The sequence below is a fragment of the Commensalibacter melissae genome, assembly GCF_009734185.1.
GTDB lineage: Bacteria > Pseudomonadota > Alphaproteobacteria > Acetobacterales > Acetobacteraceae > Commensalibacter > Commensalibacter melissae.
In genome coordinates, this window is sequence record NZ_CP046393.1 from 115,343 (window position 1) to 173,013 (window position 57,671).

50 protein-coding genes and 1 tRNA gene (2 of these 51 running past the window's edge) are annotated in these 57,671 nt (G+C 38.3%); 32 read left to right on the forward strand and 19 right to left on the reverse strand.

Features of this window, described 5'->3' with window-relative positions:
• The 5 genes from nifJ to GN303_RS00535 all read left to right on the forward strand — a co-directional run.
• On the forward strand, nt 1-1,858 hold the 3' portion of the coding sequence (gene nifJ / locus GN303_RS00515) for a pyruvate:ferredoxin (flavodoxin) oxidoreductase (protein ID WP_231504040.1). 1,718 nt of this gene lie to the left of the window's left edge; the window shows 1,858 of its 3,576 coding nt (coding positions 1,719-3,576); its start codon lies off the left edge, out of view; it ends in the stop codon at nt 1,856-1,858.
• Between the two features lie 197 nt (nt 1,859-2,055).
• Nucleotides 2,056-2,865, forward strand: coding sequence for a Cof-type HAD-IIB family hydrolase (locus GN303_RS00520; protein ID WP_158523890.1), 810 nt, complete (start codon nt 2,056-2,058; stop codon nt 2,863-2,865).
• 105 nt (nt 2,866-2,970) lie between these two features.
• Complete coding sequence (gene pgl / locus GN303_RS00525) at nt 2,971-3,723, forward strand: 6-phosphogluconolactonase (protein WP_110439286.1); 753 nt, start codon at nt 2,971-2,973, stop codon at nt 3,721-3,723.
• A 41-nt stretch (nt 3,724-3,764) separates the two neighbouring features.
• Nucleotides 3,765-4,463: a ribose-5-phosphate isomerase RpiA gene (gene rpiA, locus GN303_RS00530; protein ID WP_110439287.1), complete on the forward strand. Its 699-nt coding sequence runs from the start codon at nt 3,765-3,767 to the stop codon at nt 4,461-4,463.
• A gap of 13 nt (nt 4,464-4,476) precedes the next feature.
• On the forward strand, nt 4,477-5,019 hold the full coding sequence (locus GN303_RS00535; RefSeq protein WP_110439288.1) for a gluconokinase: 543 nt from the start codon (nt 4,477-4,479) through the stop codon (nt 5,017-5,019).
• Here the strand turns inward: GN303_RS00535 and GN303_RS00540 are convergent, their stop codons facing one another.
• On the reverse strand, nt 5,020-7,227 hold the full coding sequence (locus GN303_RS00540) for a TonB-dependent receptor (RefSeq protein WP_110439289.1): 2,208 nt from the start codon (nt 7,225-7,227) through the stop codon (nt 5,020-5,022). It lies immediately after the preceding gene.
• 74 nt (nt 7,228-7,301) lie between these two features.
• Nucleotides 7,302-7,751: a DUF2946 family protein gene (locus tag GN303_RS00545; protein ID WP_158523891.1), complete on the reverse strand. Its 450-nt coding sequence runs from the start codon at nt 7,749-7,751 to the stop codon at nt 7,302-7,304.
• 161 nt (nt 7,752-7,912) lie between these two features.
• Between GN303_RS00545 and GN303_RS00550 the strand changes: the two genes are divergently transcribed.
• From GN303_RS00550 to fghA, 3 genes are all read left to right on the forward strand, one after another.
• Entirely contained in the window at nt 7,913-8,683 is a 771-nt protein-coding gene (locus GN303_RS00550) for an energy transducer TonB (protein ID WP_158523892.1), read from the forward strand.
• Nucleotides 8,684-9,088: 405 nt separating this feature from the next.
• A complete protein-coding gene (locus GN303_RS00555; protein WP_197037477.1) occupies nt 9,089-10,198 on the forward strand; it encodes an S-(hydroxymethyl)glutathione dehydrogenase/class III alcohol dehydrogenase in 1,110 nt (369 codons plus the stop codon).
• A gap of 27 nt (nt 10,199-10,225) precedes the next feature.
• Nucleotides 10,226-11,062: an S-formylglutathione hydrolase gene (gene fghA / locus GN303_RS00560; RefSeq protein ID WP_110439293.1), complete on the forward strand. Its 837-nt coding sequence runs from the start codon at nt 10,226-10,228 to the stop codon at nt 11,060-11,062.
• A 77-nt stretch (nt 11,063-11,139) separates the two neighbouring features.
• Here the strand turns inward: fghA and GN303_RS00565 are convergent, their stop codons facing one another.
• Genes GN303_RS00565 through GN303_RS00575 form a run of 3 tightly spaced genes read right to left on the reverse strand, consistent with a single transcriptional unit; the run spans nt 11,140 to nt 14,741 of the window.
• Nucleotides 11,140-11,748, reverse strand: a complete 609-nt coding sequence (locus GN303_RS00565) for an SCO family protein (RefSeq protein WP_110439294.1) — start codon at nt 11,746-11,748, stop codon at nt 11,140-11,142.
• A 3-nt stretch (nt 11,749-11,751) separates the two neighbouring features.
• Nucleotides 11,752-14,532: a DNA polymerase I gene (gene polA / locus GN303_RS00570; RefSeq protein ID WP_110439295.1), complete on the reverse strand. Its 2,781-nt coding sequence runs from the start codon at nt 14,530-14,532 to the stop codon at nt 11,752-11,754.
• An 8-nt stretch (nt 14,533-14,540) separates the two neighbouring features.
• Entirely contained in the window at nt 14,541-14,741 is a 201-nt protein-coding gene (locus tag GN303_RS00575; RefSeq protein ID WP_110439296.1) for a zinc-finger domain-containing protein, read from the reverse strand.
• A gap of 66 nt (nt 14,742-14,807) precedes the next feature.
• Between GN303_RS00575 and GN303_RS00580 the strand changes: the two genes are divergently transcribed.
• Nucleotides 14,808-15,929: an alpha/beta fold hydrolase gene (locus GN303_RS00580; protein ID WP_110439297.1), complete on the forward strand. Its 1,122-nt coding sequence runs from the start codon at nt 14,808-14,810 to the stop codon at nt 15,927-15,929.
• Nucleotides 15,930-15,974: 45 nt separating this feature from the next.
• Here GN303_RS00580 and GN303_RS00585 read toward each other — a convergent pair whose 3' ends face one another.
• The 7 genes from GN303_RS00585 to GN303_RS00615 all read right to left on the reverse strand — a co-directional run bounded on the left by GN303_RS00585 (nt 15,975) and on the right by GN303_RS00615 (nt 23,079).
• Nucleotides 15,975-17,306, reverse strand: coding sequence for a sulfate adenylyltransferase subunit 1 (locus GN303_RS00585; protein WP_110439298.1), 1,332 nt, complete (start codon nt 17,304-17,306; stop codon nt 15,975-15,977).
• A 38-nt stretch (nt 17,307-17,344) separates the two neighbouring features.
• Nucleotides 17,345-18,259, reverse strand: coding sequence for a sulfate adenylyltransferase subunit CysD (gene cysD / locus GN303_RS00590; RefSeq protein ID WP_110439299.1), 915 nt, complete (start codon nt 18,257-18,259; stop codon nt 17,345-17,347).
• Nucleotides 18,260-18,285: 26 nt separating this feature from the next.
• A complete protein-coding gene (locus tag GN303_RS00595; RefSeq protein ID WP_110439300.1) occupies nt 18,286-19,038 on the reverse strand; it encodes a phosphoadenylyl-sulfate reductase in 753 nt (250 codons plus the stop codon).
• Nucleotides 19,039-19,334: 296 nt separating this feature from the next.
• A complete protein-coding gene (locus GN303_RS00600) occupies nt 19,335-20,318 on the reverse strand; it encodes a sulfate/molybdate ABC transporter ATP-binding protein (protein WP_110439301.1) in 984 nt (327 codons plus the stop codon).
• Between the two features lies 1 nt (nt 20,319).
• Nucleotides 20,320-21,162 (reverse strand): sulfate ABC transporter permease, encoded by an 843-nt coding sequence (locus GN303_RS00605; RefSeq protein ID WP_110439302.1) that lies wholly within the window; start codon nt 21,160-21,162, stop codon nt 20,320-20,322.
• Nucleotides 21,163-22,029, reverse strand: a complete 867-nt coding sequence (gene cysT, locus GN303_RS00610) for a sulfate ABC transporter permease subunit CysT (protein WP_110439303.1) — start codon at nt 22,027-22,029, stop codon at nt 21,163-21,165.
• Nucleotides 22,030-22,047: 18 nt separating this feature from the next.
• Nucleotides 22,048-23,079 carry a sulfate ABC transporter substrate-binding protein gene (locus tag GN303_RS00615; RefSeq protein ID WP_110439304.1) on the reverse strand — a complete coding sequence of 344 codons (1,032 nt, stop codon included), beginning with the start codon at nt 23,077-23,079 and terminating at the stop codon, nt 22,048-22,050.
• Between the two features lie 365 nt (nt 23,080-23,444).
• Between GN303_RS00615 and cydD the strand changes: the two genes are divergently transcribed.
• The 15 genes from cydD to GN303_RS00690 all read left to right on the forward strand — a co-directional run bounded on the left by cydD (nt 23,445) and on the right by GN303_RS00690 (nt 39,102).
• Entirely contained in the window at nt 23,445-25,121 is a 1,677-nt protein-coding gene (gene cydD / locus GN303_RS00620) for a thiol reductant ABC exporter subunit CydD (protein ID WP_110439305.1), read from the forward strand.
• A complete protein-coding gene (cydC, locus tag GN303_RS00625; protein WP_110439306.1) occupies nt 25,118-26,815 on the forward strand; it encodes a thiol reductant ABC exporter subunit CydC in 1,698 nt (565 codons plus the stop codon). The genes cydD and cydC overlap by 4 nt, the downstream gene beginning before the upstream one ends.
• 249 nt (nt 26,816-27,064) lie before the next feature.
• Entirely contained in the window at nt 27,065-27,400 is a 336-nt protein-coding gene (locus tag GN303_RS00630; RefSeq protein ID WP_156188436.1) for a hypothetical protein, read from the forward strand.
• A 190-nt stretch (nt 27,401-27,590) separates the two neighbouring features.
• Nucleotides 27,591-29,192, forward strand: coding sequence for a cytochrome ubiquinol oxidase subunit I (locus tag GN303_RS00635; RefSeq protein WP_110439308.1), 1,602 nt, complete (start codon nt 27,591-27,593; stop codon nt 29,190-29,192).
• Nucleotide 29,193: 1 nt separating this feature from the next.
• Complete coding sequence (gene cydB / locus GN303_RS00640; RefSeq protein WP_110439309.1) at nt 29,194-30,330, forward strand: cytochrome d ubiquinol oxidase subunit II; 1,137 nt, start codon at nt 29,194-29,196, stop codon at nt 30,328-30,330.
• A gap of 16 nt (nt 30,331-30,346) precedes the next feature.
• Nucleotides 30,347-30,544, forward strand: coding sequence for a hypothetical protein (locus tag GN303_RS00645; RefSeq protein ID WP_110439310.1), 198 nt, complete (start codon nt 30,347-30,349; stop codon nt 30,542-30,544).
• Between the two features lie 313 nt (nt 30,545-30,857).
• Entirely contained in the window at nt 30,858-31,508 is a 651-nt protein-coding gene (locus tag GN303_RS00650; protein ID WP_110439311.1) for a hypothetical protein, read from the forward strand.
• 1 nt (nt 31,509) lies between these two features.
• Nucleotides 31,510-31,785 carry a hypothetical protein gene (locus tag GN303_RS00655; RefSeq protein WP_146206667.1) on the forward strand — a complete coding sequence of 92 codons (276 nt, stop codon included), beginning with the start codon at nt 31,510-31,512 and terminating at the stop codon, nt 31,783-31,785.
• A gap of 144 nt (nt 31,786-31,929) precedes the next feature.
• Entirely contained in the window at nt 31,930-32,259 is a 330-nt protein-coding gene (locus GN303_RS00660; RefSeq protein ID WP_110439313.1) for a hypothetical protein, read from the forward strand.
• 11 nt (nt 32,260-32,270) lie between these two features.
• Nucleotides 32,271-32,747: a phage fiber-tail adaptor protein gene (locus GN303_RS00665; RefSeq protein WP_156188437.1), complete on the forward strand. Its 477-nt coding sequence runs from the start codon at nt 32,271-32,273 to the stop codon at nt 32,745-32,747.
• Between the two features lie 15 nt (nt 32,748-32,762).
• Nucleotides 32,763-33,230, forward strand: a complete 468-nt coding sequence (locus tag GN303_RS00670) for a hypothetical protein (RefSeq protein WP_146206680.1) — start codon at nt 32,763-32,765, stop codon at nt 33,228-33,230.
• 62 nt (nt 33,231-33,292) lie between these two features.
• Nucleotides 33,293-37,051 (forward strand): phage fiber-tail adaptor protein, encoded by a 3,759-nt coding sequence (locus GN303_RS00675; protein ID WP_156188438.1) that lies wholly within the window; start codon nt 33,293-33,295, stop codon nt 37,049-37,051.
• 44 nt (nt 37,052-37,095) lie between these two features.
• Nucleotides 37,096-37,602, forward strand: a complete 507-nt coding sequence (locus GN303_RS00680) for a tail fiber domain-containing protein (RefSeq protein WP_110439594.1) — start codon at nt 37,096-37,098, stop codon at nt 37,600-37,602.
• A 41-nt stretch (nt 37,603-37,643) separates the two neighbouring features.
• Nucleotides 37,644-38,693: a tail fiber domain-containing protein gene (locus tag GN303_RS00685; protein WP_158523905.1), complete on the forward strand. Its 1,050-nt coding sequence runs from the start codon at nt 37,644-37,646 to the stop codon at nt 38,691-38,693.
• Between the two features lies 1 nt (nt 38,694).
• Entirely contained in the window at nt 38,695-39,102 is a 408-nt protein-coding gene (locus GN303_RS00690; protein ID WP_110439596.1) for a hypothetical protein, read from the forward strand.
• 1,372 nt (nt 39,103-40,474) lie between these two features.
• On the opposite strand, the gene GN303_RS00695 is transcribed toward GN303_RS00690, so the two are convergent.
• From GN303_RS00695 to GN303_RS00705, 3 genes are all read right to left on the reverse strand, one after another.
• Nucleotides 40,475-40,551, reverse strand: a tRNA-Arg gene (locus GN303_RS00695).
• Nucleotides 40,552-40,657: 106 nt separating this feature from the next.
• The gene (locus GN303_RS00700; protein WP_110439597.1) at nt 40,658-41,275 is read right to left on the reverse strand and encodes a trimeric intracellular cation channel family protein; all 618 of its coding nucleotides are present in this window, start codon (nt 41,273-41,275) and stop codon (nt 40,658-40,660) included.
• Between the two features lie 29 nt (nt 41,276-41,304).
• Nucleotides 41,305-42,192, reverse strand: a complete 888-nt coding sequence (locus GN303_RS00705; protein WP_110439598.1) for a ribokinase — start codon at nt 42,190-42,192, stop codon at nt 41,305-41,307.
• A 248-nt stretch (nt 42,193-42,440) separates the two neighbouring features.
• Between GN303_RS00705 and GN303_RS00710 the strand changes: the two genes are divergently transcribed.
• Together GN303_RS00710 and GN303_RS00715 are read left to right on the forward strand one after the other, a co-directional pair.
• Entirely contained in the window at nt 42,441-43,811 is a 1,371-nt protein-coding gene (locus GN303_RS00710; protein WP_110439599.1) for an NAD-dependent succinate-semialdehyde dehydrogenase, read from the forward strand.
• 93 nt (nt 43,812-43,904) lie between these two features.
• On the forward strand, nt 43,905-44,885 hold the full coding sequence (locus tag GN303_RS00715) for a methyltransferase domain-containing protein (RefSeq protein ID WP_146206674.1): 981 nt from the start codon (nt 43,905-43,907) through the stop codon (nt 44,883-44,885).
• Here the strand turns inward: GN303_RS00715 and GN303_RS00720 are convergent.
• Nucleotides 44,878-46,212, reverse strand: coding sequence for a UDP-glucose dehydrogenase family protein (locus GN303_RS00720; protein WP_110439611.1), 1,335 nt, complete (start codon nt 46,210-46,212; stop codon nt 44,878-44,880). The two genes, GN303_RS00715 and GN303_RS00720, sit on opposite strands and share 8 nt — an antisense overlap.
• Before the next feature lie 406 nt (nt 46,213-46,618).
• Between GN303_RS00720 and GN303_RS00725 the strand changes: the two genes are divergently transcribed.
• The 5 genes from GN303_RS00725 (at nt 46,619) to ahcY (ending at nt 52,965) form a co-directional block, all read left to right on the forward strand.
• Entirely contained in the window at nt 46,619-47,413 is a 795-nt protein-coding gene (locus tag GN303_RS00725; RefSeq protein ID WP_110439601.1) for an MlaE family ABC transporter permease, read from the forward strand.
• A complete protein-coding gene (locus GN303_RS00730) occupies nt 47,410-48,204 on the forward strand; it encodes an ABC transporter ATP-binding protein (protein WP_110439602.1) in 795 nt (264 codons plus the stop codon). Before GN303_RS00725 ends, GN303_RS00730 begins: the two co-directional genes overlap by 4 nt.
• A 9-nt stretch (nt 48,205-48,213) precedes the next feature.
• A complete protein-coding gene (gene radA / locus GN303_RS00735) occupies nt 48,214-49,599 on the forward strand; it encodes a DNA repair protein RadA (RefSeq protein ID WP_110439603.1) in 1,386 nt (461 codons plus the stop codon).
• A gap of 158 nt (nt 49,600-49,757) precedes the next feature.
• The gene (locus tag GN303_RS00740; RefSeq protein ID WP_110439604.1) at nt 49,758-51,563 is read left to right on the forward strand and encodes a DUF262 domain-containing protein; all 1,806 of its coding nucleotides are present in this window, start codon (nt 49,758-49,760) and stop codon (nt 51,561-51,563) included.
• Nucleotides 51,564-51,666: 103 nt separating this feature from the next.
• A complete protein-coding gene (ahcY, locus tag GN303_RS00745; protein WP_110439612.1) occupies nt 51,667-52,965 on the forward strand; it encodes an adenosylhomocysteinase in 1,299 nt (432 codons plus the stop codon).
• A gap of 77 nt (nt 52,966-53,042) precedes the next feature.
• On the opposite strand, the gene GN303_RS00750 is transcribed toward ahcY, so the two are convergent.
• From GN303_RS00750 to GN303_RS00760, 3 genes are read right to left on the reverse strand one after another with little or no spacing between them, the layout of a single operon-like run.
• Complete coding sequence (locus GN303_RS00750) at nt 53,043-53,264, reverse strand: hypothetical protein (protein WP_110439605.1); 222 nt, start codon at nt 53,262-53,264, stop codon at nt 53,043-53,045.
• A 15-nt stretch (nt 53,265-53,279) separates the two neighbouring features.
• A complete protein-coding gene (gene feoB / locus GN303_RS00755; protein WP_110439606.1) occupies nt 53,280-55,127 on the reverse strand; it encodes a ferrous iron transport protein B in 1,848 nt (615 codons plus the stop codon).
• 3 nt (nt 55,128-55,130) lie between these two features.
• Nucleotides 55,131-55,379, reverse strand: a complete 249-nt coding sequence (locus GN303_RS00760; protein ID WP_110439607.1) for a FeoA family protein — start codon at nt 55,377-55,379, stop codon at nt 55,131-55,133.
• A gap of 323 nt (nt 55,380-55,702) precedes the next feature.
• Here GN303_RS00760 and clpB point away from each other — a divergent pair, with 323 nt between their 5' ends.
• Nucleotides 55,703-57,671: the 5' portion of an ATP-dependent chaperone ClpB gene (clpB, locus tag GN303_RS00765; protein WP_110439608.1), read on the forward strand. 638 nt of this gene lie beyond the right edge of the window; 1,969 of the gene's 2,607 nt are visible here — the first part of the coding sequence; the start codon lies at nt 55,703-55,705; its stop codon lies off the right edge, out of view.

Consider the following 57,671-nt stretch of genomic DNA (forward strand, 5'->3'; position numbering starts at 1 on the left):
GGATATTCTTCCAAGGGATAAAGCGATTGAATATATCAAACATTCGATCAGGAAAACCTATCTTGTAAAAGGTGAGGATGTTGTACAGCAAAATTATAGGGCTGTTGATGCAGCCTGCGATAGCTTACAGCAAGTAAGGGTTCCAGACCGTGTATCAAGCAATATCGATCTTGAATGTCCTATTCCAGCAGATGCACCAGAGTTTGTTCATAAGGTTATTGCTCCTATGTTTGCGGGCAAGGGGGATCAAATTCCAGTAAGCTTGATCCCGGCAGATGGAACTTTTCCTTCCGGAACAGCCGTTTATGAAAAACGTAACGTTTCGGATTTTGTTCCTGAATGGCGAGAGGATCTGTGCGTGCAATGTGGTCAGTGCAGCTATGTTTGTCCACATAGTGTGATACGTTCCAAAACTTACCATGATCGTTATCTGGAAAAAGCACCAGAGGGATTTAAGACGGCACCTTTAAAAGTTAGGGGATATCCAAATATTAATTATACTTTGCAATTTTACGTGGAGGATTGCACAGGGTGTACTTTGTGTGTTGATGTATGTCCAGCGAAAAGTCCTATTGAGCCCGAAACTAAGGCAATCAATATGACAGCAAAGGAATCCCTGCTTGAAAGAGAAAAAAGGAATATTTTGTTTTTTGAAACTTTACCGGTTGATGATCGTAGCAAAGTTAATTTTTCGAATGTACGGGGTGTGCAGTTTCTGGAACCTTTATTTCAGTTTTCTGGTGCCTGTGCCGGATGTGGGGAAACGCCTTACCTGAAATTATTGACCCAGTTGTTTGGAGATCGCTTGCAAGTTGCCAACGCGACTGGTTGTTCATCAATCTATGGTGGCAATCTGCCTGTAACGCCCTGGTCTGTAAATGGAGAAGGACAGGGCCCAGCCTGGTCCAATTCTTTGTTTGAAGATAATGCCGAATTTGGATTGGGTTTTAGGATTGCTGTTGACAAACAGCTAGAAGTGGCCAGTTATTTATTGAAGCGATTGAGGGAAGAGGTCGGTACGGATCTGGCTGATGCGATTTTGAATTCATCACAGAAAGAAGAATCTGAAATTCAGGCCCAACGTTCACGGGTAAAAATGCTGAAGACACGTTTAGCTCGCCTTAAGAGTGATGATGCAAAACGTTTATTGGCATTGGCTGATTACTTTATCCGTCGCAGTATCTGGATTGTTGGTGGAGATGGTTGGGCCTATGACATTGGTTACGGTGGTTTGGATCATGTTTTAGCGTCAGGTGAAAATGTCAATATCCTCGTGCTGGATACAGAGATGTATTCCAATACAGGAGGTCAGGCCTCAAAGGCGACACCGTTCGGATCAATTGCCAAATTTGCATCAAAGGGAAAAGAAACAATTCGTAAAGATTTGGCGTTAATGGCCATGACATATGATAATGTCTATGTTGCCCAGGTTGCTCTGGGTTCCAATCCGCAACATACCCTAAAAGCATTTCGCCAGGCCGAAGCTTATGATGGGCCATCGTTGATCATTGCCTACAGCCACTGCATTGGACAGGGAATAGATATGCGTCATGGATTGACCCAACAAAAATTGGCGACAGCATCTGGTTATTGGCCATTATTCCGTTTTGATCCTATGATGCGGAAAATTGGTAAAAATCCTTTCCAACTGGATTCAGCCAGACCACGTATTGCTTTAAAAGAATATGCGGGTAATGAAATCAGATATCGGAATCTAAAACGGATACGTCCGAATGATGCCGAGGAAATTATGGAAAATGCACAAAAGGCAATTGACCGTCGTTATAAACAATATGAGGCCCTGGCATCAATTGAAACGGATGAAGTCAATCCTGTTGTATTGGGATTAAAACATTGAGACTAAATTAAAATATGTGATTGATGACACTCCTTGACGATTGCGGTCGAGGGGTGTTTTTATATTTTGACAATTATATTATCGTTATATTTTTATCAATTTGTGAATATAATATTTTTCCAATTGATTATTAGAAAATCAAAAATGGCTTTTTGGATGGTTCTAAAACATTTTAATACAGTTGGGAAGTGTCAATCTTGAATAAAACAACTCCAGCAATTCGGTTGTTAATTTCGGATATTGATGGAACATTGATACCAAACAATAAAATTGTCACAAATGAAACCATTCATGCTGTTCATAAAATGAAACAGGCAGGGATTGGATTGTCCCTGGTAAGTAGCAGGCCTGCCTTGGGTATGCGTTTGTATTTGGAGCAATTGAAAATAGAGTTGCCTTTTGCCGCATTGAATGGCGGAGAAATTCTTGATGTAAAAGGAAATATCCTTTCCAGAATTTGCATGAATCCTGTCCTGATTCTCGATATATGCAATATGCTCCAGAAGCATAAAATTGAAATATGGCTTTATAGTAGTCTTGAATGGTTCGTATTTACTACTGAAAGTGCTTTTGTGGAGCATGAACAAAAAGCCTTGCAATTGCAGCCGAAAATTATTCAAAACATTCAAGAACATGTAACCGATACAATAAAAATCATGGGTATTTCCCAGGATACTGTTTTACTTGATAATCTAGCACAACAGATAAAACGACGTCATGGCCGGGAAGTTTCCGCAGTTCATTCTTCAAAAAATTATCTGGATATCTCTCATTTAAAGGCAAATAAAGGATTTGCAGCTCAGAAAATAGCGGAATTACTTAAAATTCCGTTAAGTAAAACGGCATGTATAGGGGATATGGATAATGATATTCCGATGCTGAAAATTGCAGGAATGCCGATTGTTATGGGACAATCAAGTCAAAGGGTAAAACAATATGCTCATCATATTGCACGTACGAATGAGGAAAATGGATGGGCTTATGCTGTTAATCAATTTTTACTTTAATTTAAATGAAAATATTTTAAGTTGTGAAATAATGGTTTAATTTTGTAACCTGAATTGTTGAATCCCGGGCAAGGGTACATAAAAATTATAAAGAACGAGTTATCTATGACAGACAATATGGAAAAAGGGCATAATGCGAAAACCGGATATGTTCTTGTCTTACCTGATGCAAATGCACAGGCTAATTACCTGGCTGATATCATTTTGCACCAGATTGAGGAAAAAAAGGATGCGGTTTTCAGGATAGCGTTATCAGGAGGATCCACACCTAAAAAATTATACGAATTATTAGGGGGAGAGACTTACAGTCATCGACTGCCTTGGGAACGGTTGCATTTGTTTTTCGGTGATGAAAGAATGGTGCCCTATACGGATGAAGCCAGCAATTTCCGTATGGTTACCGAGGCTTTGCTTAATCATGTGAATATTCCATTTAGGAATGTTCATCCGATGCCTATTTTAGAAGATGTGGAAAAAGCTGCGCGATTATACGAAGAAAATTTACAGCATGAATATGGATCAAGGGTATTGAAGAATGGGGAACCCTTATTTGATATCGTTTTATTGGGACTGGGGACAGATGGTCATACGGCTTCACTTTTTCCTGACACAGCTGTTTTGGAGGAAAAACAGAAGTGGGTTTCTTGGTGTCAACCAAAAGACGCCCCTCATAGAAGAATGACATTGACCTATCCAGCAATTGCTTCCAGCCGTTTGGTTATATTTGTAGTGAGTGGAGAAAACAAGGTTAAGATTTTCCGTGAAGTAAGGGAAGAGAATGCAATATATCCCTCTTCAAAAATTGAAACGGAAGGAGAGGTTCACTGGATTTTGGATAAAGCGGCCGGTGGTGAATAAAAGAAGTCAGTAATTGGATAACGAAAGAATACTAGATAGAGATGGATGCACAACAAATCGTTAAATATAAAGAGCAACTTGGAAAAATAGGGGCTTCATTAGTTTCGCAAGGGATGAAAGTTGGATTGGGAAGTGGGAGTACCGCTGCATGTGTTATCCGATCTTTAGGCAAGCGGTGGCAAGAGGAAGGGTTGCGTTTTGAAGGTGTGCCTTCCTCGATTGCGTCGGCCAAGCTGGCCGAATCTTACGGAATTGAACTGACAACATTGGGGGAATGTCCAGAATTGGATATTGCCATTGATGGGGCAGATGAGGTTACGCATCAAGGATTACAGTTAATTAAGGGGTTGGGTGGCGCTTTATTACGAGAAAAAATTGTTCGCTATGCAGCCAAAAAATTTGTTATAGTCGTTGATGAACGTAAATTAGTCGATAAGCTTGGTGAGCATACACCTGTTCCAGTTGAGGTTACCCCTTTCGGTTGGGAAGCCACAATGAAACATTTGGAAAAAATTGGAGCATCAATAAAAGTTCGGGTCAAGAATGATCATCCTGATTTTTTCCTGACGGATGGTGGGAACATGATTCTGGATTGTGATTTTGGAATTATTGACGATCCTGTACGGCTAGAGAAAGATATCATTTCGATTGCTGGGGTTATCGAAAGCGGTTTATTTATTAATTGTACGGATGAGGCTTTAGTCGCAGGCTATAACGGGATTCAGCATTTATATAAGTAAAAGGAACACATCAATGTCTTTGTCCACGAATGATAATGTACAGATTAGGCCTTGTTTATTGGTGATAATGGGTGTTTCGGGATGTGGAAAAACGACATTGGCAAAAGGTTTGGATCAGTATCTTGACTGGCCTTTTCAGGAAGGGGACTCTTTTCATTCACAACATAATATCCAGAAAATGTCAGAAGGCAAACCTCTAACAGATAGCGATCGTTGGCCATGGCTGGAAAAATGTCATGCATGGTTGAAGGCATGTGCGGAAGAACATGGTGGGAAAGGGGTGTTAACATGTTCCGCCCTAAAAAGATCCTATCGTGATTTCTTGCGCAAGGGCATTAGGAAACCTTTCTATTTTGTAAATTTAAAAGTTCCATATGATGTTCTTCTTCAACGTATTGAAAAACGTGAAGGGCATTTTATGCCCGCAAGTTTACTGGATACACAGCTGAAAAGCTTTGAACCGCTCCAGGTGGATGAGCCTCATATAGAAATTGACATGTCCCATCCGCTTGAAACGGTTATTCGAGATACACTAATGAAATTACAGCAACTTTAGTTAAAAGCTGGCAGTCAGGGCGATATTAAAAGAACGACCCAGACCAGGCAGGGCACGCAATTCGTTAGTTGTGATTAAATCCCCTAAGGACATTCCTCCCAAAGGAAGATAATATTTTTTGTTGGCGATATTTTCTATGCTTGCATCTAGGCGAAGCATACGCCATGTATAACTCCCCCCGATATTGAACAAAACATAGCCAGGTGTTTTCGGTTCACGACGCATAGGGTCAACCTGACTTTTTGTATTGACGAAATTTGCCTCAATCCTGCCAGTCCATGGACCAAAATATTCATTAAGGCTTATCATTCCATTTAATGGCATCATGTGATAAAGGCTGTTGTGATTGGTTCGATCTTGACCCATAACCCAGTTGATATTTCCTTTCAATATGCCTTGACCATATTTCTTATTGTTCCATAATTTATAGGATTCAGCAGTGTTAATTCCATAGATTTGGGCGTTATGATTATCAAACTGTAATTTTGAGACAGTTGTATTTTGACGTGTTCGCATACTCCCAAGGTAATTAACGTTGATGTAATGGTGAATATAGGTATAGAAGGGTTGAACTTTGACCTCCCATATATCCTGGTGTGGATCGTGAAAGTCAAAGGTTGTGCTGACGGTATTGCCTACTTCCGGTTTGAGGTTGAGATTGCCGATATAACCATTTCCATCACCAAACCAGCCAATCATGCGCATGGCCATTGGAGATGTGCCCCAAGTATAACGTTCATATAAATTTGGAGAACGACTTTTCCGAGCATACCCACCTTCCCAGGTAAAGGATTTATTGACTGTCCATCGTGCCATGGCTGTAACATCAAAATTGGTATCGGTATGGCCACGGTTTGCAGTATTGAAATTATGAATGGCTTTCCGTTCCTCGGCATTTATTCCATTGATGCCTTGGTATCCAGATATTCTCCCTGTATTCATCATGACCAGATCATTTCGAAAACCGAGAAGGGTTGTGACTTTTGGGGTCCATTGGGCTTCCCATTCAGCAAAATTTCCCAATCGATCCCGATGGCCATTATTGATATTGTGATAGGTATGAGGTCCCATCATCATGTTTTTTTGTAGGGGGGGCCACCAGTCATTTAAACCTGAATGATCGAAAGAGCTGCCAATCCGTAACGTGTTATGATTATCTATGAATACCGTTGCCTTAACATTATATCCAGCTGTACGACCATCAATGTTCATGGGCATTCCTTTCGTGGCGGAATGGCCGCCTTTATTGCTGAGCATATTCATGGCATGGGTGACACGTTGCCAATAGCCTCTTGCTTCAATTGTTCCCCAATCGAAGTCACCCTTATATTTTCCATTGACAAAAATGGAGCGATTATTGGTCATATCCATATATTGATTGGGAAAACCTTCATAGGGTGTGTCAGATTGTCCATAGGTCAAAGAGAATAAATGGTTATCTTTTTTATAACCTAGGGTCACATCATGATTGAATGTTTTATAAGCAGAAGAATATACTTTTCCACCTCCGCTGCCTGCATGATAATTGCGGGATTGAGACCATGACCCGTTATAGCGGAGACTTAAATGTTTATTGGCAACAGTAATGTTTCCAGCAGTTCCTACGCCTGAACCATTACTATGATAAAAGCTTGAGACTTCTCCTTTGATGAGAATTTTTTTGTTTTTTTCTGCAAAAAGAGGATCTTTTCGTTGGATATCAATTGATCCGGCCAGGCTGTCCCCTCCCATACTTACGGGTGTGATACCGGCAATGATTTTGGCTGTTGCAACATCATGGGGATTAAGATAGGAAATGGCAGGATTCATATGGTTTGGACAATCCCCATTGATACGCATACCATCAATGAACGTGGCCACCCGATTATCCGCCATTCCGTTAATTACGGGTAAAGAGGCAATACGACCCGCACCATATTGACTGATACCCATTTGATTTTTGAAAAGATCCATTGGGTTTGGACTGTTATTAACAATATCCTTTAATTTATTCTTTTTTAAAAAAATTGAATTGGGTGGATTTGTGGAAAAGTCTGGGATGTCTTCTGATTCAATATGTATTTCTGGAACTGGTGCAGTGGTATTGGTTCTTGAAAGAGAGGTTTTATTTTGTGTAATGTTTTTTTGTGCTTTTCCATTAAAGGGGTAAAGAGAACACAATAATAAAAAAAGGTAAAATTTACATGTACAATGCCATCGATAAGACATAGATTAACCTGATATAATAATGATAAAGGAATAATTTGGTCATAATATCTGTATGACCATTAGAACTATCAGTGTTAATAAAGGGGTGGTGCACGGGGTAGTTGCGTATTCAAGGGTAATATCGGGGGAGGTTGAGCCTGATAAACCTTGCGCTTCAAAAAAAGATGAATAATTGTCAATTGGGGAAAGATAAGTAATAAATTTAACAAGGGGTTTGGAACAGCCAATCCATTACAGAGGGGACAAACAAAGATTCCATGATGTTGTTGATTGTGTTGGGAGTGTTGATCCGTTTTCTTGCTTATCTTAGAGTGGGAGAAAGTGGCAGTGTCACACATCGTCATTGACATGTATGCATGCTGATTTTGCATCATTGGACAATGCCAAAGCGAGGTAAATGTAAAAGGTAAAAGAATTAAATGACTTATAAACAGAAACAGGACAATAATAACAGAATATAAAGATACAGGATAAGAATCTTTATTTTTTTTTACCCATATATTTGTTGTAGAGGATAAAATCATTAATGCCTTGGTCAAGTATTGAAGATCATCATTATTTATTTGATTAAAATTATGGACAAAGTCAAATTTCTTTTTAGTATTTGAATGTTTTGTTTTATAGATAGAATAGAATAAAGGCTCTTTACCTCTAATATATTTGAGCAAATATGGCATCAAGGATTATGAAACAGGAACCTATCTGTCCTTCTCTGAATCAGAAAACGATTTTATCATCATTTCCAAAAAGGACGTTAGTTTTTTCCGAACATGTCAATTCAGTAGGGATAGAGCTGGCCTGTACGGTTGCTGTTCTATTTAATATAATTGTTTTCCTGCTAATGTTTTTTTGTTTACATGTAAAGAAAGAAGTTTTCCCACTCTCTTCAATGGTCGTGGTTCAATTTCAAGAAGGGATGAAATCTCTTTCCTCATTGGATGCAATTGCAGAAAATAAAACGGATGATCTGAAGGCAGTAACCATCCCCGTGGCCAGAAGTCCTGTCAATGCTTTGCCAGCCATGAACGTATTGCAAAAAATTTCAGTGCCAACCACTCAGGACCAATCGAGTAATCGTAACATTTCCAAAAATAAAATGGCTGCTCAATCAGCAATGGGACAGCAGAAAAGGCAAGATAGGGGAATGGAGCAGAAAGCCAAACCATCAATACCTTTAGTCAGTCACAACTTTCCATTGCAACGCTGCTCATCACCAAAAAGCACTTATCCCTTGGCTGCCCGTAGAAGACATGAACAGGGTGTTGCAAAGGTTGCATTGCAAATTTTGTCAAATGGACAGGTTGGTCAGGTAAAAATTGTTGAGACAAGTGGTTTTGTTGATTTGGATCGGGCTGCAATCGAGGCAGTCCAACAAATAAAATGCAGTGCACTGGAAGATAATGATACGCTTGTTCAGACAACAACCACGGTTCATTTTGAGTTAAGACACAACTAAAAATATATTAAGTAGTATTCATGTATAATTGAATAATATTTATGATCGGTTCAGCTGATATATATGTTTTTATATTATATAGTTTATTTGGTTATTGCCATTTTATTTTTAAAATTGAAATAGGTTTAAATTAAAAATACTTTTTCGGGAAGATTATCTGAAGTAAGAATATATCAAGAAAGAAAATTCTATCAATGCCTGTTTGGGGTTTATGGATTGATTATTTTCAAACTGTTGGAACCAGAAGACTATAATAAATTGTAACTTAAATTGAGTCATGAAATTCAATTTCATAGATATAATCTTTACTTTGAAACTGTTTGTTTGGTTTATAAAATCCTTGGTTTTAATATTTAATTGAATAAATTAATTTTTGTATCAGAAGGGTGATTATAGATGGAGATGATAAAAACGAAGGCTGCTGTTGCATGGAGAGCCAATCAGCCTCTTTCAATTGAGACAGTTGATTTAATGCCGCCACAAAAAGGGGAAGTTTTAATAAAGATAATTGCAACCAGTGTATGTCATACAGATGCATACACGCTTTCAGGAAAAGATCCTGAAGGTATATTTCCAGCAATATTGGGTCATGAAGGGGCGGGAATTATACAGGCTGTTGGTGAAGGGGTAACAAGTGTTTCTGTTGGTGATCATGTTATACCCTTATATACTCCGGAATGTGGAACATGTGAATATTGTCGTTCTGGTAAAACCAATCTCTGTCAGGCTATTCGTGTCACTCAAGGTCAAGGGTTGATGCCTGATGGTACGAACCGTTTTTTTAAAGACGGCGAACCTATCTATCATTATATGGGAACATCTACATTTTCCGAATATACGGTTGTTCCGGAGATTTCTGTAGCAAAAATCAGTAAACAGGCACCTTTGGAAAAAGTATGTTTATTGGGTTGTGGAATCACAACTGGTATGGGAGCTGTAAAAAATACGGCAAAAGTACAAAAAGGTGATAGTGTTGCAGTTTTTGGGTTGGGTGCGATTGGCTTGTCGGTCATTATGGGAGCCCATATGGCGGGTGCAGGTCGCATTGTCGCAATTGATATTGATTCAGAAAAATTTAAATTGGCTAGGAAGTTAGGTGCTACCGATTTAATAAATCCTAAAGATTATTCCGCCTCAATACAGGAAGTTGTAATTGAAAAAACAAGAGGTGGAGTAGATTTTTCATTTGAATGTATAGGAAACGTTCAGGTAATGCGTTCTGCTCTTGAATGTTGTCACAAAGGTTGGGGAGAATCTGTTATCATTGGTGTTGCCGGGGCAGGTGAGGAAATTTCCACCCGTCCTTTTCAATTGGTGACGGGTCGTGTATGGCGAGGATCCGCATTTGGTGGGGTTAAGGGGCGTTCACAATTGCCTGTTATTGTAAATGATTATCTGCAAGGCAAATTTGTTTTGGAGGATTTTATAACACAAGACTTGGCATTTGATGAGATTAATAGGGCTTTTGATTTATTGCATCAGGGAAAGGCTATTCGAACTGTTTTACATTACTAGTTTCAGATAGGTTTGACAGGAAATATTATGAAATATGTTGAATTGGAAACTCATCAATCTTTTGGTGGACAGCAAAAACGGTTCAGACACTGGTCAGTCACACTGGACTGCGAAATGAGTTATTCAGTTTACTTGCCACCTGATTACAGGAATACAACTTTACCTATATTATACTGGCTTTCCGGTTTAACTTGTAATGACCAGAATTTTGTGACTAAGGCAGGGGCGCAAAAATATGCTGCAGAATTGGGAATTATACTGGTTGTCCCTGATACAAGTCCCCGAGGTGATATAATTCCTGACGCGCCTTCTTATGATCTGGGACAGGGAGCGAGTTTTTACGTTAATGCGACACAAGAACCCTGGAAACAAAATTATCAAATGTTTGATTATATTTCCATTGAGCTTCCCAAATTGATCAAGCGACAATTTAAATCGAATGGCAGGCAATCTATTGCTGGACATTCAATGGGTGGTCATGGTGCTTTGATGTTTGCCCTAAAACATCCTGGTCGATTTTGTTCGGTTTCGGCTTTTGCACCAATTGTTAATCCAATGCAGGTGCCGTTTGGGCGTAAGGCATTTTATCATTATCTTGGAGATAGCAAGGAAACTTGGCAAGTCTATGATAGCTGTTTTCTAATGGAGCATTATATTGACCAACCCTTTCCCATATTGATTGATCAGGGAACAAAGGATGAATTTTTATTAAAACAGTTAAAACCAGAAATTTTGGAAACTGTTGCCCTCAAAAAGAATTGGCCGTTTCAATTGCGATGGCAGAAAGATTATGATCACAGCTATTTTTTTGTTTCAAGTTTTATCCGTGATCATTTGTTATTTCATTATAGATATTTAAAGTAAATATATGTGAATAATCATATCAAGAATTTATGCAGTTTCACGTTTTTTGAAATGAGGACAGTTTGTATAAACTATATTTAATGGATTATTGATTCAAGGGTCTCCACAATCCGATGCGTTTCTGTTCCTGTTTGAATGGAGGTTCTATATTTTCCCTCTGGATCCATGAGAATGAACTGATCATAAGGTTCAACAAGGCTTATATCACTATTGATTGGCGCTTTTTTGATGGAAACATGATAAAGAATTGAAATATCACGAAGCGCCAGTTCACCACCGGTCAGGGCTATAATTTTATCATTATAGGTTTTCATACTTAACATCAGACGGCTGGGTGTATCATAGTTAGAATCAAAGGATATGAAAATTGGAACAAGTTGAGATGCTTTATTCTCTAAATGGTTAATGATCTCACCCATTTTTATAAGATCCTTACGACATTGATTATGCGGGCAACGTGTTGCACCGAAATACATCAACATCCATTTTCCCCTGAATATTCCGTCATTGACGATACTTCCTGCAGGGCTGATAAGTTGAAAACCCCCTCCGATTATATTGGAATTTTCAGGCGCAACGGCTGTATGATTGGCAGTGAATTTAATCCCGAGGAACATCATGCCAATAATGAAAGCGATAAATAGGAATGAAATAATCCAAATAGATTTTTTTTGATTTTGTGGCATGATTTAATGTGCTTCTGCCCAGTTTTTACCTATTCCAGCCTCAACAACAAGGGGAATGGAAAGATTAACAGTGTTTTCCATTGTTTGCTTTACAAGATTAACGAATGTTTCAGCATAATCTGTTCGCACTTCAAAAAGCAACTCGTCATGAACTTGTAATAACATGCTTACGGGGAGTTTTTTTTCTGTGATGATTTTGTCCATATCCCGCATTGCGCATTTTATAATGTCGGCGGCGCCCCCCTGAATAGGAGCATTTATGGCTTGGCGTTCGGCATAAGCCTTTTGTGGACCTTTGCTATTTTTAATTCCAGCAATCCAGCATTTTCTGCCAAAAGGTGTTAGAACAAATCCCTTTTCCTTTGCCTCTTCCTGGGTATTTTGCATATATGCCCTTATTTCAGGGTAACGTTTAAAATAGGTCTCAATATATTGTTTGGCATCAGATGATGAAACATTCAATTGTTTGGCTAACCCAAAGGCACTAATTCCATAAATAATACCAAAATTGATTGCTTTGGCCTGTCGACGCAGCAAAGGTTGCATTTCATTGATTGGAACGTCAAAGACCTCTGAGGCTGTACGGGCATGAATATCCTCATTATGAATAAAGGATTCTTTTAATTGGGGAATATTTGCAACATGTGCAAGAAGCCTCAATTCTATTTGTGAATAATCTGCGGAAACAAGAACATGGCCAGGCTTGGCAATAAATGCTTCCCTGATTTTTCCACCGTCTTCTGTTCGAATAGGTATATTTTGTAAATTGGGATCATTGGAAGACAAACGTCCCGTAACGGTTCCAACCATATTAAAGCTGGTATGTACACGTTTTGTTTCCGGGTTTATTTCCTTAACCAAGGCATCCGTATAGGTGGATTTAAGTTTCGCCAATTGTCGCCAAGCCAGCAGTTTTTCAGCAATCTCGTAACCCTGATCGCTAAGTTCTTGTAATACCTTGACATCTGTTCCCCATGTACCAGATTTCATACGTTTTCCACCAGGCAACTTCATCTGGTCAAAAAGGATCTCCCCAAGCTGTTTTGGTGAGGCCAAATTGAATTCTTCACCGGAAACATGATAGATTTCTTTTTCTTTTTCTGACATTTTTTCGGTGAAAGTAGTAGAAAGCTTTTGAAGAAGGGAAGCGTCAATCATAATTCCATTTTGTTCCATCCTGGTCAGGATTGGAATTAGGGGACGTTCTATTTCTTCATAAAGACCTAGAACATGTGCGGTTCTTAATTGAGGTCGCAATATTTCCCATAAACGCAAAGTAACATCTGCATCTTCACCTGCATAGGTTGTTGCCTCTTCAATTGAAACTTGCGCAAAAGGGATACGTTTACGACCGGTTCCGGTTAATGCATCATAAGATATTGTTTGATGATTCAAATAGCGTTTTGCCAGTTCATCCATTCCATGTCTGTGCTCTCCTGCCGCTAGGTTGTAAGAAATAATCATTGTGTCATCATAGGGGGCAGGTTGCGGGAACCCGTTATGTTCCAAAACAAGAAAATCATACTTTGCATTATGAAAAATCTTGAGGATGGAAGGATCTGTTAGAATGGGGCTAAGATACTGAATGACATTTTTTAATGAAATTTGTTCTGGTTTTAATAATTCTCCATCTATTTGATGATTGATGGGAATATAACAGGCTTTACCCGGGGCTACAGCTATGGAAATCCCGATTAGATTTGCCTGTAATGCATTAAGGTTGTCGGTTTCAGTATCCACGGCACAAAAATGGGTTGTTTGAATTCGGTGAATCCATTTCTGTAATTGCGTGTTATTGAGAATGGTCTCATACTGATGATACGGGGCGGTAAGAACCGCTTTGTTTGGTTCGAGACCGGTATGTGTTTCCTGTCTGCGAGATGTATGAGGAATGTCGTTTGTATTATGAGAATTTTTTGTCCAGCGATTTAATATGGAGCGGAATCCATGTTTTTGAAGCCATGCTGTAACTTTTTTAGGATCAGCCTTGCAACAATTTAACTGATCAATCGGGGTGGGTAGAGGAATATCATCTTTTAGCTGAACAAGTTGATATGAAATTCGTGCATTTTCCTTGTTGGTTTCAAGATTATCGCGCCGTTTGGAGGGTTTCATCATAGGAATGGCAGCAAGGATATCCTCCAATTGTCCATATTCATGAATTAAAGCGGCTGCCGTTTTGGGACCTATGCCAGGAACTCCAGGGACATTATCTACCGGGTCTCCCATCAATGCTTGTAAGGAAATCATATCTGTTGGGGACACACCAAATTTAGCTTGTACCTCTTCAATCTTGATGATTTTTTCCTTGATAGGATCCTGCATTTGAATATGTTCGTTGATTAATTGCATCAGATCCTTATCGGAAGAAATAATTGTACATTTGCCCCCATCTGCCACGATTGCTTTTGCGTAACTTGCAATAAGATCATCAGCTTCCCATCCTGCCATTTCAATTGTTGGTAATCCCAGAATTTCAGAGGCTTCCCGAACAAGTGAAAACTGGGGAATAAGCTCTTCAGGAGGAGAGGGTCTATGTGCTTTATAAGCTGGATAAATTTCATTCCTGAAGGTTTTTCTTCCTGCATCAAAAATTACAGCCATATGACTGGCCACACGATCACGGATTAGTTTTATCATCATGTTAGTAAAACCATAAACCGCGTTGACAGGTATTCCTGATGGATCAGTCATTAAGGGAATGGCATGAAAAGCACGAAAAATAAACCCGGATCCATCAATGAGGATTAAGTGTTTTTGATTTGATGCAGAAGATGAAGTCATGAAAGATGTTAATTTGATTCAGATGGTTTATAGACAAATGATTTTGAGCAATAAGGACAGGTTGCCTGTCCGTTTTTTAGTTTTAGAAAAACCCGTGGATGACCGAACAGTGTGTGATTACCCTCACAAGCAACGGTTTGGGAGGACGTATAAATGGTTTCAATAGGTTTTGCCGGTAAGGTTGTTGTAGAATCTTTTTCTAAATTCATGAATATACCCTTGTTAAGTGGTTCAGAACTTGTCATTTATAAAAATAAAATTTATCTTGGACAAATATGTTTTTCTTAAATCGTTTAAGTTCTGTCTATTTACATAAAGCTTGCTATTTTTTTCTGATCGGAATTTATTTCCTGACCCAACATTGTAATATAGCCTATGCAGAAGTTAAAGTGAATAGTTCTGTTTTGAATACATCCTCTATCGGTTCTGATCCCTATGCACGTTATAAAAAGCTGATTTCTCCTGATTTGTGGTGGGAAATGTCGGATCATGCCCGTATTCCTGTGCGTATATGGCGGGCAATACAACAAAAAGCAATTATCTTGGCTTTACATGGATTTAATGATAGTCGCGATGCGTGGGAAGATTCAGCAGATCATTTTGTTAAGTCAGGTGTAACTTTATATTCCCCGGATCAGAGAGGATTTGGACAAGCACCGTTAAGAGGGAATTGGGCGGGTAGCCGTCGGATGATTGACGATATTATTGAGGAAATATCATTTTTAAAAACTCGATATCCCGATACACCCTTGTATGTGATGGGAGAGAGTATGGGGGGGGCTGTCGCCATGTGTTTGGCCTCACGTCCTAATGTTCCAAAAGTCGATGGTTATATTTTACTGGCCCCAGCCGTGTGGGGTCATAAACAGCTGGGACTGGTTGCCGATGTTATCTTGCGCATGATCAATACGATCGCCCCGAATTGGCGGTTAAGTGGAAAAAGCGCCCCGGTAACCATCAGGGCAAGTGATAATGATGAATCCCTGTTACGTTTGTATTTTGATCCGTTATCATTGCATAAAGCCCGTGTAAAGGCATTGTATGGGTTGGTCAATTTGATGAGCAAGGCTGCAAAGGCTGCTCCTTATATTCATTCTCCAATCCTTGTAATGTATGGTGATATGGATCAGCTCATCCCTGATTCTTCAATGAAAAAGGTCTGGCGACAATTTCCTTCTTGGGTAAGAAAGGATTATATTCCTGGAGGATATCATTTATTGTTGCGTGGTAGAAATAGAAACATTGTGGTGCAGGATATACTGAGCTGGATTTTTAGTCCGGATCAGTTTTTGCCATCAGGTGGAGATATTTCAACCTCCACATGGTTATCGATTGAGGGAAAGGAAAAAATACCGGTTTATTTGCCAAGCCAGGTTGATAATTTTATTAAAAAATAAAAGTCTCTATATCTTATGGGTGATAGTGCAATAACAGCTTGCCGGCTAGCCTTGGAGGAGAACAGCTCCAGCAGTCCGATTGGTGGCCGTATCTACCAAAATGGCTGCACCCACATCTTTTGCCTGGTTATAGGGTAAAACCGGAATTGGCTGTTGCAAGGTTAGGGAAACTTGTCCAATACTGTTTTTCTGTAAATCCTTGGCAGGTTCTTTTTCCAGATTATGTATATTTAGATGATTATGAATCGATGAGATTTTCGCCTTGATCCAGCGGTGACCATGTTTCAACCAATAAAGTCTTCCAATAATCAAAGGTTCGTCATCCAACCATGCCAGGGTGACTTGGACCTCTTTTTGTAATGGAGATATGGAAGGAGAGGTTATCCAGTCCCCTCGGGAAATGTCTATTTCCCGGTCAAGAATTAATCCAACGGATTTACCCGCTTCAGCACAGGGTATTTCGTTTTGTAGTGCATCGGCAAAAATCTTAGCAATTTTTGCTTTTAGTCCAGAAGGTTGCACAATAATTTCATTTTCTGGCTTGACAGCTCCTGCCGCTATTTTCCCCCAAAAAATTCTTTGACCATGTTGGGTGGGGCTGGATTGGGTTTCAGATAGTTTTTGTACATATTGGACAGGGAAATATAAAGGACATTTGACAATATGTTGTTGGGAGGGAAGTTCGGTCAAGGCGTCTAAAAGACAGGGACCGTGATAGACATTTTCACATAAGCGATATCTTTCGTTATCAGCTATAGTGGAGATGATATTATAACCTTTTAATGCTGAAATGGGTATGATGTGCGTAACAGGTATATTTGCTTCCTGAGTGAATTTTTTTAGTGCTTTTTTAATATGCACAAAGGCAATATCGGGATTTTTGACAGCATCAAGTTTATTGATGGCGAAAAGCAGCGAAGGGACTTTTAATAGGTTGGCAAGTAATGTGTGTCGACGGGTTTGAGGCAACAAGTCAACATTTTCCATCTCCCAGTTTAATTTTGTCGCATCGACCAAAATGACGGCAGCGTCACTATTGCTGGCGGCGGTTACCATGTTTCTTGTGTATTGTTCATGACCTGGTGCGTCCGCGATAATGAATTTACGAGTTGGTGTGGTAAAATAACGGTATGCCACATCGATTGTAATACCTTGTTCTCGTTCAGCTTGTAATCCATCTGTAAGCCGGGCGAGATCGTAGGAACGGTCTGTCGAAAACTGTTGTTGTATACCAGATAGTTGATCGGCAAGAATTGCCTTGCTATCGAGTAATAAACGGCCGATTAATGTGCTTTTGCCATCGTCAACGTTTCCGGCGGTCAGGAATTTTAATGTATGATGTGAATGAGAGGTGGAATTTACGGGAGAAGATATCATGATGCATTCCTTAAGAAATAAAAACGGGGATAGAGAGATCAGAAATAACCTTCAAGTTTACGTTTTTCCATTGAGGCTTCTGAGGTCTGGTCATCCATACGGGTTGCACCACGTTCACTGATCGTGACGGTAGCTGTTTCCCTGACAATATCGCGTGCTGTTTTTGCATTGCTTTCAATAGGGCAAGTACAGGTCATGTCACCGACCGTGCGAAAGCGGACAGTTTTGGTAAGAATTTCTTCATCTTGTTTAGGCTGTGTTACCTCTGTTACAGGAACAAGCAACCCTTTTCGGGGAATGACTTGCCGTTGATGAGCGTAGTAAAGGCTGGGTAAGGGAATATTTTCCTGTTCGATATAACGCCATACATCATATTCCGTCCAGTTAGAGATTGGAAAAACACGGAAATTTTCACCCGGATGAATTCTGGTATTGAATATGTTCCATAATTCTGGCCGTTGATCTTTGGGTTGCCATTGACCAAAAGAATCCCTGTGTGAAAAAATTCTTTCCTTGGCACGAGCCTTTTCTTCGTCACGGCGGGCCCCTCCAATTAATGCATCAAAACCAAATTCCTCTATAGCCTCCAACAATGTTACTGATTGATGGGGATTACGGCTTTCCAAAGGATGAGATAGCCTCACCGTACCTCGTTTCATTGATTCTTCTACTGATCGAATTATTAAATTTGCCTTTAATTCTTTTGCTCTCTGATCACGAAATTGGATGACTTCTGGGAAATTATGTCCTGTATCGATCATAAGAAGCGGAAAGGGGAAGCGTCCCTGCCCAAAGGCTTTTTCAGCCAGCCTTAATAAAATACATGAATCCTTGCCGCCAGAAAATAACAGGGCTGGTTTTTCGAAGGAACCAGCCACTTCACGCATAATGAATATGGCCTCTTCTTCCAGATCATTTAAGGCAGGGTTCGAGGATGATATGAGAAAATTCATGATAAAATGACCATAATTAAAATATGTTAAGACTGATGAGATTTGAGAGAAATGGGTGCACTCACATGAAGACCACATTCCTTCGCTTCATCATGTTCCCACCACCAGCGTCCAGCTCTGAAATCTTCGCCAAGAGTGATGGCGCGAGTGCATGGTTCGCAGCCAATACTGACAAAAAAATGATCATGAAGCGTATTGTAGGGAACGCGATATGTTTTAACGTAGTACCACACATCTCCATTTGTCCAGTCAAGTAAAGGGTTTAGCTTTACTTCAGGTTGATCATTCCCTTTGTTTTCAGGTTCAACTGCTTGAAGATTGGCCCGGAAATTTGATTGTTCCTTGCGTAATCCTGTAATCCAACCTTTATAGTTTCGTAAAAGGTCGGTCAGGGGGACCAGTTTTCTGATGTGACAACATTCTTTACGAAGCTCAGTTGATCGATAAATCGCTTTTTCACCATTTTTTTGAACATAATTCTGGATTGTTCTTTTGTTTGGATAATAGCTTTTTATTTTTATACTATAATGAATTTCAGCTTGTCTTTTTAAGGCTAGCGTTTGAGGATGCAGTTTTAGTGTATCCAGCATGGAAACCTGAATGGGTAAATCAAGCTGATGGATAAGATCTGTGATTACCATATCCTCCACCCCTAAACTGGTTGCCTGAACCAATGGTGAATAATCCCGATTTATTTTTTGCAGGAATGATCTTGTTTGTTCGAGCTTCTGTTCATATTGCTCGCTTGGATGTTTGGAATAGAATTCAAGTGGTGTCATCGTAAACTGTTACCTAAGTTGATATAATAATTCTGTTATTAGGAATTTGAAAAAGATGCGGTTAGAAATTCTGGTGTTAATGACTAAACAGGATAATCTGCAGTAGGGGGCTGATCCATGGTAAAACTATTCCTCAAATTACTTTAATTAACTGTAAAATATAGAATATTTTCAATTTATGCAATATAATTTGTATTATTTAAGTAAATAAAGTCAATTAATAACTATAAAATATTGTATATTTTATTTATAGTTTATTGATTTATATATAAAATTTATAATTTTCTTGTATATATTCATATTTCAAAATCTAAAATTGGCTTAAAATAAATAATTTGGCCTTTTTTTAGATTCTGAATTTTTGGAATTGTTTTTGGAATTTGGGCTTCAATGTAAGAGGTGCATTGTTGAGGTTTTAAAACTAGTTTCAGTAAAGCACCAAGGGGTCGTATATCGATGACTTCTGCTGGATAGTATCCTATAGGGGATATATCGTTAATTTGTATATCAATTTCATAGGGACGAAAGTTAAAGCTTTTTTCCCCAATGCGTAAATTATTCGAATCGCCCAGAAAATTATAGACAAAATCATTGGTCGGATTATTGAGGATTTCAATTGGGGAGCCAATTTGTTCAATGACACCCCTATTCATGATGACAACACGATCAGCAATTTCCATGGCCTCCTCCTGATCATGCGTTACAAAAATGGTTGTCAGGTAAATGTCTTGATGAAACTGGGTTAGCCAACGTCGTAATTCTCTTCGGACCTTTGTATCAAGAGCGGAAAAAGGTTCATCCAGTAATAGAATTTTGGGATTTATGGCTAGGGTACGCGCCAGGGCAATTCTTTGGCATTGTCCGCCGGAGAGTTCATGTGGATAATGATTGGCCACATGTTCAAGTTGTACCATTTCCAGAAGAAATTGAGCTTTTTTCGTGATTTCTTTGGGGGAAAGCCTTACTTTTTTTGGTTTAATGCGTAGACCAAACGCAATATTGTCAATAACTTTCATATGTGGGAATAAAGCGAAATTCTGGAATACATACCCAATATGTCGATTACGAATATCTTCCTTGCTTATATCCTGGTTTTCAAAAAAGATGTGTCCCGAGGTGGGCAATTCCAAACCTGCAATAATTCGTAACAGGCTTGTTTTTCCACATCCCGATGGTCCTAGGAGTGCAACAAGCTCACCTTTTTCAATGGTGAGGTTTATATCATTGAGTGCATGATAATGATTGAACCATTTATTGAGATGAGATATCTGAATACCCATTTTAACTATTTCCCTTCTTTTGGGACGGTTTAAGTTGTTTCTCACACCAATATCTTAGAATGAGAATGAATAGGGCCATGATAAGAAGGAGAATGGAAATACTGAATGCGGCCGCGGCATTATATTCATTATATAAAATCTCGATATGAAGGGGTAAGGTATTGGTCAGGCCTTGTATATGGCCTGAAACAATTGAAACGGCACCAAATTCTCCCATGGCACGGGCGGTACACATAACAATACCATACAGAAATGCCCATTTGATGTTGGGAAATGTTATTTTTTTAAAAATTTGCCATCCTGATGCCCCTAACAAACGGGCGGTTTCCTCTTCTTGATTGCACTGGGTTTGCATTAAGGCGATCAAAGAACGTGCGATAAAGGGAAAAGTCACAAAAATGGTTACAAGAATAATTCCTGGAATTGCATAAATAATTTGTAAGTGATAATGCATTAAAAAAGTATGTAAAATACCTTGCGATCCATAGAGTAAGGTATAAATCAAACCTGCAATCACAGGGGAAATGGAAAAAGGCAGATCGATGAGGGTTAAAAGTATATTTTTCCCTTTGAAATCATATTTGCATAAACACCATCCGGCCATCAGTCCGAAGATTCCATTGAAAAAAACGGCGCAGGAAGTCGCTATTATTGTTAATTTTAGTGCCGCCAGGGCTTCTGACGAAGTACAGGTGACCCAGAAAAAGACAATACCTTTGCCTAAACCTTCAATTAGAATGATAGAAAGGGGTGCGATAAAAATAATTAAAAAAATGAGCCAAGTAATAAAGATAACGCTGTTTTTTTGCCAATTTACAAAAGGTTTGGAGGAATAAAAGGGCATTTATGTATTCCTCTGAAAAATATTAAAAGGGGAAAGCTGGGATGTGGATAGAATTAGGCGGTAAGGTTTAAAATGTTTTTGGAACAGGTTGAAAAAAAATAATAAAGAAAAAGAAACCAGCAACATTAAGAGACTGATTACAGTTGCACTCGTATAATCAAACTGGTCAAGTTTTGATACGATTAAGATAGGTAAAATTTCCGTTTTGTAAGGAATATTTGCGGCAATGAACACAACGGAGCCATATTCTCCCAAGCTTCTTGCAACAGAAAGCGAAAAACCGGTAAGCCATGCAGGAAATAAAATGGGGAGAAAGATATATATAAATGTTTGTAAACGGGTTGCACCTAGTGTGTAAGCCGCTTCTTGTAATGAGGGGGGGAACTCTTTTATAACGGGTTGCAAGGTTCTGATTACAAAGGGAATTGTAACGAATATGAGGGCAAGAATAATTCCCAGGGGTGTGTAGGCAACCTTGAAGGGTAAAATTGTACCGAATAAACCGTTGGGCGCATATAAGTCTGTTAATGCAATGCCTGCAATTGCAGTAGGTAATGCCAGGGGAAGATCAATCATTGAATCAATTATTTTTTTTCCCTTGAATTCGTAACGTATTAAATTCCAGGCCAAAAAACCGCCTAGGATAGAGGACAGTAAAGAAGCGCAGAAAGAGGTGTAAAAAGAAAGTTTTAATGCGCTTAATAAGCGTTGATCGGTTAAGATCATGACAAGCTGATGACTATTGATATGGGTGCTGTAAAGAATCAGTCCAACCAATGGTAATAAAACGATAAAGGACAACCAGAAAAGACTGTATCCAAAACTAAGCCAAAACCCTGGAAGAATTGAATATCGGGAAAAAGACATAATTTTTTCCTTATGGCTTTATTGATTAATACTGTGAATGATTTGGTCAAAAATGGCATGATCTTTGAAAAACTTTTGGTTAATCTCTGCCCAGTTTTTGAAGAAATCATTGATCTTTAAAAGATGAAGGGGACGAAACATGATGTAATGGGATGCTATACGTGGATTGATGGGACGATAATAATTTTGAGCGGCAATTTTTTGACCTTCATCGCTGTAAAGCATAAGTAAATAATCTTTTGCTACTTCTCTTGTTTTTTTTTGGTCAATAACAGTATCGATGAGTGCAACGGGGGGTTCCGTTAGGATAGATGTGGATGGGGTTATTACCTCAAATTGTCCTGCCCCTGATTCACGGGTTGCCATATAGGCCTCATTCTCCCAAGAAATAAGTACATCTCCAATGTTGCGTTGGGTAAATGTAAGACTGGCGTTCCTTGCCCCGGTATCAAGTATGGGAACATTTTTATAAAGCTGTTTGACAAAATCATAGGCCTCTTGTGGATCATGATTTTTGGTATAACTGTAAAGCCATGCAGCGAGAAAATTCCATCTTGCCCCACCAGAGGTTTTTGGATTGGGGGTAATTACAGCAATGTCAGGTTTGACAAGATCATTCCAGTCATGGATATGCTTGGGATTACCTTTGCGAACAAGAAAAACAATGGTTGATGTATAAGGAACACTATGATTGGGAAAATTGTCCTGCCAGTTTTTGGTCAGCAAGGGGTGATATTTATTGATTGCATCAATATCTCCGGCAAGAGCTAGTGTGGCAATATCGGCTTGCATACCGTCAATAATGGCCCTGGCCTGCTTTCCTGAACCACTATGGGATTGGTATATTATGACATCCTGACCTGTTTTCTGTTTCCAGTAATGTTGAAAAAAATGGTTATATTGATGAAAGAATTCTCGTGTTGGATCATAGGAAGAATTCAATAGAGTTATGGTTTTAGTACGGGCGGTGGATGTTGTGACGGCAAAAACTGCAATAATCAAAGCTATATATAAGTGTAATGTTTGAGTAATATATCTGAATAAAAACATAGGGATATGGCTTTGAAAGGGGAATAATTACTTGCGTAAATGTGAATATGAACTATTTTAACAAAAAATAAAAGTTAATTTTTAAAAAATATAATAAATTACTTTTTTATAAAGTATTTTAAATCTGTGTAAATATAAATTTTCAGATTTATCTAGAAGATAAATTTGATGACATTAATTTTGATATATATATCAATTATTTCTGTTTTACAACAAACTTCAATTTTCGCGAAAATGTTTATTTTATAATTTTAGGGGTCAATATAAAATACATTTTATATCATTATCATCATGTTGCCGCCAATTTAAATAATCATTATTTAGATTAGTATAAAATTTAGATTAATTTTATATGTTTTATAAAAATGAATAATATATCAATAACGCTTAACAAATTTATTAAATTATCAGTAAATTGGTTTGTTATTACTGTTTTTTTATCTTCAATTTTATCAATATTATTAATATTAGAATTGGTGTTGTTGTCAAAAATCATTACTTCAATCATATTTTATAAAGCGAATATTTCTTTTGTTGATAACGAAGTTATTTATTTTATATGTTGTGTATTTTTTCAAATTTGTACCAGATCTGTTTCTGATATTACTGGCATAAAAGCGGCATTAAAAATTACAAAAGCTATAAGGTTGGAGATTTATCAATCACTGTTTAGAACAGGTCCAATTTCCTACAGTCATATTTCTTTGGGGGAAATGGTTAACAGCCTAACAGAAGCCGTCGATAATCTGCTTCCCTATTTTGCACGCTATATCCCCAGTGCCGTGATGATGGTCATATTGCCCCTGTTTATTTTGGCCACTGTTTTAAACTTTGATATTTGGGGTTTTGTGATTTTGTTATGTACGGGTCCTTTAATTCCGCTTTTTATGGCTTTGGTTGGATATACGGCACAGGTGATTATGGATAGACAATGGCGGCAGTTATCCCTGTTAAGCGGAAACTTTTTTGACATGTTGAAAGGGTTGAAGACCTTACGGTTATTTGGACGGGCTGGTGAAAGTCTGAAATTTATTGAAAAACTTTCAGATGAATATCGTAAAACAACGCTGTCAGTTATGAAGGTTGCGTTTTTAACGTCAGCAGTGTTGGAATTTTTTTCAAGTTTATCAATTGCAGTTGTCGCTGTGACATTTGGTATTCGTTTGTTAAATGGAACCATGCATTTTCACTCTGCTTTTCTTGTCCTGTTATTGGCGCCAGAATATTTCATGCCTTTACGAGACTTTTCATCGAGTTACCATGCCAGACAAAATGCAAATGCAGCCTTGGATCAATTAAAAAAAATATATAGTTTACCGAAACTAATTAAATTTTCTTATCAAAATAAAAGAACAGATACTTGTATTAGGGAAATCATTCTCGATCATGTAACGGTTAAGAATAAAGAAAATATAAATTTAGTGCAGGATATCACTTGTACATTTTTAAGAGATAGGCTCAATATTATATTTGGTCATAGCGGTGCTGGAAAAACGACGTTATTAAATATTCTACTTGGTTTTTTGCCTATACAATCAGGCACGCTTAAAATGGTTGATTTAAAAAACCAGTCGCAATCTATAAATATGGTTGATATTGCCTGGGTTCCTCAAGAACCTTTATTGCTATATGGGACGATTGGGGATAATTTATCCCTGAAAGCTTTTGAACCTTCTCTTGATCAATTGCGTAATGTAGCCAATCAAGCCGGTATTTTGTCTTTCATAGAAACCCTACCACAGGGTTTTGAAACCCATATAGGGGAGGAAGGGCAGAATTTATCGGGTGGACAAATAAGACGCCTTATGTTGGCACGAGCGCTGTTAAAAAATCCAGATATTCTGATTCTTGACGAGCCCACTTCCGGGCTGGATCAAAAAAATGCCTTGCAGATCATTCAGACTATTCAACTTCTTAAAAAGGGCAGGATTGTTATTGTGGCAACGCACAATCCCCTTTTAATCTCTTATGGTGAGGTTTCTGTACAAATAGATCGGAAACAACTGCTTTATAATTCAAGGGTTGGTGGCAAGTCGTTATGAATTTTAATTTTTCTTTTTTTCAATTGGTTAAACCGATTAAATGGCATTTAATGCTGGGTCTATTTTTATCTTGTATCGCGGCCCTGAGTAATTTTGGGTTGCTGTTTTTATCAGGATGGTTGATAGCTAGTGCAGCCATAGTTGGATTAACCGGGATTATTGCCGTTCAGGCATTTAATATTATTGTTCCAGCCTCAGGGGTCCGTTTTTTTGCCATAACACGGATTGTGACACGATATTTGGAACGTGTGATCACGCATGATGGCGCATTAAGGGTTATAAGCCTGGCAAGAAAAAAGGTTTATGAATGTCTGATCCCCTTAACACCTGCAGGACTTGTGAATAAAAGAGGGGGTGACTTGCTGGGACAATTTGTTTCCGATTCAGAAAATATAGCAAATTATTATACTGATGCATTGCTTCCATTTATTCGGGCTTTATGTTGTGGGATTATATTTATTGTTACCTTTTATTTCTTTTTGCCTGTGGCGGCTTTCTCCTTGGCCATAGCTTTTATCATGGCAGTCGGTCTGGTTTCTGTTGGAGTTTACGGTTGTTCATACAAGTATATTTGTCATATTCTTGAATCAAGAAACAGTTTACAGGCTGATCTGGGTGAAATTCTGCGTCATTTTGGTGAATTATATATTTTTAAGGTTATTGATCAGTATTTTAAAAAAATTCAGACTGCTCAGAAATCTATTGATCAAAGCAGATTGATGCTGGATTGTATTGAAAGTGTGGCCAAGTCATTAATTACATTTATTATGATGATTTGTGTTATTGCCGTTTTGTTTCAGGCCAGTAATGCTCATCATGATATAGGATTGAATGCAGCTGAAATTCCCATGTTGGTTTTGGGTGTAATGGCAGCTTTTGATGTTATACTTCCCTTACCACAGGCCTGTCATGCTCATATAAAAGCACGCCTGGCACAAAAAAGGTTACAGATTCTATCAAATGCAGGGAAAAAGAAACAAAGCAGTAGGGTCATCAATTCCGTATCCTCTTCCACCTGTCTCGTATTTGACAAAGTTCAATTCAGTTATCCCCATAACCCAAGAATGATTTTACAGAATGCATCTTTAACAATCAAACAAGGTGATAAAGTGGCGATTATTGGCGAGTCTGGGACTGGCAAAAGTAGTTTGATCAATTTGATTTTTTCGTTTTATCCAATCCAGGCTGGAGAAATTAAGTTTGCCGGTGAATCTGTCAAGAATTTGAATACGGATAATTTATCTTCTTTTATCACTGTTGTTTCCCAGGATTTTCATCTTTTTTCTGGAAGTATCATGGATAATTTTAGATTGATTGTACCGGATGCAACTGAAAATGAAATTTATGATGTGTTAAAAATTGTGCAACTTGATGATTTTGTTAAACAACTACCAAAGAATCTTCACAGTCATATAGGCAATAATGCAATAGAATTGTCGGGAGGACAGGCAAAAAGATTGGCGATTGCTATTGCTCTTTTACGTAAAACCCCCTGGCTGATTCTTGATGAACCAACAGATGGTTTGGATCAGCAAACAAAATATACAATGATGCAGGAATTATTGAAACTATATGCTGACAAAACTCTAATAATCATTACTCATGAAACAAGTATATTGTTTTTAATGAATCTTGTTTTTTCGCTGGAAAATGGATGTTTTAATAAAGTTATCATGGATGACTATAAAAAATAATCTTAATTTCAAAATTAAATTACACGAATATTTTACGTATAATTACATTTTTTTATCAATCGATTTTAACAAAACATGTTATAAAGAACTAATATTATTTTTAGCTGTCTGATAATGTATCCAAAACGGAAAACTGAAGAAAAAAGCATAGATAGGGCTTGTAACTATACAGCACTGACAGTTTTATTTTTCTTTGTTTTTCATTTATTCACTACGCCCCTAACATTTACGAAAATATGGCATTGCCCAATGCATAATGGGCAATTTGCGCCAAAGGCCATGATGCATATGCAACATATGAACAGTATGTTGGGTATGAATAACGCCATTATGCCAATGGATGAGAAAATTTCCTCTTCTCACGGTTCAACTTCTCATTCAAAACAAAAAGGGATACTTTTCTGTCTTTATTGTAGTATTTTTTGGTTGCCAATATCGATTGTTAATTATGAGCCTTTATTACCTTCGATTTTAATATCCATTATTTCATATTTATATCGGATATATCTTGCTAAGGCTCCACTCAATATTTTTTACAAGGCAAATGGGGCAAGAGCGCCTCCATTTTATGAAACATATTCATAAGTAAAATATTCAAACAATATTTGTGTTTGGCTATTATAGAAAACACCTCGTTGATAAAATAGTTTATAAAGCAATCAAATAATCATTCTTTTATTTGGTACAGGGTTTTTTGTTGTCTTTTTCTATGATTTTCTATTTTAGCCAGATATTAGACTAGAACATTTTTTTGAAAAAATGAAAGTTATATAAAATGGATGGGATACACCTTCTGGTTGTAAATCTTTCCCGCTTTCAGTTTGCTTTGACAGCTTTGTATCATTTCATGTTTGTTCCTTTGACACTGGGTCTAACATTTATCTTGGCTGCCATGGAAACTGCCTACGTCATTACTGGTAAAGAAATTTACAAGGAAATGACACAATTCTGGGGAAAATTATTTGGTGTTAATTTTGCGATTGGTGTCGCAACAGGATTAACCATGGAATTCGAATTCGGCACGAACTGGTCAATGTATTCAAGGTTCTTTGGCGATATTTTTGGAACACCTCTTGCGATTGAAGGTTTAATGGCCTTCTTTATGGAATCAACATTTATTGGACTAATGTTTTTTGGATGGGACCGGTTGAGCCGTGGTGCGCATCTGGCAATTACCTATCTTGTCGCATTGGGGTCAAATATTTCCGCCTTATGGATTTTAGTGGCAAATGCGTGCATGAATATGCCTGCAGGGGCTCATTTTGATCCAGAGACCATGCGATTAACCTCAACAAGTTTTGTTGCTCTGGTTTTCAATCCTGATGCACAGGCAAAAGCTGTACACACTTCTGTGGCAGGATTTGTAACCGCATCAATGTTTGTAATGGGGATTAGCGCATTTTATTTATTACGTAAACAGCATCGTGAATTTGCCGCACGTTCTTTTCGTATGGCCGCATTATTTGGAATTATTTCAACAATTGCAGTCATAACGCTTGGGGATGTCCTTGGCCGATTGGACTATATGCATCAACCGACAAAAGTTGCTGCAATGGAAGGATTGTGGGAAACAAGCAAACCTCCTTATGAACCATGGATTTTATTTGGTATTCCCGATGATAAAAAGCAGACAAACTATCTGGAGGTTGGAATTCCTTTTGTTTTAACCCCTTTGTTAACCCATGATTTTACAACCCCTATTCCTGGTGTTAAGGAATTGAAAAATCAAGCGGTTCCAAGAATTGAGTCGGGTATAAAGGCGGTAGCGGCTTTAAAACGTTATGGGGAAGGCCATCGACAGGTCGATCTTGATATATTTAAGGCTCATCAAAAAGATATGGGATATGGTTTTCTGGCAAGTCAATATGCTCCGGATCAGGATATAGCAAAGATTACGTCAGAGTATAAATCGACTATTATTGAAAAAACTAAGAATGATATTGTCCCTAATGTCTTTGTCACATTCTGGGCCTTCAGAATTATGGTTTTCCTTGCAATTTATTTCTTTGTCATTTTTGCCATGGGATCTTATGTAAGTCTGAAAAGACAAATTGAAAAAAACCGTTTGTTTTTAAAGATAATTACATGGTCAATTCCGCTTCCTTTTATTGCATCCGAGTTCGGTTGGATCACAGCAGAGGTAGGAAGACAACCATGGTCCGTTTATGAAATTCTGCCAACAGTTGTTTCTTCGTCAACACATAGTGCGGGATATATGGTTTTTTCCTTGATCGGCTTCTTATTATTTTACAGTGTATTTATTGTCGTGGAATTTTATTTGATGTTTAAATTTGCTCGACTTGGGCCGGTAAAATATCAAGATAAGGATTCTTTATCGAAAAAAGTGTTTACATATCAAGAAGGCTGGGGAGATTGATATGGAGTATTATGTAATTCTCAAATTAATCTGGGCAACATTATTATGTATCCTGCTTATTGGATTGGGCCTGATGGTCGGTATGGATATGGGTGTTGGTATGCTTCTTCGTTTTGTTGGCAAAAAAGATGTTGAGCGTCGTACAGCCCTTAATATTATCGGACCCCATTGGGAAGGGAATCAGGTATGGTTTATTTTGGGAGCAGGTGCCATTTTTGCTGCTTTCCCGACCTTGTATGCCACGGCGTTTTCTGTTTTCTATGTTGTTATGGTTTTACTGTTGTTCAGCATGATTTTGCGACCTGTAGCTTTTGAATTTAGATCAAAAGTTGATGCAAAATTATGGCGTTCGAGTTGGGACTGGATTTTTTTGGTTTCTGGTTTCTTTCCAATGTTTGTCTGTGGAGCAGCCTTTGGTAATATCTTGCAAGGTGTAGGATATCATTTCATTTGGAATGGACAGTATTTTCAAGATGAATCTTTCTGGAGTTATCTGATTAATCCATTTGCTGTTTTATGTGGTTTATTATCGGTTTCGTTAAGTATTTATCAAGGTGGAGCCATGTTGATGATACGTGGTGAAGATCCCATTTATTTACGGGCAAAAAAATATGCCACTATTGCAGGGATGATAGCGATAATATTATTTGTGTTGGGAGGATTATGGATTACGCAGATTAAAGGATTTGTTTTAGTCAGTGGTCATCCTGCAATGCCTTCAAATCCATTATTTGGTCAGAATGTTGCATTATATAAAGGGGCCTGGTTACATCATTTTTATGAACATCCAATTTTATGGGGTTTACCTTTGCTGGGTGTTTTATGTATGTTACTGGGAACATTAATGGTTAAATCTGATAGACCTGTTGCTGCCTGGTGGATTGGGCTTGGTTCCTGGATTGGTGTTATTGGTACGGTTGGGGCTGCCATGTTTCCGTTTTTTATGCCTTCAACAACAATTCCAAATCAAAGTCTGACAATATGGAACAGTTGCGGTAGTTTATACGGACTAATTTGCATGGCTGTTGTGGCTTGTCTTTTTGTGCCTATTATCCTTTCTTATACGTCATGGTGCTTTTATGTCATGCGGGGTAAGGTTAAAACTTCTAATATCATAAATGATCATCACAGTTATTGAATAATAAGGTGTTATTATGTCTACATTTCTACGTTTCACTGGACTAGGCCTAGTTTTAATAGTCGCATTATTAATCGCTGTTTTTGTGGGTGATCAGGGACCTTGGTATTTTGCATGGTTAATTGGTACAGTGATGATTATTCTCATATCAGTGGCAGGGGCCGTTTTATTTGATGCCCAATCAGATTTACGTGATTCGACAGGAGAATTCTAATGGGTGGTTATCTTGAATTAATCATATTTTGCGTTCCTTTTATTTATTTGGCTGTTTATTTGATATTTTATTTTATTACTAAAAGAATTTTTCCCTAATGTAATAGATGTATTTTAAATAACAAAGCCGAGAAAAATATTTTTCTCGGCTTTGTTATTTAAAATAATTAAGTGATATATTAAAATTTGTAAATGAATAATATTGATAAGTTAATTAACTAAGGCAAATAATCCCTATTTAATCAATAAGTAATTAATTAATTTCTTATTATGATTAATTAGTTATTTTACAATAAAGTTGGTTGGGGTTATATATGTCTATTCAAAGACCTGGAAAGCTTTTCTCCTCTAAATGGGCAGAATATGATGATCGCTTTAATATCGAAGATACTGGGGCTGATTATCAAAATGGACGTGCGGATATTGAAAAAGGTTTTCCAAAACAAACTATGATTTCTACCCTGAAAGGTGGCGTTCCACCCTGGGGACAGGATCATAACGGGATTTTATACCAGATTACAGAGGCTATACAGTGGATACAGACGGGAGGTCTGCCAAGTTTCAACCAGGATTTTTGTAATAAAAACAATGGTTATTCAAAAGGAACCATTGTGCAGGGGGATGATCCAAACAGGCCTTGGGTTTTATGGCAATGTTTGGAGGATAATAACAGATTTAATCCCAACCAGAATAAAGTTAACATAATCAACCCTCAAAACGGTTGGATACAATATCCTGTGATTTCAGAACGAGAGGGTAATACTTTATATTATAATGATGATGGTAAAATGCTAATTGCATCACCTACGGTTATTACTGAGGTTTATGTATCATCTACTGAAGGGAGTGATAATACTGGTGATGGGACAAGAAACAAGCCATTTTTTTCAATTACAAAAGCTATATCTGTGACGCCTGATGGAAGGGGGCATTACTGTTTATTTAAAATCTGGGGATATATTTAATTTGTCTTTGAATGGAGCTCCATATGTAGAACCTGAAAATGAATGGATTGGATATGATATAAAATATTTTAATGTTGGATCAAGATATATTACATTCCAATCCTATGGAGATGTATTTTACGAAAATGCAAAAAATGAATTGACCAATAATGGTCAAGATTCAGGCTGGGCTAATTCATTTATAGGTATTACAAGACTAATTATTCATTTATTATGGAATACAAAAGCTGTCGGGCAAAAAATAAATTTTGTTTATATGTATGGTTTTACAGGGTAATATGATCGCTATAAAATTGTATTCAATGGAGTTGAGTTTATAATACCAGATATAGATAATTTAAATGATTCTTCTTTACCAATGTGGACTACTTTCTTAAATTAAGGAGGTGATTTTGTATTTGCTGGATGTGTATTTGGTCAATTGCCTATAGGAAATTTACATCCAATTATTGGAGGTGGTGCGGCCGCTCCAATGCGAGTATCTTTTACATATAGCATTTATTTCGATACAAGTATTGCAGAAGGCGCATTTTTTAGTTGGGGAACAGGAACATGGGATCTAGATATTACAGAAGATAGAGTGGCAGGTCAAAAACTTAGTGGTTTTCCTAATTTTGAACTTATAGAGTCTAATGGTATTGCTTTTCTTAGTCGAAATAGTGCATTTTGTAATTCTGTTCAGATCATCAATAATCCTGCTCCCTCTTATAAGAATTTGATGACGAATTTTCAAATAGATATGGATAGTTAGCGATGTATTTAATGCGAACGTTTTTTTTGAACAGCTATTGTGTATACCAGGTACTGAGACGCCCGAAGAGGGAACTGTCTGTATTTCCCCCGAAGAACGTCACATCTTATCAGGATTACAGCGTTGATTTTTTTCATCGTTTGTCTGATGGGGAAAGGGTTGTATCCGGGACGGTTTTAGTGCATGGCCTGGGATTGAAGGTGGAGAGTGTTCTGGCGCATGACAGGTTTTTAACGGCGTTTATTTCTGGTGGCTGGGCTAGTCATTCTTATTGTCTGACCTATACAGCGCAGACAGACCGGGGCAGGAGCGTAATCCAGGAGATGATTTTGTCCACTTTTGGACATGCCGCAACAGAGCGGAGGGAGGAGAGGTTCATAAGTATGGCTTCCCAGACAAGACCGCCTGACATACGACCGCCATTGAATGGAATAAAGCTTATTGACCGTTATCTTCTTGATGATAACGGTTTTTTTATATGTATCTAAGGGGAAGGAATAGGGATGAGTAACAGAAAGAGCGATTGTCAGTGTGAGGGTGTCTGCAATCTGGAGTTTTGCGAGCAGGAAACAATCGTGGCATCAGATCAGGTGACTATGTTAAATTCTACGAATGAAATAGGGTTGCAAGATGAGCTGTTGGTTATTCGCAAGGATGGGGAACAGACGCAATTTTATCGTGCCAGGGTTGAAGAGTTTAGTTCAGGGGCAGCTTTATATTTATTGGAGAAGGCTGTTCAGTCAATGTCCAGGACAGATCCGGCAGATGGCCGTTCCCTATGGCTGAATGAGGGATTTGTCTGTCTGGCCAGCGGGGATGTATCACGATTTGGTACGGTTTCCCCGCAGGGATTAAGCAGTGCATTAAAAGAGATGTTTGCGATGCTTCCCACCCAGGATCCAGGAGATGGAAGTCCCTGGATTAACGGAGGTTTTTTAATGAAGGGTTCCGTTAAACAGGTATGTGAATAATAAAGATGGAAATAATAAATTAATTTTACATATAAATTTCAGTAATCAATAAGGATTAAAAAATGAACTGTGATCAAGGCAGTCGAATTATTATCGTTCCAGCTGGATGTTTGGGACATCGTGAGATTGATCTGCAATGTAAATCACCATTGGAAAGTGTCTATTACCAGTTTTCAATGGTCAATCGCCTTTCTCCCTCTGATGCAATCAGCTGTGTAAGTGCCCAACCTTCAGATGAGACACTTAGTGTTGATCGGATTACGGTATCTGGGCAGACCTTTAAGGCACGTATCAGTGGAGGGACAATGAATACCAAAATCGGTATTCGTTTTTTGGTAACCACACGTGCAAATGAGGAACGTGAGTTTGTTGTGACATTGCCAATTATGCCGGAAGGAATCATGGGCAGTGGCGAGGCTGGCAATTATGTATTGGGGGATACGGGTCCCCAGGGTCCTCAAGGATGTGCTGCAACGGTTACGGTTGGCAAGGTTTTGCCTACAGAACCTGATGGGGATCCAAAGATTGTCAATTCGGGAACCGAGGTGGATGCCGTTCTGGATTTCACCTTGCCCCGTGGTCAGGTTGGGCCTCAGGGTGAGCAGGGCCAGGCCGCGACGGTAAAGATTGGAAACGTTGTGACAGGTGCGGCAGGGAGTGATGCTGCTGTTGAGAACAGGGGTGATGAGCATAACGTTGTTCTTGATTTTACCATTCCTGAAGGTAGGCAAGGCATACAGGGGATACAGGGGAAGGCAGGCACGCAAATTCTGTTGTCCAATCGTGATCCTGTTGCCCGTGATGCCAAGGAAAATATTGTCTGGCTCAATGATGTCACAGGAGATTTGTTTGAAACTGTCTCCCGGGGCGGGGATGCATATAGCTGGCACAAGTCTGGGAATCTGAAGGGGGAGGCTGGAAGTATCATATATACTGGTACTGTGGATCCCGTTTACAATGAGGTTTATAAAAAGAGTGATCTCTATTTCAATATTACCAACAGCAACCTGTTCACATTTAATGATAATCAATGGGTCAGGCTGGCCAATTTGAAAGGAGATCAGGGAGAGAGAGGTTCTTTATGGTTTTTTGCCCAGGAGGATCCTGTAACCTCTTCAAGCTATAGGGTCGGGGATAGTTTCCTGAATACAGCTTCCAATGATCTGTTTGTTTTCAATGGCACGAATTGGCAAAAGGTTGGAAACCTTCAAGGTAAACAAGGTGATATCGGCCCGCAGGGATTGCAGGGTGATACTGGCCCGCAGGGACTGCAGGGCATTCAGGGAGAGAAAGGGGAAGCAGGCAAGGACGGCAGGGACGGTTTTGATGGAACCCGCATCATCACCAGCCAGCAGGATCCGGATCAGGGAAGCGCCCCCCTAAACCCGAATGTTGTATGGATCAACACGACGAGCTGGGAGGTCAAGCGCACCATTCCGCATGGAGATAGCTGGGATTGGGTCAGTCTTGGCAGCATCAGGGGTCCCCGTGGTGATACCGGCCCGCAGGGATTGCAGGGTGATACTGGCCCGCAGGGACTGCAGGGTATTCAGGGAGAGAAAGGGGAAGCAGGCAAGGACGGCAGGGACGGTTTTGATGGAACCCGCATCATCACCAGCCAGCAGGATCCGGATCAGGGAAGCGCCCCCCTAAACCCGAATGTTGTATGGATCAACACGACGAGCTGGGAGGTCAAGCGCACCATTCCGCATGGAGATAGCTGGGATTGGGTCAGTCTTGGCAGCATCAGGGGTCCCCGTGGTGATACCGGCCCGCAGGGATTGCAGGGATTGCAGGGTGAGAAAGGTGCAAAAGGGGATGATGGCTCACGCTGGTATAGTGGTCATAACTTGCCTGATGCGACAATTGGTCTTAATGATCCCCGTGGTATGCCAAGAGCGGGGGATCAATATCTTTATCTTGATGAAAAGACTGGTGAGGCCAGCGCCTATATATACACCAATGACAAGACCTGGGGCGGACCTTTAGGAAAAGTTGCGGGACCCCAGGGAAAAGCGGCAACTGTCAGGGTTGTTGAGCAGGTGCAGCCTTTAAGACCCGATGAGGCGGCAACCATCAAAAATATTGGCGATGAACATGATGCGATCCTGCAGTTCAGCATTCCAAAAGGGGAGAAGGGGGATGTGGGCCCGATCGGAAAAGAGGGGGCCGCAGCTACCATACGTATAGGAACCGTGACCACCACAGATCCGGATGTCCAGGCATCCGTTCGCAATTCAGGATCAGAAAATACCGCCGTGCTCGAGTTCTCCATTCCCAAGGGAGAAAAGGGGGACAGCTATACGAATGACGGATCAACTGAACTCAACGTCAAGTCAATTCAGTCAGATGGCGGAAAGGTCGGAACAGATGGCGCGGGTAAATTATCCGCTGAAATGTTGGATTATACCATAAAAGTCCCAACTCCATCCCATCAGGATGCCTCTTTGGGTAAAGTCGTCGATCTTGCTCATCAGGCCATTCCAAATATTGAAATAAATCATCCAAATGGAGTTGCAGGATTGGATGCACGGGGTCAGTTGACTCAACCTATTAATAATCCGTTTATAATAACGCAGTCTATTAATCCTGATGCTAAAGTTTCCATCTATTTAGATGATGATGTTCACGCTTATGCGGATAAAACACTGTTTGATATTTACACGGTTGGTGCACAAAGCAAAATTATAGCATTTGCTCCATCCGAGGGAATAGCTAATATCCTGGCATCAGCAAAGGCTGATAAGATTGAGGAGTTAAAAGGATATATATTTGCTGGGGGAGCCTGTTGGTTACCTGATTGTCAGCCGTTAGAATTTAAGGGGTATCAAGGGTCATATACCTTTGTGTGTTATGGTTCTGATATGGATAAATCAGGTTATAAAATTAAAACTGATATTATTTGTGAAAACCAGTTGGTTGATGGAAAAGGGGAAGCATTTAAAAAAGATGCTATTATCACTATAAGGGTTGGTGATGTTGTAACTCTTATGGCGCATTGGATAGATCAAAATAGGACATATTATTATGTTAAGAGAAGTAGAAGCGCTGGATTATTGAGTAATTTATATTTATCAGAAAAAGAACAACCCAAAACCATTACATCATTGGGATATCAGGATGAAATACGATTTGGTAAAGATGGTATCTTTTGGTGTTCAAAAGAAGGTGGAGAAGGACAGGCTGAATGGTCTTTATATCCGTCTTATGCCGCAATGAAAAAAGATCATACAGGAAAATTTACTTATCCTTATGTAACCCCTACAACCAAGGATAAATTGCCTGTTGATTATCCAATAGGAACACAATCATATGATATTGATAAAAAAGAACCTCTATGGTGGAACGGTACTGAATGGATTGATCCGGTTGCCAAAGCGGCAACAATCAAAATAGGTAACATTGTATCTGTCGAAGCTGACCAACCTGCTCAAATAACGAATTCAGGATCTGATATAAATGCAGTTTTTGATTTTTCAATTCCGAAGGGAGAAAAAGGACAGCAAGGGATTAGTGTTCAATCCGTTATCATGAATGATGATTTGACCTTTTCCTTTATGATGAGTAATGATTCAATTGAGAAAGTCAATTCCGGTCTTTATAGAAATAAAGATGGAGTAGTTATTGCGCCTGAAAAGGTTTCTGAAATTCCAAATGATTTTTTATTAAATGGTAATTTATACATAGCTTCTGATGATTATGTTAACGGCAGTAAAAAAATGCCTGAAGGATTGTCATTAAACGGTAATATCGTTCTTACTGATGGTTCTGTCTACTATAAAAATTCCTGGAATAATGGCGGCGTACTTTGTGTTGCTTAATAGCTATATTTTTTTATTCAATTATAGATATATAGGGCATTAAAATGATTAATTCGTCTCCAAAGAATCTGAATCTCTCAGATTGTACTGTTTCTATTGATGAAGATAATGTTGAAAACCAGAAATTGCTAGATGCAATCTATAATCTTGATGTTCATACATTCAAGCTTAATTACGCTATTGATAAAAAGGGAGAGAGTAAAGCCAGATTGCATAATGGTTTTATAGCTCAGGAGGTCGAGAAGTCTTTGAAAGATAAAGGTTTGTCAGCTTCTGATTATGGAATGTGGATAGAAGAAAAAGTTTTTGAGACACAAGATATTGAGACAGGCGAAAAGGATGACAGGGGTAATCCTGTTACAAAAAGAGAATGTATATTTTTAAAAGATGCTGATAGTAATCAGGTTTACAGGCAGTCTTTACGATATGATGAAATATTTTGTGTTTTTATTCAAGCATTTAAACAAAAATTGAAAAAACTTGAGGATTTTAAACAAGTTTACGAGCAAAGAATTAGTGATTTAGAAACTAGGCTATTAAATTTAAAATAAATTTTTCAAATTAATGAATGAAATTAATTAAGAGATATAAAATGACAAATCAAAATAACGCTCCAAAAGATCTGGACCTGTCTGCATGTAATGTTTCAATGGATGGTGGTAATACATCACAGCAACTTTCAGAACTTGTTAAAACAGCAAATGATACAAAAGAACAGATTGCAAGTGTCACAGCAATTGCAAGTCAAGCACAAAGTAATGTTGATAACATTAGAACCTATGTCAATAATTTAGATCTAGATAAATATTTTTCCATTGATGATGCAAATAAACCCTTGGGTATTGTAATACTTGATTTGACAGGACAATTTGTGTATCCACAGCCTAAGGATATGGATGGTGTTACATGGATTAATGCGGGTTTAAGACCAATAAATGGTGATTATACAAAAGATTATGAACCCAATCCAAAATCCAGGGAAATACATATTCAGTATTCTGTAAATTTTAATGGTGAAAAAGGTAATAACAAGAGTTTTACTAGTGTAGTATGGTCTGACAACATTAATGCCAATTATGCATTTGGTTCTGTTTCCTTTCATCCCCTTAATGATGGCGGCGGGGACCTGGGACGTGCGGGAAATTCATGGAACAATCTTTTCATAAAGACCGCACCAAACGTGACCTCGGACAAAAATGTCAAGACCATCACATCCATCCTTGATGAAAAAGCCGATAATTCCGACAGGAAACTGATGGATGCTCTGTATAATGTCAATGTTGTCAATTACAAGCTGAATGACGCGATAAAAGAGAAAGGTGAGGACAAGGCACGTGTTCATACAGGTTTTATCGCGCAGGATATAGAACAGGCGATCAGGGATGCGGGACTTGATCCATCCGATTATGCCATGTGGACGCAGGATGCATCACTTGAATTCAAGAGGGTGGATACAGGCGAGAAGGATGAAAACGGGAACCCGATCCTTAAATCTGTTCAGGAAGTGCCAAAAGATGACAAGGGTGACATTATTTATCGTCAAAAACTGAGATATACAGAAGTTCTTTGTATGCTTTTAGCTGCTCATAAACGGAAAATTAATGATCTTGAGACACGGCTGATGAAACTTGAAAGTAAATAAAATGAGCAGATTTGATATGACACAAGGTCTCGCGAAAGGATCGTTGGGACAGGAAATGACAGGTGGACAGATTGTTGATCGTTTATCTGCTGGTATATTGGTTGAAAACAGGATTGTAAATGATCCAGCTATTACCTTGATGTTTCCAAAAGCGGGAGACATCAGCTATCGTCTTCTACTCCAGAAAGCGTGCAGGATTTCACTTGGGCAAGGGCAAAAGGGTCAGTTGCAACGCATGACGATCATTCTTCAGCAACCCTATGAAGGAAATTGCGAGGTTGAATTTGATGCATCTGTCAAATGGCAGAATAGGCAACCCTTTATTGATACAAGAGCAGGGTCGGTTACCCTTGTAGAAATTTTGTTTGATGGAATGTCACAATTTTATGGAAAATTGATTTATGGCTGATGTCAAAAAACAGTAGTAAATAGGATATATTAATAATGAAAATCTTGTCTAGTTTGGTTGTAGTAACATATCGGATGAATGGGATTTAACCGTATTATCTAAATCAAACAGACCATTGCTGGTTTTCATTAAAGGAGAGCAATCCCACAGATAAAGTGAAGGGAATAAGTATTTCATTTTTTGAAGGAATATCTTATTTTAATTCTTTGCAGTAAGAATCTGGGGATTGCAAGAACAGGTCAGTTTAACGTCAGTAAAGAAATATTATAATATAGAATAAAAGAATGCATCCTGTTGTAGATAAATATTTTATTATCAGATTCAGGTATGGTTTTGAAAAGGATATGGAACAGATAGAACTTTGCTTAGGAACAATATTACAACTAAATATGGCGAGATTTTCATAAAGATGAAACAGTTGTTTGGTACTAGAAAACAAATGTTCCTATTACAATTAGTTTGATTTAGGTATGTGTAATTCAGCTATATTTTCCATGGCAAGGTTCCTTTGTGAGGTATGGTATAATGATGAATCTCATGGGTCTGTATATTTTAGAAAATAATCTTTCCCAAGCGCAATAAGGGATTGATCATCAGCATTATATTCAAGGTTGTTATCAGCCAAGATACTTGGATAATTTTGGGCAAAAATGTGTCTACCATCATAATGAATGAAATTTAATTGGTCGTGAGGAAATATTAATAGCAGATTACCAAGTTTATATGAATCGCCTATTGAAAGTGTACAAGTGGATATTGAAAGATATAACAAATGTAAAAAAGAATTTATTATTGATTATATATTTTTATATGAATTAACCGTTTTTTTACAGTATTACTAATAATTTAATCCTATGTTGTTGGGATGTGGAAAAATCACTAACCATATGGTAAATATTTCCGAATATCAAACCTTTGGAATTATCGATGATATCATCACATCAAACCAGAAATTTATGCAAGATGACGTGAGTTGTGGAATGGCAATTTAATTTCCAATGAGACAATTAACAAAATTATTATCGAGAAAGCAAATTTGATTGACCCGGAACCAATGACGTAAAATCTTAAAAATCGCCTGTAAATTATATCATTGATTACGTCAAACGACGTATTGAATGGTTGGATCAACAATTTAAGTATTACAGTTAATTATTATAGGCTTTATTGATTATAGAATTACTTTTTAAAGAGTGGTTTTATGATTGACTTAAATAAATATTCATAATTTTTTCATGGAAAAAGTCAAAATTTCTGTACTATTAATTTTTTGTTTTTTTTTTGATTCATTTATCGTGTTGAATAATATTAATTAAAAAATAAGATAATTGATTGTTATTGAAAGTTTAATTTTATTGATAAACATATCTATTGGCGGACCCGACGAGATTCGAACTCATGGCCTTTGCCTTCGGAGGGCAACGCTCTATCCAGCTGAGCTACGGGTCCTTTGAAAATGTTCATACTCTGTTTTAATGAAAATAGCCAGTTTTTCTTTTGTCAAATATAATTTTTCTTTTTTTATCCTTATATCAAGATTGATAAATTACAGGGTTTATTGAATTTGTTTGATTGACGGTAAATTCCATTTAAATTTTAAAGATAACAAGCGAATTGCACTACAGATTATAATGGCAAACCATGGAGCAAAGGTGGGACTGATAATATTCTTGTCCCCCATAATTTGGACAATGGCTCCGCCAATGGCGGCAGAGGCATAAATTTCCTTGGTTAATACGGATGGAATCAGGGCGGTTAATGTATCACGCAATATTCCTCCACCGATGGCCGTAAGTGTTCCAAGAAAAATACTTATTTCGCAATTTCCGGTAAAAACAAACGCTTTATGGGCGCCAAACGAAGCAAAAAAACCCAATCCGATGGCATCAAAAAACAGAGTTGGATGATTGAGATGTAAAAGTAATTTTTGGAAAAAGGCAGCCAGGAAAACTGAAGTCAAGACAATAACGAGATATTCCAGATTCATCATCCCCGCTAAAGGAAAAGAACCGATACAGATATCCCTTACAATTCCTCCACCACAGGCTGTGACAAAGGCAATGCAAAAAACGCCAAAGATATCCAGATTACGATTAATAGCTGCCAGAGCTCCACTGATGGCGAAAGCAAATGTTCCAATTAAATCAACATAATGGAAAAAAGTATGACTCATAGGAACATGTTCCCTGGGGATATGAAATGTTAATGAAATTGAAAAGCGGTTAATTCTTTCAGTGTGGGCATACCATTTTGGGCCCCAGTGCGTGTAACCGAAAGTGCAGAAGCTTGCAAGGCTTTTTCAATCGCTTTTTCATATCCCAAATGAAGAAAACAGCAAAAGGCGCCACAAAATGTATCACCCGCCCCTGTTGTATCGACGGTTGGTACGGTATAGGCGGGGATATGTTGAATCTGTTTTTCTTTATTTTTAAAAAGTATTCCGCTGCGACCCCATGTCATGATAATGGGTGTAGAGCTATGCAGGATAATATCTTCGTAAGTTTCTGATCCATTATGTCGAAAGGCTTTTATCTCATGTTCGTTCGGTAAAAGATAACTGATTTTTGGAATGATATCTGCAGGGAGCTGTCGTGAAGGTGCAGGATTGACAACAATTATTTTTTTTAATCGATATGCAATCTCAATGGCTTCAATCTGCGTTTCCAAAGGGATTTCCTGCTGTAAAAGAATAATATCATGGGATTTGATGAGAGATTCAGCATTGAGAATATCCTGGGCTGATAGACTTTCATTGGCTCCTTCTGTAACAATAATTGTATTATCTGTATTTGTATGCATTATTAATGCGGTTGCAGTAGGACTTTGTTTGCAGGTTTTTATAGGTGTAATGTTGACATGATATTTTTTAAGGTTTTTTATTAGCAATTGACCAAAATGATCATTTCCGATTGCACCCAATATTGTAACTGATGCCCCCAGTTTTGCTGCTGCTATTGCCTGATTATTCCCCTTTCCACCACAATGAATCTGTAAGGGGCCGCCGATCAGGGTTTCTCCAGTTTCAGGGAAATGATCAACAGAAGTTTCGAGGTCAGTATTTAAACTACCAATAACCAGAATATTATTCATAAAAAAGCCTTATTGTCAGTTACAATATTTAAATAGATACTATAATTATTTTAAATGAAATAGATTGATAGAATTTATTTTTATATTTCTTTTAAAATATGGGTTATAATAACCTGATATGAAAAATATTTAATCGCACATTGTGAAATTGCATGTTTGTATTAGATATTAAGGTAGCCTATTTCATAAAAAAGATTATAGATAGAGTATTAATTTACGTTAAATAGAAAGCAGAAAGGACGGCTTAAATGGCTTATAAATCAGTTAATCCCTTTAACAATGAAACGGTGAAGACCTTTCAGGAATTAACGGAGAATGAAGTAGCTGCTAAAATTGATGAAGCTCAAGCTGCTTACTTAAAATGGCGTAAGACAGATTTTGCTACTCGTCGTCAAGTGATGAAAAAAGCCGCATCAATTTTGCGTGATAAAAAGGCGGAATTTGCTCATTATGTTACCTTGGAAATGGGAAAACTAATTGCAGAAGCGGAAGCGGAAGTTGATTTGACTGCAGACATTTTTGATTACTATGCAGAAAATGCCGAAAAATTTCTTGCACCAAAAACCTTACATCCAAAAGATGGTCATAAGGCCTATGTTGAATATGACCCAATAGGTATCATTTTCTGTGTTGAACCATGGAATTTCCCTTATTATCAACTTGTTCGTGTTGTTGCAACGAATTTGATGGCTGGAAATGTGGTAATGGTCAAACATGCTTCCATTGTTCCACAATGTGCGGGTGCTTTTGAAAAATTGATGCTTGATGCTGGTGCACCAAAAGGTGTTTATACCAATCTTTATGTATTATCTCAGCATACCGACAAAATCATTTCCGATCGTCGTGTCCGTGGTGTTGCACTTACGGGAAGTGAAAAGGCAGGAAGTATTGTCGCTGGCAAAGCCGGTGAAAATCTTAAGAAATCCACCCTTGAACTGGGTGGCAGTGATGCATTTATTGTTCTTGAAGATGCCGACCTGGATTCAGCATGCAAATGGGGTCTTTGGGGTCGTATGAATAATACGGGACAATGTTGTGTTGCCGCAAAACGTTTCATTGTTGTTGAATCTGTTGCAGATGAATATCTGAAACGTTTAACAGACTGTTTTTCTAAACTGAAAATGGGTGATCCAATGGATCGTAGCACGACATTGGGTCCATTATCCAGTGAGGCAGCTGCACAGGAAATTGCAGATATGACAGCCGAAGCTGTCAAGCATGGTGCCAAGGCCGTGATTGGTGGTAAACGTCCAAATCGTTCAGGCGCTTTTATGGAGGCGACCATTTTGACCGATATTACCAAGCAAAATCCAGTATTCTATAAAGAATTTTTTGGACCAGTTGTTATGTTCTTTCGTGTTCCAGATGAAAAAGCGGCAATTGAGTTGGCCAATGATTCAGATTTTGGTTTGGGTGGAACCGTATTTTCAAGAGATGTTGAGCGTGCAAAGCGGGTTGCAAAGGAAATTGATACCGGCATGGTCTTTATCAACCGTCCTACCTGGACAGCGCCAGATCTTCCATTTGGCGGTGTGAAACATTCTGGATATGGTCGTGAATTGTCTGATGAGGGAATTTTTGAATTCCTTAATCATAAATTAATTTATATCGAGAAATAATTTCATTTTTACTATATTTATAAAGTGAAATTTGGATTAAAAGAGGGATTCATTATATTTAATGAATCCTTTTTTATTTCAGGTCAAGAATTTATGGAACCTTTTATTGCATTACGTCGTGAACGTTTAAATAGAGGAATTCGATTTGCACATGCACGATGTTTGGAAATCGGTGCATTGATTGATCCAGTTTTATGTCGAGAAAATGGAAATGTTTTTTACGCAGATCATTTGTCGACGGAAGAGCTGAAAGAGCAATTTGCCTGGAATACCAATTTTGATTCTCGTCAATTGGTAGAGATTGATTATATCTGGAAAAAAGAATGTGCTTTGAAGGAGTGTGTGGATGGTCAGTTTGATTATGTAATCGCATCTCATGTTGCAGAACATGTCCCAGACTTGATTGGATGGATTGAGGAAATACGACAAATTTTAAAACCTGATGGACAATTACGTTTGGTTTTGCCAGATGGTCGTTATTCTTTTGATATGAAAAGGCAGCCTACCCGGTTGGCTGATTTACTCGCTGCCTGGTTAAAGAAATCTACATGCCCTGAAACACACCTGGTGTTGGACTTTGCATTGAACAAAATTAATGATAAAGATATTCCAAGAATTCATGCAGAATATGGATTATATCCTGATATAGAAAATCTGGAAAGCCAAATCCCGTTTTCTGAGGTTCTTGAATGGGGGGAAAGAACACTAATACCTGATCATTATGAAGATATTCATTGTTGGGTTTTGCATTTAGGTTTGTTTGTGAAACTGATGATGAATTTGGCTGAACATGGACTTATAAAAATGGCTTGTGTGGAATGGTTTGATATTGATCCATCAAAGCTGAGTTACGAATTTACGGTTTTTCTTGTATCGGAAAAAAATAGGGAAAAATGTGTTGAAAGCTGGAAAGAGGTTTATGAAAAGATTAGAATTTCACCCTATCAATTCAGTTTTGCCCAACATTTGGAACAGGAAAATATAAAATTGAAACAGGAACTGACGGCCATACAGAATTCTTTCTGTTGGCGTGTGACGTCCCCTTTGCGTCAATTAGTCAAACTGTTTAAATGATAAATTTTTCTTTCAGGGGTCGACCAATTGAATAATAATGAATATTTTCACTTTTCATCACTTTGGGATCGTAAATATTTCTGAAGTCGATTACCAGTGGTTTTTTCATCCAGTTTTTCAGGGTCTTGGGTGTCAAAGAACGGAATTCATTCCATTCTGTCAGGATAATCAAGGCGTCAGCCTGATTGGCTGCATCGTTAATTCTATCAAAATATTGAACTGTATTAGGTAATAAGGGTTTTGCCTTTTCATTTCCAACAGGGTCAAAAACTTTTATCTGGGCACCCTCTTCAACCAAACGGTGAATAATGGGAATAGATGGGGATTCCCGCATATCATCTGTATTTGGTTTAAAGGTAAGTCCCAGAATGGTAATGGTTTTATTGTGAACATTACCACCACATAATTGAATAATTCTTCCACTTATGTTTGCTTTTCTGGCATCATTAGCTTGTGCGGTTGCCTCTACCAGCCGTGAGGGTGTACCTGCTTCTTGGGCGATGCGAATTAGGGCAAGAGTGTCTTTCGGGAAACAGGATCCGCCATAACCTGGGCCTGGCCGTAAAAAATATTTGCCGATTCTACTGTCTAATCCAATAGCATTGGCAATTTCCTCTATATTTCCTCCAACTTGTTCACAAAGATCAGCAAGCTCGTTAATATATGAAAGTTTCATCGCTAAAAAACAATTTGAGGCATATTTTGCCAGTTCAGCACTTTCCAAATTGGTAAACAAAATTGGTGTTTCTTTTTGAAATAAGGGTTGGTAAAGTCGACTCATGATTTCTTGGGCTTTTTGTGCGCGATCTTTTCTGTCTTTTTCAATACCGATAATGATACGGTCAGGTGTCATGAAATCTTGAATGGCCTCGCCCTCGCGAAGAAATTCAGGATTGGAGGCGACATCAAAATCAAGAGATGGATTTTCCTTACGGATGATTTGTGCAATCCGTCGGCTTGTACCAACCGGGACTGTTGATTTGGTAACGATAATTGCATATTCTTGTAGATGTTTTGCAATTTCCAGGGCTGCTTGATGGACATAAGTCATGTCAGCATGTCCATCACCGTTACGTGGGGGTGTACCCACGGCAATAAAAATGGCCTTACAATCAGGAATAGCCTCTTTAATCGTTTCAAAAAACTGTAACCGATTGGCTTTGATATTATTCTGAACCAAAAGATCCAAACCAGGTTCATAGATAGGAATATTTCCTTTCTTTAACGCATTTAACCGGTTGGGATCCTTTTCCACGACAGCGACATCAAGTCCGAATTCTGCAAAACAAGCAGCAGAAACAAGACCAACATATCCTCCACCAATCATTGCTATACGCACAGAACATTCCTTATTTTTAATCAAGATATTGCCAGTTTTATAGATTATTAAATTAAGTTAATTTAAAAATTAAAAAAATAAAAATTTTAAAAATATTGAAACAAGTTCATTATAAAGGATAATGAAGAGGTTTTCAGTGGTATATAGACAATAGATATATTCAATATTGATGGGAATAATAATTAGATTCTAAGGGTGGATTGTTCTTGGGAAGAGGATGATGGTTAAAATGTTTGATCTATATAAAATGTTTAAAAATAAAAGATATTTATGTGCTTAAATATAAATATTAGAAAATAATAGAATTATAGGATAAAACTTGTAATCAATATTATTGAACAACTTCTCAATTCGTTAGCTAATAATGTTGTGATGAGTTTAACCGGGAATTAAGATGTATCAATTGAAACGTCCGTGGATTTGGATCGCTTTGTTAGGTCGTATGGCTTTAAACGGTGTTCGGGAAACGGGTACCCTTGCATTGTTTGCATTAAGCGGATTTATAAATATTTTTTATCCTCCATTTTATTGGCGCATTTTTTTGGGATCTTTACTTGATATAGGTTATTTGTCTCTACCTGTTGTTGCTTTAACTGCATTATTTTCTGGAGGTGTTATCGCGTTACAATCCTATACTGGTATGTCCCAGTATCATGTAAATAGCGCGATTGCCAATATTGTTGTGTTGGCTGTCACTCGTGAGCTTGGGCCCGTTTTGGCAGGATTGATGGTTGCGGGACGGGTGGGGGCAGCCATGGCCGCGGAAATTGGAACAATGCAGGTGACGAACCAGATTGATGCGCTCAAAACCTTATCAACCAATCCTATCAAATATCTTGTCACTCCCCGTTTGCTAGCTGCTACGCTTGCTTTACCATTTCTAGTTTTGATTGCTGATATCCTGGGGGTGCTGGGTGGTTTTACTGTTTCGGTCATTAAATTGGGTTTTTCGTCCCAGGGTTATATTGCGGCGACCATGAATGCCGTGAAACCTATTGATATTACAATTGGTTTGGTGAAAGCGGCGGTTTTTGGATTTCTTATTGCCTTGATGGGATGTTATCATGGATATCGTAGCCGTGGGGGCGCACAGGGGGTTGGTGCAGCGACGACCTCTGCTGTTGTTGCCGCCTCTATTTTATTGCTAGTATTTGATTATTTGTTAACGGATATCTTTTTTGCAAAATGACCAAAACTTATCCCAAAATTCGTATACGTAATCTTTCCAAATCTTTTGGTAGCAACCATGTGTTACGTAACATTAATATGGATGTAATGGAGGGTACTTCTTTTGTTATTATTGGTGGGTCTGGAAGTGGAAAGTCTGTTTTGCTTCGCTGTATTTTGGGGTTAATGACACCAGATAGTGGCACGATCGAAATTGATGGCAAAAATATTTTTGAATTGCCATATTCCGAGCAAGCAGAAAAATTACAGGAAATGGGTATGTTGTTTCAGAACTCTGCCTTGTTCGATAGCTTGCCTATCTGGGAAAATGTTGCCTTTGCCCTTTTAAATGGACATCGTAAAAATCAGCCAAGAATTAGTCGTGCCCGGGCGAGGGAAAGGGCAAACAGGGTTTTGGAACTTGTTGGTCTGGATGCAGATAATATTGGCGATTTATATCCCAGTGAGTTATCTGGTGGGATGCAGAAACGGGTTGGCTTGGCACGTGCGATTGCTTCAAAACCGGAAATTATCTTTTTTGATGAACCGACCACAGGGTTGGATCCTATCATGGGAGCAATAATTGATAACTTGATTGTTGATTGCGTTAAGAAGCTGGGTTCTACAACAATTGCCATTACCCATGATATGGCTTCTGCCCAGCGGATCGGGGATCAGGTTGCCATGTTGTATAAAGGGGAGCTGATTTGGCAGGGTGAAGCTGGTGAACTTATGCAGAGTGAGAATCCCTACGTGCATCAATTTACACATGGTCTTTATGCAGGTCCTATTAAAATGGAAATGAAAGTATAAGAGGACGTTTTGGCGAAAAAGCCGGTTAAAATGTTTGTCTGTCAAAGTTGTGGCGCTATTTATCATAAATGGGCTGGACGATGTGAGGCTTGTGGTGAATGGAATACAATTAGCGAGGAAACCAGGGAAACAAGTCCGATTTCTGTACTGGGACATGCAGGCAGGATGATTCAGTTTACAGGGCTGGATGGTGAGATTTCACCTCCTGATCGTCAGTCCATTGGTGTTTCTGAATTTGATCGTGTTCTGGGTGGAGGTCTTGTCCAATCTTCAGTTACATTGGTAGGAGGAGATCCTGGCATTGGAAAGTCAACTTTATTGTTGCAGGCTGCTTGTGCTTTATCAAGACAGGGACAATCCGTTTTATATATTTCAGGAGAGGAGTCTGTTAACCAGATAAGAATGCGTGCCAATCGGTTAGGGTTAGAGGATGCGGAACAAAGAAAAAACATACAACTGGCTGCCTGCATAAATGTTGCGGATATTCTTTCAACGCTGGAAAAAGAAAAAAATATAAGTCTCGTTATCATTGATTCTATTCAAACAATGTGGCTGGATACGGCGAATGGGGCCCCTGGGACGGTAAGTCAGGTTCGGGCTGCGGCTTTTGAATTGATTCGTATGGCAAAACAGAAAGAATTTGCATTGATTTTTGTGGGACATGTTACCAAGGAAGGTTCTATAGCGGGGCCGCGTGTCCTGGAACATATGGTTGATGCCGTATTATATTTTGAGGGGGATCGAGGACATCAATTTCGTATTTTACGGGCAGCAAAAAATCGATTTGGTGCAACAGATGAAATTGGTGTTTTTTCAATGACAGGACAGGGTTTGGTAGAGGTGGCAAACCCATCTGCTTTATTCCTTGCAGAGCGACATGGTCATATAGCGGGGTCAGCCGTTTTTGCGGGTTTGGAGGGAACCCGTCCTGTTTTGTTGGAAGTGCAGGCCTTGTTGGCACCCAAATTTGGGGATTCAGCGCCAAGACGTACAGTTATTGGATGGGATAATGCACGCCTTAATATGTTGCTTGCTATTTTGGAGACACGTTGTTCGTTACGGTTTAACGGGGTGGATGTTTATTTAAATATGGCAGGCGGTTTGAGAATTACCGAACCTGCGGCGGATTTGGCCGTGGCAGCAGCTTTGGTTTCGGCTTTGACCCATCATTCCGCCTCTCCAGGTTCAGTGTATTTTGGTGAAATTGGTTTATCTGGAGAAATTCGACAGGTGCCACAAGCCGACTTACGCATGAAAGAGGCATTTAAGCTAGGTTTTGATGAAGTTGTTTTACCCAAGCGTATTGCACATGGAAATAACAAACTATCCGTCCCCAATGGATTACAGCTGATAGAATTAGGTCATATAAGTGATTTGGTGTCTCAATTCACATAAAATTTATTACATTTGATTACTGAAATTTTTCTTTTAGATATATTTGTTAGAAATACAAAATTATCGTTATTTAATAGTTAATTAAATCAATTTTATAAAAAAAGATAATTTTTGATAATTATCTAAAAAATAAAATTATAGTCAGGAATTCAAAAATTATGGCTAAGAATATTGAACCCAATCTTAAAAATATTGAGTTATATTTAAAACTTAATCGAACAGAAAATTTTTTAATTCCAGAATATCAACGGGGATATTCATGGGATATTGGACAATGTGATAAATTGTTAGAAGATATAGAGAATTTTAAGGAAAGTGAATCAAATGATCCTTATTTTTTTGGAAGCATTATAATTGATTGCTCGGATCAAAATCAATTCAGTCTAATTGACGGTCAACAGCGTACAACGACTTTTTTGTTGTTACTCAAAGCCATTTTGTTACGATTAAATGAAGTGCTACAAACTGTTTCAAAAGATGAAGATTCAGAGGCATTGATAGCTGGTCTTAAAGCGAATAGAAATAAAATTATGGAAATTTTGTATAAAGCAGAAGCCGAAAATATACCTTCTATGCTTAAAGATCCAAAAAAGACACAAAATATTCTCATACTAGGAAATAAATCAATTAATGAATTGTATCCAGAAGAATTTAATAAAATTATAGGTGCCAGTGATTTTAAAGATGCCGAGGAAAAAGTTTTTAAACTGCCTTATAAAAAAAATAATAATCGATATACAAACTATTTTCGTAACTTTAAAAATTTTTATGAAAAATTGAGAGAAAATAGCGATTCTTGGTTGAATCAATTTACAAAAACTTTTTTAAAAAATTGTCAGGTAATCGAAATACGCAGTTGGCAAGTCGAACAAGCTATTACAATGTTTAATTCATTGAATTCAACAGGTTTGCCGCTTTCAGATGCAGATATTATTTCAGCAAAATTATATTCATATGTAGGTGATAAAAGAGAGGAATTTAATATTCAATGGGAAGAGATTCTCCAATTAACAAATAAATTAAAATCTAAAAAAGTCGTTACAATTGATTCTGTATTGCAACAATTTATGTACATTAATCGTGCTAAAGAACAGGGATATTTGAAATCTTATATTTATGTAAGAACTCCAGGTCTAAGAAGATATTATGCTGATCATGAGCAGGATTTGTTAAAAAATCCATTTTTACTATGCAATAATTTAAAAAAAATTGCATATAAATGGGATAAAATTAAAGATTATTCCATTATAAAGTTACTTCTTAAGTGTAATGTTAATATTAAATTATATCTAGCCGCTTATCTGTATCGTTTTGAATTAGATGAAATTACCGAAGATAAAATAATAAATGTCTGTGAATCATTGTTGAAATTATTTTCATTATTAGAGTTGGGAGATGCTGGTTATTCAAGCAATAAATTTAAGATATTTTTATATGCAGAAATTATAAAGATGGTCGATTTTAATATTCCAGAACATGTTATTTGTCAGGATTTTTATGATCATATACATGATAAATGGAATGTCAAAGAGGTTGAGGACGCGATATTAACATATGATAAAAACATGCTGGTATTTGTTAATGAATATTTGTACGCTAAAAATAAAAATCTAAAATTTAATTTTTCTGAAACGGTTAATGTTGAACATATCATGCCAGCTAGTGGTCGTAATATTGAGACAATTCGACATGACGCAAAAATGGATAAGAATGAGTTTGAAAATGTAATTAACAGATTGGGAAACAAAATTTTGCTTGAAGAGAATATCAATCGAAGTATCAGTAATGAATGGTTTAAAACTAAAAAGCAAAGTTTTATTCATAATAAAAATGGATATAAAAATAGCAAATATAATTTAGCGAAAACTTTAATTAACTATCCTAGTGATAAATGGGAGAAAAATGATATTTTAGAAACAACTGAAAAAGCAGCGAAAAGAATATCAAATTTTATTTTTTCATAATAATATGCTGTTTTGTTTTTGACGCATTAGATTGATCTCTTCTTATATGTGCTCTAATAATACATCATAATATTAATTTGATCATAAAAAGGATTGATAAATGATGAAAGATCAACATGATTACAAAGTGAAAGATATTTCACTTGCGAGTTGGGGGCGGAAAGAGATTGCTATTTCTGAAGGGGAAATGCCAGGTTTAATGGCTCTTCGTAAAGAATATGCGGATAAACAGATTCTTAAGGGAGCGAAAATTGCCGGCTGCTTGCATATGACTATCCAGACAGCTGTGTTAATTGAAACCCTTGTTGCCTTGGGCGCGGAAGTGCGTTGGTCATCTTGTAACATTTTCTCAACTCAGGATCATGCGGCTGCGGCAATAGCTGCAGCTGGTATTCCTGTATTTGCTTGGAAAGGTGAAACCGAGGAGGAATTTAACTGGTGTATTGAACAGACCATTCATGGTCCGAATGGTTGGGTTCCCAATATGATTTTGGATGACGGGGGTGATTTAACCCTGTTAATGCATCAGAAATATCCTGAGATGTTAAAAAATATTAAGGGGTTGTCTGAAGAAACGACAACAGGTGTTCACCGTTTGCGTGAAATGGAAAAGAAAGGAACCTTATTAGTTCCGGCATTCAATGTCAATGACAGTGTTACGAAGTCTAAATTTGATAATTTATATGGTTGTCGTGAAAGCCTGGTCGATGCAATTCGTCGTGGTACAGATGTAATGATGTCTGGAAAGGTTGCCGTTGTTGCCGGTTTTGGTGATGTGGGTAAGGGTTCGGCAGCAAGTTTGCGAAATGCTGGTTGTCGTGTTCTTGTTACAGAGGTTGATCCTATTTGTGCATTACAGGCCGCGATGGAAGGATATGAAATTGTCACTATGGAAGAGGCTGCACCACGCGGTGATATTTTCGTAACTTGTACCGGTAATATTGATATTATCACCGTTGATCATATGCGTGCCATGAAAAATCGTGCCATCGTTTGCAATATTGGTCATTTTGATTCGGAAATTCAAGTTGAAAAATTACGGAATTTCACGTGGGAAAATATTAAACCTCAAGTTGATGAGATTATTTTTCCCGATGGTAACCGTATTATTCTTCTTTCTGAAGGGCGTTTGGTTAATCTTGGGAATGCCACTGGTCATCCATCTTTTGTGATGTCTGCCTCTTTTACAAATCAAACTTTGGCACAGATTGAATTATGGACAGCACCAAAGGGTAAATATGAAGCAAAAGTCTATACCCTTCCGAAATTCTTGGATGAGAAAGTGGCAGCTTTACATCTCGAAAAAGTTGGTGCGGTTCTGTCTAAATTAAATAAAGCTCAGGCCGATTATATTGGCGTTGATGTTGAAGGTCCATTTAAACCAGATTCTTATCGTTATTAGTTTTAAAAAATAATAGTGACATAAAAAAACTCATTACAATTTGTAATGAGTTTTTTATTTAAATGAATAAATAATATTCAATGACATTTGCTATTGCATTTACTGCAGGTGCTACAACTTGGTGTTTTCTGAGTATTGCAGTGTTTCAAGGCCCATTGTTGACTTGTTGCGGGAGCATGGATGCATTTAAGTACATAAGCAATTCCTAGCCATATGAATTTGCCAATCATTGGAAAAAAATGATTAATCCAATATAAACCGGCTAAAGAAATTATTAAAATGACAAGTGTACTTTGCATGAATGTTTTCCTTTGTTAAGAAAAAAATGATGCGATATGCCAGGTAGTAAAGGAGGCAAAATAAGCCATGAAAAACAGATAACAGGCTGTTATTATGACCATCTTCCAGGAAGAGGTTTCTTTTTTTATAACCGCCAACGTAGAAAAGCATTGTGGAGCAAAAACATACCAGGCCAGAAAGGAAAGTCCTGTTGCTATACTCCATTGTGTTGAAAGAAAATGAACCAGTTGGCCTGGTGCATCAGAATCAACACCAGCTATGGAATAAACAGTTGCAAGAGACGTAACAGCAACCTCTCTGGCTGCCAATCCAAGGATAAGGGCAACACATATTTCCCAGTTAAAACCAATGGGTGCAAAAAGGGGTTGAATCCAGTGACCTATAATACCGGCAAAACTCCAATCAATGGCTGGACCTTGTGCACCAGCAGGCGGTTTTGGAAAACTTGATAAAGCCCATAAAAGGATGCTGACCGTTAAGATGATTGTTCCTACGCGATTAACAAAGATTTCAATCCTTTGCCATAATCCAAACAAAATATTCCGAACACTTGGAAAACGGTAAGAGGGAAGTTCTAGTAAAAGGGTGTTATCATATGATTTTTTTCGTTTTTTGAGAAGTAAGGCCACCAAAAAGGCACTTGCGATTCCTAGTAGATAAAGACCAAACAGGACAAGACCTTGCAGGTTGAATATTATCCCGATGGTTTTATGAGGGATAAAGGCACTGATTAGTAAAGCATAAACTGGTAATCGTGCGGAACAAGTCATCAGAGGTGCAATGAGAATGGTAACTAGACGATCTCTAGCGCTAGGTATTGTCCGGGTTGCCATGATACCGGGAATTGCACAGGCAAAACTGGATAATAATGGGATGAAAGAACGACCATTTAATCCAACAGAAGCCATAATGCGGTCAAGTAAGAAGGCTGCTCTGGGCAAATACCCGGATTCTTCTAAGAATAAAATCCACAGGAAGAGAACAAGAATTTGAGGTAAAAAGGCGAATGTTGTTCCCACCCCCGCAAAAACACCATCAATAATTAAACTTCTCAAGGGACCTGTCGGTAATAAGTTGGCAATGATTTTTCCAAGCCAGCCTGTCAAATCCTGTATACCATCCATAAAGGGTTGGGCCCATGAAAAAACGGCCTGGAACATGATAAATAATAAAATGAGAAGGATTAAGGGACCAATAATGGGATGTAAAACCCATCGATCAATTTTTTCATCAAGCAGAACAGAATTTTCAGAAGAATTATGGACGCATTTCAGGAGAATTTTGCGTACTTCGACATGTAAATCGGTTTGATTATCAAGATCAATTGTTGGAATTTTAAAAGAGGTGTCGATATTGTCGACAAGTTTTTTAATTCCGTTTTTTTGGGTTCCTATTGTGGGGATAATGCAAATGCCCAAAATTGATTCTAGTTTTGGAATATCTATGTCGATTTTACGTTTTTTTGCAATGTCACTCATGTTTAGAGCGATCATCATTGGGCGTTTAAGACGGCAAATTTCAAGGGCGAATCTTAAATGTAGTCGCAAATTTGTTGCATCAATAACGCAGATCAAGGCATCTGGTGGGGGTTCGTTACGATAGTTCCCCATACAAATATCCCTGGTGACTGCTTCATCAAGGCTGGTTGCTTTTAAACTGTATGCCCCCGGTAAATCGATAAGGGTAATCCTGTTTTTGGAGGGTGTGACGAATTGTCCCTCCTTACGTTCCACGGTGACCCCGGCATAATTGGCGACTTTCTGTCTACTTCCGGTCAATTGATTGAATAAAGCGGTTTTTCCGCAATTTGGATTGCCCACTAAAGCTATCTTTGAAATAGGGAATATGGATGATTCAGGCATAAATTAACAATCCAAATGTAAAATGATTCTGGCCGCTTCAGAACGGCGCAGCGCAAAACGGGTCGATCCGATTTGTACAGCAATAGGATTTGAGCCAAATGGCCCAAAGGCAATGATTTTGACAATTTCGCCTGGTACGAAGCCTAAATCACGTAAACGGTCTGCAATAGGATCAGGAGAAGAAAATTCTTCGACATGATCAATAACACTTGATTTCCCTGGGGAAAGCATACTTAAATTTGGAACAGTCATTATTTAAATTGAACTTAACTCTATCATTAAGAATGATTTGCGTTCTTAATAATATGGCAGAAAATTCCTGTTATGTCATCAATTTTGAATTTTATTTTATTTATGATGATTCTTATTCATTTATCGGAAGGATTGGTATAAAATAAACAAATGAAAAAAAATTTTCTTTTTACTCGATAAGTTGAGTTCATGCAATAATGAATTTGTAATGAAATGATACTTATTTTTTGAAAAATTGATTTTTTTTGCGAAAGAACGCTGCCTCATAAGAGGGGCAAAACTTTGGCAGGCATGTTGCCTAATTTTAAAAGGGACATAAATTTATGAATATCGAAAAATTTACTGAACGTTCAAGAGGGTTTCTTCAAGCGGCACAGACAATTGCAATTCGTGATTTTCATCAGCAATTAACGCCTCAGCATTTATTGAAAGCGTTATTGGATGATGAGGAAGGAGCCGCAGCTTCCTTGATACGTGCAGCTGGCGGGGAACCCGCCATTGTCAAAACAACGGTTGAACATTCATTGGATTCCATGCCAAAAGTTCAGGGCGATGGTGCTGGACAGCCTCAAGCCATGCCAGAATTGGTTCGTGTCTTGGATGGCGCGGAAAAAGAGGCCACGAAGGCCGGGGATGAGTATGTTGCTCAGGATCGCCTGTTGCTTGCCTTGGCTGCATCTGAAACACCAGCTGGTCAGGCCCTTCAAAAAGGGGGGGTTACAGCTCAAAATCTGGCAAGAGCGATTGATACTATTCGGAAGGGTCGTAAGGTTGACAGCCAGAATGCGGAGGCTTCCTTTGATGCGTTAAAAAAATATGCACGGGATATGACAGAGGTTGCCCGGCAAGGAAAATTGGATCCCGTGATTGGGAGAGATGAGGAAATTCGTCGAACGATTCAGGTCTTGGCTCGACGTACCAAAAATAACCCTGTGCTTATAGGTGAGCCTGGAGTTGGTAAAACTGCAATTGTTGAAGGTTTGGCATCACGGATCGTAAATGGTGACGTTCCAGAGGCATTGAAGAATAAACAGTTATTAGCCTTGGATTTGGGTGCCTTGGTTGCAGGGGCTAAATATCGGGGTGAATTTGAGGAACGTTTGAAGGCTATATTAAAAGAAGTTGAAGCTGCGGCTGGAAAAGTCATATTGTTTATTGATGAAATGCATACATTGGTTGGTGCGGGACGTAGTGATGGAGCAATGGATGCATCAAATCTCATTAAACCTGAGCTGGCACGTGGCACTTTGCATTGTATTGGTGCGACAACCCTGGATGAATATCGCAAATATATTGAAAAAGATGCAGCTTTGGCACGGCGGTTTCAGCCTATCTTTGTCGGGGAACCATCAGTAGCGGATACGATTTCAATTTTGCGGGGTATTTCTGAAAAATATGAATTGCATCACGGGGTGCGGATCAGTGATAGTGCTCTGGTGGCAGCGGCAACTTTATCCAATCGTTATATTACAGATCGATTTTTGCCGGATAAAGCAATTGATCTGGTAGATGAAGCCGCAAGTCGGTTACGGATGCAGATTGATAGCAAGCCAGAAGCGCTTGATGAGCTGGATCGTCGTTTGATTCAACTAAAAATTGAGCGTGAAGCTTTGAAAAGGGAGGAAGATTCAGCCAGTCGTGACCGTTTGGAAGCATTGGAGGTTGAGATTGCTGATTTAGAAGAAAAATCAAATGCAATGACTGCGGCCTGGCATGCTGAAAAGAATAAGGTTAATGATGTTCAAAAATTGCAGGAACAGCTGGATCAGGCCCGTTCAGAAGTTGAGGTTGCACAACGCCAAGGTAATTTGGCCCAAGCCTCTAAATTGATGTATGGTGTTATTCCAGAACTTCAAAAGAAAATTGAGGGTTTGCAAACCAAACAGCATGAACATCCAGATCAGGCGAATTTGGTTTCCAAATCAGTGACTGAAAATGAGATCGCGGCAGTTGTATCTCGGTGGACAGGTATTCCAGTGGATAAAATGCTGGAAGGGGAAAGGGCTAAGCTTTTACGAATGGAAGACGAGCTTCGTAAACGTGTCGTAGGGCAGGAACCCGCCTTGAAAGCGGTTGCAAATGCTGTACGTCGGGCACGGGCAGGATTGCAGGATCCAAACCGGCCTATTGGCTCTTTTTTATTCCTAGGTCCAACTGGAGTAGGTAAAACCGAACTGGCAAAAGCGCTTGCTTCATTCCTTTTTGATGACGAAAAAGCGATATTGCGTGTTGATATGAGTGAATTCATGGAAAAACATGCGGTTGCACGGTTGATTGGTGCCCCTCCCGGTT

What these genes read in the sequence shown, in the direction of transcription:
- GN303_RS00760 (WP_110439607.1), bottom strand. Translation starts at nt 55,379, where the DNA reads ATGACTGTTCCAAATTTAAGTATGCTTTCCCCAGGGAAATCAAGTGTT.
- cysD (WP_110439299.1), bottom strand. Translation starts at nt 18,259, where the DNA reads ATGAATTTTCTCATATCATCCTCGAACCCTGCCTTAAATGATCTGGAA.
- GN303_RS00580 (WP_110439297.1), top strand. Translation starts at nt 14,808, where the DNA reads ATGTTTTTCTTAAATCGTTTAAGTTCTGTCTATTTACATAAAGCTTGC.
- GN303_RS00740 (WP_110439604.1), top strand. Translation starts at nt 49,758, where the DNA reads ATGGCTAAGAATATTGAACCCAATCTTAAAAATATTGAGTTATATTTA.
- GN303_RS00595 (WP_110439300.1), bottom strand. Translation starts at nt 19,038, where the DNA reads ATGACACCACTTGAATTCTATTCCAAACATCCAAGCGAGCAATATGAA.
- GN303_RS00685 (WP_158523905.1), top strand. Translation starts at nt 37,644, where the DNA reads ATGACAAATCAAAATAACGCTCCAAAAGATCTGGACCTGTCTGCATGT.
- cysT (WP_110439303.1), bottom strand. Translation starts at nt 22,029, where the DNA reads ATGTCTTTTTCCCGATATTCAATTCTTCCAGGGTTTTGGCTTAGTTTT.
- GN303_RS00665 (WP_156188437.1), top strand. Translation starts at nt 32,271, where the DNA reads ATGCGAACGTTTTTTTTGAACAGCTATTGTGTATACCAGGTACTGAGA.
- GN303_RS00750 (WP_110439605.1), bottom strand. Translation starts at nt 53,264, where the DNA reads ATGCAAAGTACACTTGTCATTTTAATAATTTCTTTAGCCGGTTTATAT.
- GN303_RS00720 (WP_110439611.1), bottom strand. Translation starts at nt 46,212, where the DNA reads ATGATTGGTGGAGGATATGTTGGTCTTGTTTCTGCTGCTTGTTTTGCA.
- GN303_RS00535 (WP_110439288.1), top strand. Translation starts at nt 4,477, where the DNA reads ATGTCTTTGTCCACGAATGATAATGTACAGATTAGGCCTTGTTTATTG.
- rpiA (WP_110439287.1), top strand. Translation starts at nt 3,765, where the DNA reads ATGGATGCACAACAAATCGTTAAATATAAAGAGCAACTTGGAAAAATA.
- cydC (WP_110439306.1), top strand. Translation starts at nt 25,118, where the DNA reads ATGAATTTTAATTTTTCTTTTTTTCAATTGGTTAAACCGATTAAATGG.
- ahcY (WP_110439612.1), top strand. Translation starts at nt 51,667, where the DNA reads ATGAAAGATCAACATGATTACAAAGTGAAAGATATTTCACTTGCGAGT.
- GN303_RS00715 (WP_146206674.1), top strand. Translation starts at nt 43,905, where the DNA reads ATGGAACCTTTTATTGCATTACGTCGTGAACGTTTAAATAGAGGAATT.
- GN303_RS00540 (WP_110439289.1), bottom strand. Translation starts at nt 7,227, where the DNA reads ATGTCTTATCGATGGCATTGTACATGTAAATTTTACCTTTTTTTATTA.
- GN303_RS00585 (WP_110439298.1), bottom strand. Translation starts at nt 17,306, where the DNA reads ATGATATCTTCTCCCGTAAATTCCACCTCTCATTCACATCATACATTA.
- GN303_RS00730 (WP_110439602.1), top strand. Translation starts at nt 47,410, where the DNA reads ATGACCAAAACTTATCCCAAAATTCGTATACGTAATCTTTCCAAATCT.
- GN303_RS00705 (WP_110439598.1), bottom strand. Translation starts at nt 42,192, where the DNA reads ATGAATAATATTCTGGTTATTGGTAGTTTAAATACTGACCTCGAAACT.
- GN303_RS00600 (WP_110439301.1), bottom strand. Translation starts at nt 20,318, where the DNA reads ATGGGTATTCAGATATCTCATCTCAATAAATGGTTCAATCATTATCAT.
- GN303_RS00630 (WP_156188436.1), top strand. Translation starts at nt 27,065, where the DNA reads ATGCATAATGGGCAATTTGCGCCAAAGGCCATGATGCATATGCAACAT.
- GN303_RS00615 (WP_110439304.1), bottom strand. Translation starts at nt 23,079, where the DNA reads ATGTTTTTATTCAGATATATTACTCAAACATTACACTTATATATAGCT.
- GN303_RS00690 (WP_110439596.1), top strand. Translation starts at nt 38,695, where the DNA reads ATGAGCAGATTTGATATGACACAAGGTCTCGCGAAAGGATCGTTGGGA.
- GN303_RS00635 (WP_110439308.1), top strand. Translation starts at nt 27,591, where the DNA reads ATGGATGGGATACACCTTCTGGTTGTAAATCTTTCCCGCTTTCAGTTT.
- GN303_RS00565 (WP_110439294.1), bottom strand. Translation starts at nt 11,748, where the DNA reads ATGCCACAAAATCAAAAAAAATCTATTTGGATTATTTCATTCCTATTT.
- GN303_RS00700 (WP_110439597.1), bottom strand. Translation starts at nt 41,275, where the DNA reads ATGAGTCATACTTTTTTCCATTATGTTGATTTAATTGGAACATTTGCT.
- GN303_RS00605 (WP_110439302.1), bottom strand. Translation starts at nt 21,162, where the DNA reads ATGCCCTTTTATTCCTCCAAACCTTTTGTAAATTGGCAAAAAAACAGC.
- GN303_RS00550 (WP_158523892.1), top strand. Translation starts at nt 7,913, where the DNA reads ATGAAACAGGAACCTATCTGTCCTTCTCTGAATCAGAAAACGATTTTA.
- pgl (WP_110439286.1), top strand. Translation starts at nt 2,971, where the DNA reads ATGACAGACAATATGGAAAAAGGGCATAATGCGAAAACCGGATATGTT.
- polA (WP_110439295.1), bottom strand. Translation starts at nt 14,532, where the DNA reads ATGACTTCATCTTCTGCATCAAATCAAAAACACTTAATCCTCATTGAT.
- fghA (WP_110439293.1), top strand. Translation starts at nt 10,226, where the DNA reads ATGAAATATGTTGAATTGGAAACTCATCAATCTTTTGGTGGACAGCAA.
- GN303_RS00675 (WP_156188438.1), top strand. Translation starts at nt 33,293, where the DNA reads ATGAACTGTGATCAAGGCAGTCGAATTATTATCGTTCCAGCTGGATGT.
- GN303_RS00650 (WP_110439311.1), top strand. Translation starts at nt 30,858, where the DNA reads ATGTCTATTCAAAGACCTGGAAAGCTTTTCTCCTCTAAATGGGCAGAA.
- GN303_RS00670 (WP_146206680.1), top strand. Translation starts at nt 32,763, where the DNA reads ATGAGTAACAGAAAGAGCGATTGTCAGTGTGAGGGTGTCTGCAATCTG.
- feoB (WP_110439606.1), bottom strand. Translation starts at nt 55,127, where the DNA reads ATGCCTGAATCATCCATATTCCCTATTTCAAAGATAGCTTTAGTGGGC.
- GN303_RS00680 (WP_110439594.1), top strand. Translation starts at nt 37,096, where the DNA reads ATGATTAATTCGTCTCCAAAGAATCTGAATCTCTCAGATTGTACTGTT.
- GN303_RS00645 (WP_110439310.1), top strand. Translation starts at nt 30,347, where the DNA reads ATGTCTACATTTCTACGTTTCACTGGACTAGGCCTAGTTTTAATAGTC.
- GN303_RS00575 (WP_110439296.1), bottom strand. Translation starts at nt 14,741, where the DNA reads ATGAATTTAGAAAAAGATTCTACAACAACCTTACCGGCAAAACCTATT.
- GN303_RS00710 (WP_110439599.1), top strand. Translation starts at nt 42,441, where the DNA reads ATGGCTTATAAATCAGTTAATCCCTTTAACAATGAAACGGTGAAGACC.
- cydD (WP_110439305.1), top strand. Translation starts at nt 23,445, where the DNA reads ATGAATAATATATCAATAACGCTTAACAAATTTATTAAATTATCAGTA.
- GN303_RS00725 (WP_110439601.1), top strand. Translation starts at nt 46,619, where the DNA reads ATGTATCAATTGAAACGTCCGTGGATTTGGATCGCTTTGTTAGGTCGT.
- GN303_RS00545 (WP_158523891.1), bottom strand. Translation starts at nt 7,751, where the DNA reads ATGATTTTATCCTCTACAACAAATATATGGGTAAAAAAAAATAAAGAT.
- cydB (WP_110439309.1), top strand. Translation starts at nt 29,194, where the DNA reads ATGGAGTATTATGTAATTCTCAAATTAATCTGGGCAACATTATTATGT.